The organism is Rhodococcus sp. IEGM 1408 (assembly GCF_033142235.1).
Lineage (GTDB): Bacteria > Actinomycetota > Actinomycetes > Mycobacteriales > Mycobacteriaceae > Dietzia.
Map to the genome: position 1 here is coordinate 114,957 of NZ_JAWLRW010000003.1, position 55,720 is coordinate 170,676.

54 protein-coding genes, 3 tRNA genes and 1 riboswitch (2 of these 58 only partly in view) are annotated in these 55,720 nt (G+C 69.9%); of the genes, 20 read left to right on the forward strand and 37 right to left on the reverse strand.

All coding sequences use genetic code 11. From position 1 onward, the window contains the following. From R4P08_RS05765 to R4P08_RS05790, 6 genes are all read right to left on the reverse strand, one after another. Positions 1-183: the 5' end (the start) of an acyl-CoA thioesterase gene (locus tag R4P08_RS05765; protein ID WP_317812827.1), read on the reverse strand. 303 nt of this gene lie to the left of the window's left edge; the window shows 183 of its 486 coding nt (coding positions 1-183); it begins with the start codon at positions 181-183; its stop codon lies off the left edge, out of view. After that, positions 180-641, reverse strand: coding sequence for a thioesterase family protein (locus tag R4P08_RS05770; RefSeq protein WP_317812828.1), 462 nt, complete (start codon positions 639-641; stop codon positions 180-182). The genes R4P08_RS05765 and R4P08_RS05770 overlap by 4 nt, the downstream gene beginning before the upstream one ends. Beyond that, positions 638-1,087, reverse strand: a complete 450-nt coding sequence (locus tag R4P08_RS05775) for an acyl-CoA thioesterase (RefSeq protein WP_317812829.1) — start codon at positions 1,085-1,087, stop codon at positions 638-640. The genes R4P08_RS05770 and R4P08_RS05775 overlap by 4 nt, the downstream gene beginning before the upstream one ends. A gap of 4 nt (positions 1,088-1,091) precedes the next feature. Continuing rightward, complete coding sequence (ettA, locus tag R4P08_RS05780; RefSeq protein ID WP_317812830.1) at positions 1,092-2,765, reverse strand: energy-dependent translational throttle protein EttA; 1,674 nt, start codon at positions 2,763-2,765, stop codon at positions 1,092-1,094. A 129-nt stretch (positions 2,766-2,894) separates the two neighbouring features. Then, positions 2,895-3,419 (reverse strand): single-stranded DNA-binding protein, encoded by a 525-nt coding sequence (locus R4P08_RS05785; RefSeq protein ID WP_317812831.1) that lies wholly within the window; start codon positions 3,417-3,419, stop codon positions 2,895-2,897. Between the two features lie 171 nt (positions 3,420-3,590). Next, on the reverse strand, positions 3,591-5,621 hold the full coding sequence (locus tag R4P08_RS05790; protein ID WP_317812832.1) for a cytochrome c oxidase assembly protein: 2,031 nt from the start codon (positions 5,619-5,621) through the stop codon (positions 3,591-3,593). A 107-nt stretch (positions 5,622-5,728) separates the two neighbouring features. Here R4P08_RS05790 and R4P08_RS05795 point away from each other — a divergent pair. Further along, positions 5,729-5,801, forward strand: a tRNA-Arg gene (locus tag R4P08_RS05795). Positions 5,802-5,912: 111 nt separating this feature from the next. Here R4P08_RS05795 and R4P08_RS05800 read toward each other — a convergent pair. The 13 genes from R4P08_RS05800 to R4P08_RS05860 form a co-directional block, all read right to left on the reverse strand. Further along, positions 5,913-6,482, reverse strand: a complete 570-nt coding sequence (locus tag R4P08_RS05800; RefSeq protein ID WP_317812833.1) for a hypothetical protein — start codon at positions 6,480-6,482, stop codon at positions 5,913-5,915. 478 nt (positions 6,483-6,960) lie between these two features. Then, positions 6,961-7,236: an HNH endonuclease gene (locus R4P08_RS05805; RefSeq protein ID WP_317812834.1), complete on the reverse strand. Its 276-nt coding sequence runs from the start codon at positions 7,234-7,236 to the stop codon at positions 6,961-6,963. Between the two features lie 350 nt (positions 7,237-7,586). Further along, a complete protein-coding gene (locus R4P08_RS05810) occupies positions 7,587-7,757 on the reverse strand; it encodes a hypothetical protein (RefSeq protein WP_317812835.1) in 171 nt (56 codons plus the stop codon). After that, a complete protein-coding gene (locus tag R4P08_RS05815) occupies positions 7,754-8,581 on the reverse strand; it encodes a phage major capsid protein (protein ID WP_317812836.1) in 828 nt (275 codons plus the stop codon). Before R4P08_RS05815 ends, R4P08_RS05810 begins: the two co-directional genes overlap by 4 nt. Positions 8,582-8,734: 153 nt before the next feature. Continuing rightward, a complete protein-coding gene (locus R4P08_RS05820; RefSeq protein WP_317812837.1) occupies positions 8,735-9,232 on the reverse strand; it encodes a hypothetical protein in 498 nt (165 codons plus the stop codon). Continuing rightward, positions 9,229-9,672, reverse strand: a complete 444-nt coding sequence (locus R4P08_RS05825) for a hypothetical protein (protein WP_317812838.1) — start codon at positions 9,670-9,672, stop codon at positions 9,229-9,231. Before R4P08_RS05825 ends, R4P08_RS05820 begins: the two co-directional genes overlap by 4 nt. Next, on the reverse strand, positions 9,669-9,953 hold the full coding sequence (locus tag R4P08_RS05830; RefSeq protein WP_317812839.1) for a hypothetical protein: 285 nt from the start codon (positions 9,951-9,953) through the stop codon (positions 9,669-9,671). Before R4P08_RS05830 ends, R4P08_RS05825 begins: the two co-directional genes overlap by 4 nt. Further along, positions 9,950-10,240 (reverse strand): hypothetical protein, encoded by a 291-nt coding sequence (locus R4P08_RS05835; RefSeq protein WP_317812840.1) that lies wholly within the window; start codon positions 10,238-10,240, stop codon positions 9,950-9,952. Before R4P08_RS05835 ends, R4P08_RS05830 begins: the two co-directional genes overlap by 4 nt. Next, on the reverse strand, positions 10,237-10,563 hold the full coding sequence (locus tag R4P08_RS05840) for a WhiB family transcriptional regulator (protein ID WP_317812841.1): 327 nt from the start codon (positions 10,561-10,563) through the stop codon (positions 10,237-10,239). Before R4P08_RS05840 ends, R4P08_RS05835 begins: the two co-directional genes overlap by 4 nt. 74 nt (positions 10,564-10,637) lie before the next feature. Further along, the gene (locus tag R4P08_RS05845; RefSeq protein ID WP_317812842.1) at positions 10,638-10,946 is read right to left on the reverse strand and encodes a hypothetical protein; all 309 of its coding nucleotides are present in this window, start codon (positions 10,944-10,946) and stop codon (positions 10,638-10,640) included. Between the two features lie 379 nt (positions 10,947-11,325). After that, positions 11,326-13,137, reverse strand: a complete 1,812-nt coding sequence (locus tag R4P08_RS05850) for an AAA family ATPase (protein WP_317813117.1) — start codon at positions 13,135-13,137, stop codon at positions 11,326-11,328. A gap of 5 nt (positions 13,138-13,142) precedes the next feature. After that, positions 13,143-13,364, reverse strand: coding sequence for a helix-turn-helix domain-containing protein (locus tag R4P08_RS05855; protein WP_317812843.1), 222 nt, complete (start codon positions 13,362-13,364; stop codon positions 13,143-13,145). 149 nt (positions 13,365-13,513) lie between these two features. Then, positions 13,514-14,665 (reverse strand): tyrosine-type recombinase/integrase, encoded by a 1,152-nt coding sequence (locus tag R4P08_RS05860; RefSeq protein ID WP_317812844.1) that lies wholly within the window; start codon positions 14,663-14,665, stop codon positions 13,514-13,516. 371 nt (positions 14,666-15,036) lie between these two features. Continuing rightward, positions 15,037-15,134: riboswitch (TPP riboswitch) on the forward strand. A gap of 33 nt (positions 15,135-15,167) precedes the next feature. On the opposite strand from R4P08_RS05860, the gene R4P08_RS05865 reads away from it, so the two are divergent. The 3 genes from R4P08_RS05865 to R4P08_RS05875 are packed head-to-tail and all read left to right on the forward strand — an operon-like array spanning position 15,168 to position 17,781. Next, complete coding sequence (locus tag R4P08_RS05865; protein ID WP_317812845.1) at positions 15,168-15,956, forward strand: ABC transporter ATP-binding protein; 789 nt, start codon at positions 15,168-15,170, stop codon at positions 15,954-15,956. Then, the gene (locus R4P08_RS05870) at positions 15,953-16,732 is read left to right on the forward strand and encodes an ABC transporter permease (RefSeq protein WP_317812846.1); all 780 of its coding nucleotides are present in this window, start codon (positions 15,953-15,955) and stop codon (positions 16,730-16,732) included. Before R4P08_RS05865 ends, R4P08_RS05870 begins: the two co-directional genes overlap by 4 nt. Beyond that, a complete protein-coding gene (locus R4P08_RS05875) occupies positions 16,729-17,781 on the forward strand; it encodes an ABC transporter substrate-binding protein (protein WP_317812847.1) in 1,053 nt (350 codons plus the stop codon). Before R4P08_RS05870 ends, R4P08_RS05875 begins: the two co-directional genes overlap by 4 nt. A gap of 25 nt (positions 17,782-17,806) precedes the next feature. Here R4P08_RS05875 and R4P08_RS05880 read toward each other — a convergent pair whose 3' ends face one another. The 7 genes from R4P08_RS05880 to R4P08_RS05910 form a co-directional block, all read right to left on the reverse strand. Further along, entirely contained in the window at positions 17,807-18,322 is a 516-nt protein-coding gene (locus tag R4P08_RS05880) for a hypothetical protein (RefSeq protein WP_317812848.1), read from the reverse strand. Continuing rightward, entirely contained in the window at positions 18,300-18,962 is a 663-nt protein-coding gene (locus R4P08_RS05885; RefSeq protein WP_317812849.1) for a hypothetical protein, read from the reverse strand. Before R4P08_RS05885 ends, R4P08_RS05880 begins: the two co-directional genes overlap by 23 nt. Then, positions 18,959-19,579, reverse strand: coding sequence for a hypothetical protein (locus R4P08_RS05890; protein WP_317812850.1), 621 nt, complete (start codon positions 19,577-19,579; stop codon positions 18,959-18,961). Before R4P08_RS05890 ends, R4P08_RS05885 begins: the two co-directional genes overlap by 4 nt. Beyond that, positions 19,576-20,331: an ABC transporter ATP-binding protein gene (locus tag R4P08_RS05895; protein WP_317812851.1), complete on the reverse strand. Its 756-nt coding sequence runs from the start codon at positions 20,329-20,331 to the stop codon at positions 19,576-19,578. The genes R4P08_RS05890 and R4P08_RS05895 overlap by 4 nt, the downstream gene beginning before the upstream one ends. Further along, positions 20,324-21,418: an iron ABC transporter permease gene (locus R4P08_RS05900; protein ID WP_317812852.1), complete on the reverse strand. Its 1,095-nt coding sequence runs from the start codon at positions 21,416-21,418 to the stop codon at positions 20,324-20,326. The genes R4P08_RS05895 and R4P08_RS05900 overlap by 8 nt, the downstream gene beginning before the upstream one ends. After that, positions 21,399-22,526: an ABC transporter substrate-binding protein gene (locus tag R4P08_RS05905; protein WP_317812853.1), complete on the reverse strand. Its 1,128-nt coding sequence runs from the start codon at positions 22,524-22,526 to the stop codon at positions 21,399-21,401. The genes R4P08_RS05900 and R4P08_RS05905 overlap by 20 nt, the downstream gene beginning before the upstream one ends. 114 nt (positions 22,527-22,640) lie before the next feature. Continuing rightward, positions 22,641-23,633 carry a TIGR03557 family F420-dependent LLM class oxidoreductase gene (locus tag R4P08_RS05910; RefSeq protein WP_317812855.1) on the reverse strand — a complete coding sequence of 331 codons (993 nt, stop codon included), beginning with the start codon at positions 23,631-23,633 and terminating at the stop codon, positions 22,641-22,643. A gap of 167 nt (positions 23,634-23,800) precedes the next feature. On the opposite strand from R4P08_RS05910, the gene R4P08_RS05915 reads away from it, so the two are divergent. Then, positions 23,801-24,475, forward strand: coding sequence for an HAD family hydrolase (locus R4P08_RS05915; protein WP_317812856.1), 675 nt, complete (start codon positions 23,801-23,803; stop codon positions 24,473-24,475). Between the two features lie 104 nt (positions 24,476-24,579). Here R4P08_RS05915 and R4P08_RS05920 read toward each other — a convergent pair whose 3' ends face one another. The 4 genes from R4P08_RS05920 to R4P08_RS05935 form a co-directional block, all read right to left on the reverse strand. Then, positions 24,580-24,957 (reverse strand): transcriptional regulator, encoded by a 378-nt coding sequence (locus R4P08_RS05920; RefSeq protein ID WP_317812857.1) that lies wholly within the window; start codon positions 24,955-24,957, stop codon positions 24,580-24,582. Next, the gene (locus tag R4P08_RS05925) at positions 24,954-25,148 is read right to left on the reverse strand and encodes a toxin HicA (RefSeq protein ID WP_317812858.1); all 195 of its coding nucleotides are present in this window, start codon (positions 25,146-25,148) and stop codon (positions 24,954-24,956) included. The genes R4P08_RS05920 and R4P08_RS05925 overlap by 4 nt, the downstream gene beginning before the upstream one ends. Before the next feature lie 294 nt (positions 25,149-25,442). Continuing rightward, entirely contained in the window at positions 25,443-26,108 is a 666-nt protein-coding gene (locus R4P08_RS05930; protein ID WP_317812859.1) for a hypothetical protein, read from the reverse strand. A 473-nt stretch (positions 26,109-26,581) separates the two neighbouring features. Next, positions 26,582-27,871, reverse strand: a complete 1,290-nt coding sequence (locus R4P08_RS05935; protein WP_317813118.1) for an MFS transporter — start codon at positions 27,869-27,871, stop codon at positions 26,582-26,584. 337 nt (positions 27,872-28,208) lie between these two features. On the opposite strand from R4P08_RS05935, the gene R4P08_RS05940 reads away from it, so the two are divergent. Next, the gene (locus R4P08_RS05940; protein ID WP_317812860.1) at positions 28,209-28,949 is read left to right on the forward strand and encodes a hypothetical protein; all 741 of its coding nucleotides are present in this window, start codon (positions 28,209-28,211) and stop codon (positions 28,947-28,949) included. Between the two features lie 199 nt (positions 28,950-29,148). Then, the gene (gene cmrA, locus R4P08_RS05945; RefSeq protein WP_317812861.1) at positions 29,149-29,967 is read left to right on the forward strand and encodes a mycolate reductase; all 819 of its coding nucleotides are present in this window, start codon (positions 29,149-29,151) and stop codon (positions 29,965-29,967) included. Between the two features lie 66 nt (positions 29,968-30,033). Here the strand turns inward: cmrA and R4P08_RS05950 are convergent, their stop codons facing one another. Beyond that, positions 30,034-31,674, reverse strand: a complete 1,641-nt coding sequence (locus R4P08_RS05950) for a helicase HerA-like domain-containing protein (RefSeq protein ID WP_317812862.1) — start codon at positions 31,672-31,674, stop codon at positions 30,034-30,036. A gap of 69 nt (positions 31,675-31,743) precedes the next feature. Between R4P08_RS05950 and orn the strand changes: the two genes are divergently transcribed. Together orn and R4P08_RS05960 are read left to right on the forward strand one after the other, a co-directional pair. Beyond that, positions 31,744-32,412 (forward strand): oligoribonuclease, encoded by a 669-nt coding sequence (gene orn, locus R4P08_RS05955; protein WP_317812863.1) that lies wholly within the window; start codon positions 31,744-31,746, stop codon positions 32,410-32,412. 79 nt (positions 32,413-32,491) lie between these two features. Next, positions 32,492-32,564: transfer RNA gene (locus R4P08_RS05960), tRNA-His, on the forward strand. A gap of 56 nt (positions 32,565-32,620) precedes the next feature. Here the strand turns inward: R4P08_RS05960 and R4P08_RS05965 are convergent. Then, positions 32,621-33,616, reverse strand: coding sequence for a DUF2804 domain-containing protein (locus tag R4P08_RS05965; protein ID WP_317812864.1), 996 nt, complete (start codon positions 33,614-33,616; stop codon positions 32,621-32,623). A 284-nt stretch (positions 33,617-33,900) separates the two neighbouring features. On the opposite strand from R4P08_RS05965, the gene efeU reads away from it, so the two are divergent. The 3 genes from efeU to efeB are packed head-to-tail and all read left to right on the forward strand — an operon-like array spanning position 33,901 to position 37,353. After that, positions 33,901-34,830, forward strand: coding sequence for an iron uptake transporter permease EfeU (gene efeU / locus R4P08_RS05970; RefSeq protein WP_317812865.1), 930 nt, complete (start codon positions 33,901-33,903; stop codon positions 34,828-34,830). Continuing rightward, complete coding sequence (gene efeO / locus R4P08_RS05975; protein ID WP_317812866.1) at positions 34,827-36,017, forward strand: iron uptake system protein EfeO; 1,191 nt, start codon at positions 34,827-34,829, stop codon at positions 36,015-36,017. The genes efeU and efeO overlap by 4 nt, the downstream gene beginning before the upstream one ends. A gap of 1 nt (position 36,018) precedes the next feature. Further along, the gene (efeB, locus tag R4P08_RS05980) at positions 36,019-37,353 is read left to right on the forward strand and encodes an iron uptake transporter deferrochelatase/peroxidase subunit (RefSeq protein WP_317812867.1); all 1,335 of its coding nucleotides are present in this window, start codon (positions 36,019-36,021) and stop codon (positions 37,351-37,353) included. 1 nt (position 37,354) lies between these two features. Here the strand turns inward: efeB and R4P08_RS05985 are convergent, their stop codons facing one another. Then, positions 37,355-38,587, reverse strand: a complete 1,233-nt coding sequence (locus tag R4P08_RS05985) for an Ig-like domain-containing protein (RefSeq protein WP_317812868.1) — start codon at positions 38,585-38,587, stop codon at positions 37,355-37,357. Between the two features lie 201 nt (positions 38,588-38,788). Between R4P08_RS05985 and R4P08_RS05990 the strand changes: the two genes are divergently transcribed. Beyond that, a tRNA-Lys gene (locus R4P08_RS05990) sits at positions 38,789-38,861 on the forward strand. Positions 38,862-38,947: 86 nt separating this feature from the next. Here R4P08_RS05990 and R4P08_RS05995 read toward each other — a convergent pair. After that, complete coding sequence (locus R4P08_RS05995; protein WP_317812869.1) at positions 38,948-39,220, reverse strand: DUF3618 domain-containing protein; 273 nt, start codon at positions 39,218-39,220, stop codon at positions 38,948-38,950. Positions 39,221-39,368: 148 nt separating this feature from the next. Here R4P08_RS05995 and R4P08_RS06000 point away from each other — a divergent pair, with 148 nt between their 5' ends. Both R4P08_RS06000 and R4P08_RS06005 read left to right on the forward strand, forming a co-directional pair. Next, the gene (locus R4P08_RS06000; protein ID WP_317812870.1) at positions 39,369-39,869 is read left to right on the forward strand and encodes a peroxiredoxin; all 501 of its coding nucleotides are present in this window, start codon (positions 39,369-39,371) and stop codon (positions 39,867-39,869) included. Positions 39,870-39,877: 8 nt separating this feature from the next. Beyond that, entirely contained in the window at positions 39,878-40,603 is a 726-nt protein-coding gene (locus R4P08_RS06005) for a TetR/AcrR family transcriptional regulator (protein ID WP_317812871.1), read from the forward strand. Between the two features lie 154 nt (positions 40,604-40,757). On the opposite strand, the gene R4P08_RS06010 is transcribed toward R4P08_RS06005, so the two are convergent. The 3 genes from R4P08_RS06010 to R4P08_RS06020 all read right to left on the reverse strand — a co-directional run bounded on the left by R4P08_RS06010 (position 40,758) and on the right by R4P08_RS06020 (position 51,524). Beyond that, on the reverse strand, positions 40,758-41,297 hold the full coding sequence (locus tag R4P08_RS06010; protein WP_411741168.1) for a holo-ACP synthase: 540 nt from the start codon (positions 41,295-41,297) through the stop codon (positions 40,758-40,760). After that, positions 41,294-50,671 (reverse strand): polyketide synthase, encoded by a 9,378-nt coding sequence (locus tag R4P08_RS06015; RefSeq protein ID WP_317812874.1) that lies wholly within the window; start codon positions 50,669-50,671, stop codon positions 41,294-41,296. The genes R4P08_RS06010 and R4P08_RS06015 overlap by 4 nt, the downstream gene beginning before the upstream one ends. A 301-nt stretch (positions 50,672-50,972) precedes the next feature. After that, positions 50,973-51,524: a hypothetical protein gene (locus R4P08_RS06020; RefSeq protein ID WP_317812875.1), complete on the reverse strand. Its 552-nt coding sequence runs from the start codon at positions 51,522-51,524 to the stop codon at positions 50,973-50,975. Positions 51,525-51,681: 157 nt separating this feature from the next. On the opposite strand from R4P08_RS06020, the gene R4P08_RS06025 reads away from it, so the two are divergent. From R4P08_RS06025 to R4P08_RS06045, 5 genes are all read left to right on the forward strand, one after another. Continuing rightward, positions 51,682-53,301 (forward strand): sodium-dependent transporter, encoded by a 1,620-nt coding sequence (locus R4P08_RS06025; protein WP_317812876.1) that lies wholly within the window; start codon positions 51,682-51,684, stop codon positions 53,299-53,301. Positions 53,302-53,304: 3 nt separating this feature from the next. Beyond that, positions 53,305-53,445, forward strand: a complete 141-nt coding sequence (locus R4P08_RS06030; RefSeq protein WP_317812877.1) for a methionine/alanine import family NSS transporter small subunit — start codon at positions 53,305-53,307, stop codon at positions 53,443-53,445. A 111-nt stretch (positions 53,446-53,556) separates the two neighbouring features. Continuing rightward, complete coding sequence (locus R4P08_RS06035; RefSeq protein WP_317812878.1) at positions 53,557-54,429, forward strand: maleylpyruvate isomerase family mycothiol-dependent enzyme; 873 nt, start codon at positions 53,557-53,559, stop codon at positions 54,427-54,429. A gap of 7 nt (positions 54,430-54,436) precedes the next feature. Continuing rightward, on the forward strand, positions 54,437-55,012 hold the full coding sequence (locus R4P08_RS06040) for a gluconokinase, GntK/IdnK-type (protein ID WP_317812879.1): 576 nt from the start codon (positions 54,437-54,439) through the stop codon (positions 55,010-55,012). Positions 55,013-55,248: 236 nt separating this feature from the next. Further along, positions 55,249-55,720 carry the 5' portion of a serine acetyltransferase gene (locus tag R4P08_RS06045; protein ID WP_317812880.1) on the forward strand. 89 nt of this gene lie beyond the right edge of the window, so the window shows 472 of its 561 coding nt (coding positions 1-472); the start codon lies at positions 55,249-55,251; the stop codon falls past the right edge of the window.

The window sequence follows — 55,720 nt, forward strand, 5'->3', positions numbered from 1 at the left end:
CTGCTCGAAGAGCCACGGGATGCGGGCCTCCTCGATGAGGGTGATCATCCGCGCATGATTGACGTGGTGGTAGAGATCCTGGTCCGACCAGCGGACGGGCATCGCCGCGACGAACACCTGGCGGCCCGGTTCCCCCGAGACGCCGAGCGGTCCCCCGGTCTCCACGACGAGCTGTTCGGTCACCGGGCCGGGCCCTGGTCGGTGATCGCCGCGCGCTGGGTCGCGGCCTCCAGGACGTTCCGCACCCCGGCCGGGATCTCGACGGCAGTCGAGGTGGAGGTGTCATAGGCGACCATCACCACACGTAGTACGCAGCAGGTCTCGCCGGCGGCGTCGAAGATCGTCTGCCGGATCGTGTACGAGGTCGTCCCGACACGCTCCACCTCGATCTCGATGTCGACCGATGTCGAGTCCCGCAGGACGGGCCGGAGGTGATCGATCTCCGACCGGCGCACGACCTGCGGCAGGTTCCCGAGCCCGAACGGCCCGAATCTGCTCCGGACAAAGAGGATGCGGGCTTCCTGCGCGTACTCGATGTACTTGACGTTGTTGACGTGCCCGTACTGGTCGAAGTCCGCCCACCGCACCTGCAGGGTGCAGCGGAACGTCCCGGCGTCCAGCGCGCCTTCCGTGGAACTCATACCGCCTCCTCCGGGCCACCGAGCAGCGCGCTGCGCTCCTCGGGGGTGATCTCGAGCGTCGTGGTCTCGTCCGGCGCCGTCACCACCAGGACGGTGTCCACGACCGCGCACGGCTCCGCACCGGTGGTCTCGGAGCCGATCGAGGTACGCATGGTGAATGACGTCCGGCCCACCCGGAGTACCTCGACATCCACCCAGACCTCGGTGGCGCCCATCCCGATGGTGCGCCGGAAATCGATCTCCATCCAGCGCGCCAACGAGATCGGCACACGGGATCCGGGAACGCCGAACTTCTCCCGGAACCAGATCAACCGCGCGTCCTGGGAGTACTCCTGAAAGCGCACGTTGTTGACGTGCATGCCCACGAAATCGGCGATGCGCAGCGGGATGTGGACCCGGTGCACGGCCCCTCGCGCACCCGACGCCGGCTCGACCAGAGACCCCATCTGCTCAGTCCCTGGTGAGCTTGCGGTGGGTGACCCGGTGCGGGCGCGCAGCGTCGGGGCCGAGGCGGCCGATCTTGTTCTCCTCGTAGCCCTCGAAGTTGCCCTCGAACCAGTACCACTGGCCCTCGGCGACGTTGCCCTCCCACGCGAGGATGTGGGTACAGGTCCGGTCGAGGAACCAGCGGTCGTGCGAGATGACCACGGCACAACCGGGGAACTCCTCGAGTGCGTTCTCGAGGCTGCCGAGCGTCTCGGTGTCGAGATCGTTTGTCGGCTCATCCAGCAGGATCAGGTTGCCGCCGACCTTGAGGGTGAGCGCCAGGTTGAGACGGTTGCGCTCGCCACCGGACAGGACGCCGGACTTCTTCTGCTGATCCGGGCCCTTGAAGCCGAAGGCGCTCACATAGGCCCGCGAGGGCATCTCGTTCTGGCCGACCTCGATGAAGTCGTTACCCTCGGAGACGACCTCCCACACCGACTTCTCGGGGTCGATGTTCGCGCGCCCCTGGTCCACGTAGCTGAGCTTGACCGTGTCGCCGACCCGGACCGACCCGGCGTCCGGCTCCTCGAGACCCACGATGGTCTTGAACAGCGTGGTCTTACCGACACCGTTGGGGCCGATCACACCGACGATGCCGTTACGCGGGAGCGTGAAGGACAGGTCCTTGATGAGGACGCGGCCGTCGAAGCCCTTCTCCAGGTTCTGCACGTCCACCACGACGTTGCCCAGGCGCGGCGGGGTGGGGATCTGGATCTCGTCGAAGTCCAGCTTGCGGTGCTTCTCGGCCTCCGTCGCCATCTCCTCGTACTTGGCCAGGCGGGCCTTGGACTTGGTCTGCCGGGCCTTGGCGCCGGAGCGGACCCACTCGAGCTCGGCCTTGAGGCGCTTCTGCAGCTTCTGGTCCTTCTTGCCCTGCACCTCCAGGCGCTCGGCCTTCTTCTCCAGGTACGTGGAGTAGTTGCCCTCGTAGGGGTGGAGCTGGCCGCGGTCGACCTCACAGATCCACTGCGCCACGTGATCGAGGAAGTACCGGTCGTGTGTGACGGCCAGGACGGCGCCCGGGTAGGCGGCCAGGTGCTGCTCGAGCCACAGCACCGACTCGGCGTCGAGGTGGTTTGTGGGCTCGTCGAGCAGCAGCAGATCGGGCTTGCTCAACAACAGCTTGCACAGCGCGACGCGACGCATCTCGCCACCGGAGAGGTGGGTGACGGGCGAGTCCCCCGGCGGGCAGCGCAGGGCGTCCATCGCCTGCTCGATCTGGGAGTCGACGTCCCAGGCGTCCACGGCGTCGAGCGCCTCCTGAAGCGTGCCCATCTCCTCCATGAGCTCGTCGGTGTAGTTGGTCGCCATCTCCTCGGCGACCGCGTTGTACCGGCGGATCTGCACCATGGTCTCGCCGAGGCCGTCCTCGACGTTCTCCTTGACGGTCTTGGACTCGTCGAGCACCGGCTCCTGCAGCAGCATGCCGACGCTGGCCTCGGGGTCGAGGAAGGCCTCACCGTTGGACGGCTGGTCGAGACCGGCCATGATCTTGAGAATCGAGGACTTGCCGGCGCCGTTGGGCCCCACGACGCCGATCTTCGCACCGGGATAGAAGGACATCGTCACGTCGTCGAGGATCACCTTGTCCCCGTGCGCCTTACGAACCTTCTTCATCGTGTAAATAAACTCGGCCACTTCTGCCCTTTCACCTGCGCAAATCGTTCACATCGCCGCGGGAACACCGCGGGCACGACCCCCATGTTACGTGGCCGCCCACGGCCCCGGTGCCACTGCCGACACCGGGGCCGGAGCCCCCGTCGTCCATCAGACCCGCGCCACCTCCGCGAACTCGACCGGGCGGTCCTGAGCGGGCTCCGAACCGTCGTCGTCCTGTGATCCCAGGCGCATGACCTCCTCCGGGTCCGGGGGCTCGCCCGGGCCCTCGGCCGGTCCCTCGCCATGGTCGCCTCCGGTCGCGGGCGCCGACTCGTCCGACGTCGCCCGGCGCACCGTCACGTCCATCCGGGACAGGTCGGGCCCGAGGGCGGTGACCCGCATCTCCAGGTCCCGGAGGAGCCGGCCGTCCTTCTCGTACTCGTTGGTGAGCAACCGGCCGTGGATGATGATCCCGTCGCCCTTGCAGAGGGTGCCCGCCGCCCGCTGCCCGAGCCGGCCCCAGCAGTTGGCGGAGAAGTACAGGGTGCCGCCGGTCTTCCACTCCCCGGTGGCGCGGTCCTGGTAGCGGGTGTTGCTGGCCACCCGGAAGGAGAACACCTGGTCGTCACCGACCCGGCGGGTGGTGGGGTCGGTGATCACGGTTCCGCGGACGGTGGACTGGGTCTCGTTCATGGGCCTGCTCCTACTCACACTGGGACCGACCTGGTGTCGCCCCTCGTGGTGGAGAGAGTGCCCCACCTCGTCGTCGTCCCCCGCGGTCTATACCGCCCGCGGTGGCCGTCCTGTGGAGAGAGACGGGGGTGTGGATGACGGGCCGAACCGGCGACGACGAGGTGCGCGGGCTCAGTGCCGGCGGTCGGACTCGGACATCTCGCGCAGCATGTCGTTATAGGCCTTGAGCTCGGCGTCGTCGTCGCGCTCGGCCTGCCGTTCGGAGCGCCGCGCCTCGCGCATGTCCGTCTGGAACCACTGCCAGGCCAGCGCGAGCATGACGATGAACAGCGGGATCTCCCCCGCCGCCCACGCCACGCCTCCACCGACCTGTTGGCTCTGCAGGAGATCCGGGATCCAGGGCAGCCCTATCCCTGCGTACCAGCCCTCGGCCAGCACGGTCTTGGAGTTCATGAGCATGATCCCGAAGAACGCGTGGAACGGCAGCGAACCGAGAAGCACCATGAGCTTGTACATCGGGGAGAACTGCCGCGGCGCCGCGTCCACGCCGATGATCACCCAGTAGAAGAGGTAACCGCTGATCAGGAAGTGCACGTTCATGAACATGTGACCGAGGTGCTCGGACGCCAGGGCCTCGTAGAAGCCCCCGAAGTAGATCAGGTAGAAGCCGGCCACGAACTGCACCGACGCGACGATCGGGTGCGTGAGGAATCGGGAGAGCGGGTTGTTGATGAACTCGACGATCCACTCGCGAGGGCCCGGCGGGTTGCCGCGGCCCGCCGCCGGGAGTGCGCGCAGCGCCAGCGTCAACGGCCCGCCCAGGGCGAACAGGACCGGGACCAGCATCGAGACGATCATGTGCCCGACCATGTGGCTGGCGAAGTCCGCCATCATGTACATCCCCATGCCGGAGCTGGTGGTGAGGAAGAGGAACACGCAGCCGAGCACCCACGCCACGGTCCGGCCCACCGGCCAGGAGTCGCCGCGGCGGCGCAACGTGAGCAGCCCCCACACGTAGAGCCCCAGCAGGATCACCGAGGCCAGACCCAACACAAGGTCGAAGCGCCACAGACCGAACACCGTCTCGAAGGAGAACGGCCCCGGCAACTCGAAGCCCAGCAGGGCCTCCTGCCGGGTCGGGACGTAGAGCGGCGCCGGCGGCGGGGTGCGGCCGAGTGAGACCGCCAGGCCCAGGGTGCCCGCCATGACCACGGACTCGACCAGGACGATCCGCAGGAGCGCGGCCCGGTCCACCGGGGCGTTGGCCGATGTGGACTCGATTCGGCGGATGATCCTGCGGCGGACCGCCAGCCCGAACACCGCGAGCAGGCCCAGGGCCAGCGCCTTGGACACGACCAGCAGCCCGTAGGTCGAGGTGAACAGGTCGGCGGGGTGCAGGCGCACGACCGCGTTGATCACCCCGGAGAACCCGAGCGCGACGATCGCCACGGTGGCCACCACCGAATAGCGGCGCAGGGCCAGCGCCACGCGGGAGCCGCCGCGCAGCGTGTGGGCGATCACCGCGACGAGTCCGCCCACGTAGAACGCGGCGGCGAACAGGTGGATGATCAGCGAGTTGGTCGCGAGATCGTGAGCAGTGCTGCCCGAGGAGTGGCCCGTGGCGGCGACCGGCAGGAGTGAGAGCACCGTGACGCCCAGCCAGATGACCGACCAGCGCCAGCTCAGGGTGAGCCGCTGACCGATCCCCGCCACCAGGGCGATCACCGCGGACCAGCGCCACGAGGACGCCACGTCGATCTGGGTGATGGCCACCAGCCACTGGTCCGGCGGCAGGGACTGCCAGAACGTGCGCCCGGAGACGTCGGAGAGGGTCAGCGGGATGAGCAGCGCCGCCGCGACCGCCCACGCGATGTTGACCCAGGAGGAGATCTGCTGCGCGCGGTAGCCGTCCACGTCGAGGGTCTTGTCCTTCTGCGGCGGGGTGAAGAACGCGGCGAACATCGCCATCCCCACCGCCACCGACGCCAGCACCTCGCCGATCGCCCGGACCGCGGGCAGCCCGGCCGTGGTGAGCACGCCCGGATCCGGGACGCCCACCAGCTCGAGCGCCAGATCAGTGGACATCCGCGCGAGCGGCACCACCACCGCCGCGGCCACCACCGCGAGCAGGATCACCACCGGCACCACGCTGCGGGTTTTGAGCGGCCCGACGGTGGCGGGGGCCGACTTCGACGACGTCATGGCCTCCATCGTAGGAACCCCGCCGCCCCCGGTCCGATTCGCGCCTGCTCAGCGCACCCCCGGATCGGCTACCATTCTCGCGGCGACGCTCGATGAGTGCGTCGCAGGCCTCCGTAGCTCAGTGGATAGAGCATCCGGTTTCTACCCGGCTGGTCAGGGGTTCGAATCCTCTCGGGGGCGCTTAGGTTCGCGCTGTTCAGAATGGGTTTCTAGTCCGCGTTCCGCAGCCTGTGGGGAATCCGTGGGGAGTCGGTCACCATTCCCGACGTGGGCGGGCCGTGGGGATTCGCCCTACTTCGATGCTTCTTTCCAAGCCCCCACCAGCGCGGCCTCGAACTCCTCGCTGCGCTCACGGTCGCGCTGCTTGGTCGGGTGGTGGTCAATCGCGGATCCCGTCGGCGGGACCAGCGGGAACCGGAACACGCTCGTGTCACCGGTCAAGAGATCGACGGTGGCGTGGAAATGAAACTCTCCGCCAAGCGTCTGGTCACCCGGAAGCGGGCGGTTATGCCAATGCTCGAAATGCTGGTCCGTGATCTTCGAGTCCAAAGTGTCGACCGTCTTGAGTGGCACAAGGCGCGTCCGTGTGTCCGCCGGCTGATCCGCGAGTTTCGCATCTGTGGACCGCGACCAGTCCTCGATGGCAGAGGACGACTCGACGATCCCTAGAACGCCTTCATGGAGCCAAGCGAAGCGCCACGTGGTTCCCTCCTCGCCGGAGAGTCGCTCGACGACCGACACATCGAAGTGCTGTCCCGGATCCAAGTGCAGCGCAGCCAGCACTACATGAAACGGGGCGTACCCGTGGTAGCAGCCAAACGTCCGGGACCACTCCAGGTCCTTACTCATCTCGATTCTCATGCCCACCACGATCCTCCCCACCGCAGAGGCGCGTACCGGTTTCGTGGGATCGACCACCCCACCCCAGGGGTCCACCCTCCCCCGCCCGGCGACCCTCAGCCGTGACCCTGTGCTGATTCTGGGAGCTCCCGAGCGCCGGGAACCCCTCGGGTTCGGCCGGTTCCCGCTCAGTTCCCCGCTGTGACCAGCGACTCCCGGGTGTACCTGGACCATTCCCACGGCCCGTACAGGTGAACTCAGGGGCGTCTACGGGGTCGAAACCGACCCCTGGGGACACCTAGGTGACGTGTCACCATCAATGTCCCCAGCCCGTAAAAAACAGATTTCGCAGATCGGGTCGGCTGTACAGGGCCCCCGGGCGGGGACCTTCCCCCCTACCCCTCTCGCTGCACCGGCCAGCGTCCACGCTGACGGCCTCCCGTCCGCGCCATGGGTCCGAGGGAGGGGGCGAGGTCGAGAGGCCGTCAGGGGCTCAGCGTCACCGGTCGCGCAGGCGTCGGCTCTCGCTCATGTCGATGAGGTCATGGTCGACCGCCCGGGACCTCGGGGCGCTGCCACCCTTGGCCGCGGTGACCTTCCGATGACAGCGGCGGCACAGGGTGCGCAGGTTCTCGAGGTCATCGGTGCCACCCTTGGCAACGGGCGTGATGTGGTCGGCCTCCAGGTGCTCGGTCGACCTGCACTGGACACACTGGTGCCCGTCACGGTCGAGCACAGCCGCGCGGACCCTGCGCCACGGTCGTCCGGCGGTCACGGGCCCACGGTTCGACCCGGCCCACTGCTTGGCCTTGGTGCAGCCCGGACAATATTTCGCAGGTGGCCGGACCAGCTCGGTCTCGCACGAGGAACAACGGCGTGGTGCTCGGGGCATGGGGTCCTCCAGGTGGTGGTGGTGGTGGTGGTGGTGGTGTGCAGGGTCTAGGGCCTGTGGCACAGGTCGAGGTGCTCGAGGGGACAGACCACCGCCCCCGGCCTCACGAGGAGACCGGGGGCGGTGGGTGCGGCGGGCCAGAAGTTACCCGCCCCGCGGTGTCCGGGTATGCGGCCCGGACTGCGGTTCCCGACCAGCTTACCGCGCGAGGTGCACGGCCGGGAGATTGTGGTCTACCGGGCCGGGGGCCTGTAGACGGTGCCGACACCCGCGGCGGCCAGCGCCTCGGCATCCTTGACGGCGAGCCCAGCGAGCACGGTCCCGCGCTCGACCAGGCGACCGCCGTGCCAGACCCTCGGCGCGGTCACGGTCACGTCTGACAGGTCCTCGCGGGCGGCGCTCACGGGGTGGTCACGATCTTGATCAGCGCCGCCTCGTGCGGGTACACCAGCGCAGCGCGCAGGGTCGCGCGGATGCCGATCCGGTCGCTCGAGAAGAACGCGCTGCTGTCGGCCACGATCTCCGCATCCTCCCTCAAACCGAGGATCAGGCGATCCTTGGGGATGCCCCACACGACACCGGGGGCGAGGTCCGAGCTCACGTGAACCGGCCTGCCCTCGACGGTGATGCCGCCGCCCGCGTCCGGGGTAATGAGGCTCTGATTCGAGCCCGAGCTGACGCGGATCTTCCTCAAGGAAACGTAGTCGCTCGCGCTCACGATCCAGCTGTCGATGGTCGCACCCTCGCTGGCGGCGGCCGCGACGGCATCGACGAACACATCGGCGCTGGTCCAGCCGGTGCCCGCGGCGACGGTCGTCACGCCGGTCAGCGATCCAAGACCAACTGGGGCCGGGGACGGGAGGGCACCAACCAGGGCCTTGTTCAGCTGCCTGATCAGGTCCCTCTTCAAGCCGTTGCCGATCTGCTCGACGGCGCTCGGCGAGGAGTCGGCCGCGAGCTCGGCTGAGACGATGCTCAGACCGGCAACCTTGCGGGCCGGGGCGCTGACCTCGGCAAACACGGCATCCGAGGCCGCGATCTCCGCGCCTTCGTGAACCCACTGCGCAGCCGGGTCGGACTGGATCGCCGGGGCTCGCAGCGAGTTGCCGGACATGCCGATCACGGTTCCGACGAGACCGGGCAGGGACTCGGCCTCGACCGGACGAACGAGGAATGCGGCTACATCTTCCGGCGACAAAATCGCGCGGCCAGCGGTGGTGTCTAGCATGGGGTGCCTCCTGGGCATCGTCCTACGGGGAATGCCCGGGCGGGATACTCACGCGGCCAGGCGGTGTGTCGCTTCCCAGCGACGAATGAAGGGCACGGCCTCCAGCATCCCGCCGGTCGACCGTGCCCCTCATGCTACATCGTCACAGTGACGCTATGTGTAGTGCTGTCCTCCCCGGCCCGCGGACTTGAACGCATCCGCCCACGTCCGCGATCCGCCGCCGCCCGGGGCGTGCATGTCGTTGGACCTGGAATGTCCCCAGTCCTGGAACTTGCGGGGCATGGTCGCACCCTTGGCAAGACCGGGCCGGGCCTCGATCAGCTCCTCTACGGCGGCGGCCACCAGCCCGGGGTCGATCTCGCCATCCTCGTCCGTGAAGTCGGCCAGGCTGTGCCCGGATAGGGCGAGCAGGTCGGTCGGTTGTGCGAGCGAGTTCGCGGCAATGGCCTCGATCTCCCTCGTCTGCAAGGTGGCGACACGGCCGGCCAGAGCATCACGCTCGGTCTGGAGCTGCTCGGCACGCTCACGGGCCTGAGCATCGCGGCGGTCCTGCCGGGATTCGGGCTTGCCGCCGGCGCCCTCGGGCGGGGTCGGTGTGCCCTCGGCGGGGTCGGTGCCGGCGGGCGGGGTGGGGGTCTGGGGTGCGGTCATGACGGGATCTCGCTCTCGATGGTGGGGTCGGTGGTCGGGTCCGGCTCGGGTGCCGGGTCCGGGGTCGGTGCGGGCTCGGGGGCCGGGGTCGGCGGGATGATGATGGCCGGCGGGGCGGGGGTCGGCTCGGGGACGCTCAGGCCGGGCCACGTGCGGCGTCGGACGCCGGTGGTGACCCACGAGACGGTCGTCATGGTCTCGGCCGTGGGCGGCTCGCCTCGGTAGTCCACGAATCCGAGGGCCGTGAGCAACTCGACCTCGGTCGTCGTGGCCGGGCGGGTGAACCGTGTCCCGAGGCCGTAGGTGCGCTCACGGTCAGCGGCCTGTGTGCTGTCCTCGGCGTTCTGGAGCTCCCGGGGCAAGGGGGCCTGGAAGCACAGCACGCCGCGAGGATCGCCGTCGTCGTGGCGCGGCGGGAGGGTGTTGGGGTCGATGGTCATTCGTCGTCCCCCTCGGTGCGGGCGGTGGCGAGTTCGGCCACGGCCTCGTCTCGCCAGATCCCGATGACGTGGTGGGCGTGCGCCTCGTCGTCGGTCACCCGGCGGACCACGTCGGCCGTCTGCCCGGCCAGCGCCAGGACGAGTGCGTATGCCTCGTCGAGGTCGAGACTCTGGAGCATCACGAACGCGGTGCCCACGTCGCCGTCGAGGATGCAGCGGATGTACTCCGCGGCGGCGACCTTGCTCTCGGCGATGGTGATGGGGTTGGTCAGGTTGGTCATGATGCGGACTCGCTCTCTTCGGGGTGGATGGGGAACTTGCTGTCGATCAGCCGGACGGATCGGCCGATCAGACGTTGCTCGATGAGCCCGGCGGCGAGCAGGTGCTCGACCACCTCGTCGAAGTCCTCGTGGACGTTCCGGCCGGTCGAGTCGACGGTGTAGACAGTCCCGGCGCGGGAGCACCGGCGGCGTGCCTCGCTCATCGAGAGACCGAGCGGATAGCGGGCCATCACGGTCCGCACGAACATGCGCGCGGCCGGGTCGGGCAGGCGTTCTGTGGGGGTCATTCGGTGGTGCTCCGTTCGTCGGTGGTCAGGTAGGGGTGGGCGGTCAGGTGGCGATCGGGGTAGGCGGCGCTGTGCGTCTTGTGCTGACTGCCGTGGGCACGGCCGCCCCATACGCCGGTGAGGTCGTTCTCGGCGGCGTACTCGCGGCACTGCTGCAGCACCCGGCAGGTGCCGCACACGGCGATGGCCTCACGGCGACGGGCCAGCCATGCGGACGTGTCCTCGTCTGAGTACGGCGAGTCGAACAGCGGGGCCATCCCCGTGCACGCGGCGGCCTCGGTCCACTCGGGCGGTCGCGGTAGGAGGTTTCCAGCCGTGCTCACACGACCCGCCCTGCTCGGCTGCCGGTACGGGGTGGGCCACTTCTCCACAGGGACTCGGTCGTCGCGGACCGGGCTCACCGGTCGGCCTCGTCGTCGAGCACGAACGCAAACAGCGGCATCAGGAGGCGCACCCGCCCGCCGACCACACGCTGGGCGATGTTGCCTTCGCGGATCATGTCGTGGAGCGCGTAGTCGAACGCGTCCTGCCACTCCGCGATCTCTCGCTCGGTGGGGTCGGTCATGCGCCGGATGTAGAACGCCGCCGCGCACACGTCCTCCTCAGCCCGGCCTAGCGGGAGGTATTCGAGGGCGGCGAGGATGTTGTCCTCGATGGTCTCCTGCACAGGTCCCGCAGCCGGGGCGGTGAGGGTGAAGTCGTTCATGACGGTGGTCTCCGGTCTGTAGTCGGTGTGGGGGTCGAGGTATCCGCCGCCCGGGGTGGGTCCCGCAGCCGTCGCAGGGGGTCTATCCCGCGGCCGGTGCTCCCCTCAGCCGGGGAGGTTTGGGGGTTGGAATCCCCCTCCGGCGCGACGCCCTGAGACGGTGGGGGCACTACGTGCCTCCCCACCACCGTCACATCGGGGCCCGTGACAATAAGCGCGACATAGTGCGCGACAGTCTGCAAAGGCTGCGGAAACGTGGTCCTACCTGGTCGGATACAGGCTGCGGGGAGTAGGCGCGCGACAGTGTGCGCGACCGCGACAGTGACAGCGCGACATTGACCCTCCGCGCGACACTCTCGCGCGACACTATTTCGGCCCCTCACGACACACCCCCGGCGGCGGCGTTCTGGTGGTCTGCAAGTCGGTTGGCGACGGCCACGACCTCCGGTTCGGAGACCCACGGGGTGTCCTCCCTGGGGACGAGGTCGCGCGTGGAGCTCTTGCCCTTGCGCCGGAACTTCAGCGCCCGGCGGGCCTCATCCCACGCGGCCCGGGCATCGTGTTCGGAGTTGTTCCGACTCTTCAGGCTGCGGAACGCCTCGAGCGCGCGGGGTTCGGTGAGACCCGTCTCGCCTCCCAGCGCCATGACGACGGCGAGCATCTGCCGGCCAGGGGTGAGGGTGGACTCGTCGAGCCCGTCGAACCCTCCCCGCAGCGACACCGACTTGCCGGACTTGGCCGAGTACTCCTTGCGCTTGGGCAGACCCACCGCAGCGGGGCCGAACACGTCCCACAGCACGCGGATGGAGGACACCCGCCTGGCCACGTCGTCACCGTCGACGATGAACTCGTCGTCGTCGAGGTCGTCCGGCTCGAGGTCCTCGGCGTCGATGGGCTCGGTCCAGTCGACCTGCTCCATGGTGAACCGGCCGACCGGATCTTCCTTGCGGTTGCGCTGCTTGAGGGTGGCGATGTCGAACTCGTCGCCGTCCTTGCTGAACATGAAGATGAAGTCGGCCGCGCCGCGCAGCACCGATGACCCTCGGAGGTCCCCGCCGCTCTTGGGCGTGTGGTGCAGGATCGCCACGGTCGGCGTCGAGGGGCCGCGCCGGATGGTGTCGCACACCTTGACGAACGCCGACACGTCGCCCGCGTCGTTCTCGTTGATCCCGGCGGTGTACTTGTTCAGGGTGTCGACGATCACCAGCTCGGGGGCGAGCTCGTTGATGAGCCGGACCATGGCGTGCGCGGCGACGGTGCGGGGGTTTCGGAGGTCCTCGGCCCCCGGTAGCACCCTGAGCTGATCGAACGGGATGCGCTCATCGGGGCCGAGGTTGGCGATCTCCCACGCCCTGATCCGGTCGCGGGTCGCCTGCTCACCCTCACCAGCGAGGAACAGCACCCGGACCCGCCGGGTGCGTCGTCCGGCGAACGGGCGGCCGGTGGCCGACGTACACGCCAGCTCGACGGCCCCCGCGGTCTTACCCTCACCGGGAGGGCCCGCGAAGAACCCGATGTCACCCTGGTCGAGCAGACCCTTCACGAGGGACCGGCGGCGCTTGGGGGGATGCTCCCGGGAGTTGACCCGGCTGCGGAGGTCGGCGAGCTTGTCCGCGATCAACTGCTCGTCGCGTTCGACGGTCGCGGTCGTCGAGGCCGCCTGACTCGTCGGCGGGGGCTTGGGGCCGAACAGGTACGCCCCGCGGATGTCGGTGACGGGCTCCCCCGCGGCCAGCAGGGCGGGCACGTCCGTGTCAGGGGCGAGCCTGTCAGCGCGGGTGTACTTGCGGACCTCGTCCTGGGGCCGACGGTCCTCCTCGGCCACTTCGGTCACGAGGCGGTCCACCATGGCGTCGAGATGGTCGGCCGGGTCGGTGCCGAGGATCCACACGTCCCCGTAGCCGCTCAGCGCCAGGCCGAGGTTGAGCACGCCGCCGGCGACCTGCTCGGCACTGGCGGCGGTAGATAGCACGCGACCGCCGGTGTGCTTGGCGACTCGGTCGAGCTGCTCGACCGTGCAGGTACGGCCGACGAGGACGGCCGCCTCATCGGTGTCCGCGTGGAGGGTGGAGGACACGAACCCCAGGTCGCGCGGGCCCTGGTCCCCCGTGGCGGCGAGCGGTACTATTGGGCTTGATCGCAGCAGGTCATTGGACGCCGTCGGGGGGATCGCCCCGACGGCGTCTTGCATGGCGGTCACCGGACAGGGTTTCCAGAGTCCGCAGCGGTGGCGATGGGCCGGGCGAACGCCTCGACCTCGGCGGCGTCGACGCGCAACGTGCGGGTGCCGAGCCGGTACGCGGTTAGTCGGCCGGCGCTGATATACCGGCGGACCGTCTTGGGATGAACGTCAAGCACCTCGGCGGCGCTGGCGATGGAGACCAACCGCCGCGGTGAGGGGGAAGTAGTTACGGGCATGAAAGAACTCCCTGAGTGTGCGCCCCTTGTTGGGCCACGGGAGGTCTTTCGCTCTCGTCGGGATCCGGTACTCGCGCTCAGACGCGGTCGGATGTCACTTCCAAGGCCAAGTTACACCGGTGTGGTTACCGTTGTCCACACCTCGGGCGTTATTGGTCCCCGCCGCCTGCCAGCTCGGCCATGCGCCGCGCGACCTCAGCGTCCCGACCTGCGGCGACGTGCTGGTACCGCATCGCCATGTTCGGCGTCGAATGTCCCAGCCTCGCCATGAGCTCGCGGGTGGTCGCGCCCGCCTGCGCTGCCAGCGTCCCGCCGAGGTGGCGTAGATCGTGGACCTTGACGGCCTTGGTCACCCCCGCCTTGCGCAGGGCGGCGCGGAACATCTCCCGGAAGGTCGAGGACAGGATCCGCTCCCCCGTCCTGGTACGGAACACCAGCGTCTCGAGGTCCTCGTCCACGTACCGCTCGAGGTGGTCGGCGAGGATCGGCACGATGTGCGGCGGCACCACCACGTCGCGGATCCCGTCCGAGGACTTCGGCGGGCCGATGATGAACTCACCGCCGACGTAGGTCACCCCGCGGCGGATCCGCAGGATGCGACCCCCGCCCGTGATGTCCTTCCGGCGTAGCTCCGTCGCCTCACCGAACCGCAGCGCGCACCACGCGATGATCGGCACCGAGGCGGCGTAGTGGGCGGGCATGTGGGCGGTGATCGCGTTGAGCTCGGCCACCGTGATCAAGTCGACCTGCCCGGCCTTGGGCGAGCGTCCCGCGGTCTTGAGGGTGCAGGGGTTGCCCGGCGCGAGGCCGTCCTCGGTGGCGGTGTTCATCACTGCGCGCAGCAGTTGGTACGCGTGGGCGTTGCGGGTCGGGGTGGCGTGGTCGCGACCGAGGTCGGCCCACCACTGACGGACGGCCACGGCGGTCACCTCGGCCAGCGCGACGGTGCCGAGGTACGGCCGGACGCGGGTGGCCCACACGCGGGTGTAGGTGTCGCGGGTCGAGGGCCGTAGGTCGCGGGAGGCGAGCCACTGTGTACCGAAGCTGTCGAGGGTAAGCGTGGCCGCCACCTGCTCGGCCTCGGCCCGTGCCTGCCGCTCGGCCGGCGGTGTCCACTCCCCCCGCTCGACGAGCAACTCCTCGGCCCGCAGCCACCCGGCCGCGTCGTCCTGGGCCAGGTAGGTCCGGCCGGGGCTGTGCCGCTGTAGGTCGGGGCCGGTGTACCGCGCCCGCCACCGCCCACTGGGGAGCTTGTCCAGCTCGCCGAACCGCCGACGTGTCCGAGCCTTCGACCGTGCCATCGTGTCGCCTTCGCGTAGTGGACCCGTGGGGAATCCGTGGGGAATAGGTGCTAGAACATGCCCCTATTTGTCCACAACTGTACATGAAGGTCGGTGTCATCACACCTGGTCAAACGGTCGGTAACCGCAGGTCACCGAGGTGATCGGCTCGCCTACTCACGAGGGGTTCGAATCCTCTCGGGGGCGCACGTTCTACCGCAGGTCGGCGACGGTTTCCTCCACGCCCGCCGATGCGTGTGTCAGCCCGCCGTCACCCCGGCAAGTCGCACGGGTGGGCCGGCGGCCTTCCCGCTCCTCGATCACGCGCCAGCAGCGGCTCGCGGAATTCGCCGATGATACGGTGGCGATTCGGGCTGATCCGCAGGATCGGCACCGATGACACGGGGTGCCCCTACCGAACGGGGCTGAGATCACACCCGCTGAACCTGAACTCGTTCACACGAGCGGAGGGATGTCACATGCGCTGGCGTGCACTTTGGTGAGTCGTCCGGGAACCACAGCAGTGGCGTTGGAAGGTCTGGGACACACCTATCCAGGCGCACACCGCCCGGTTCTCGCAGACCTGAACCTGTCCGTCCCCGTCGGCGAGCACATCGCCGTCGTCGGGCGCAGTGGCTGCGGCAAGTCGACGCTCCTGTCGCTGATCGCCGGCCTCGTCGAACCGACAACCGGAACCGCCGTCGTCCTCGACGAACACCGGCCCGCACGACGCCTGGGAGCCTGCGCGTTGATGCCGCAGGGCGACAGCCTGTTGCCCTGGTTGACCCTCCTCGACAACGTCGCGATCAGTCGCCGCAACCAGCGGGTGAGCCGGCGTGCAGCTCGCACCGAGGCCCAGCGCATGCTGGACCGCCTGGGTCTGGGCGTCTGGTCCGACGCCCGTCCCGCGGCTCTCAGCGCGGGCATGCGCCAGCGCGCCGCTCTCGCGCGCGCTCTGCTGGCGCGTAAACCGGTGCTGCTGGCTGACGAACCGCTCGGTGCGCTCGACGCGATCACCCGGGCGGAGGTCCAGCAGTGGCTACGCGAGACCATCACCGGCACCTCGGCCACCCTCGTCATGGTCACGCACGACGTCGATGAAGCGTTGTTGCTGGCCGAACGCGTCGTGCTGCTGGCGCGAACCGAGGCCGACGGCCCTGCGCGTGTGGTCTCGGCCTGGCCGGGATGGTTCAGCGACGACCGGCCCCGCGAGGCCCTCCTGGGCGATGAGGGATTCGCCGCCGCCCGCCGGGAAGTGCTCCAGTCCCTGGCGCGGGAACCACACCTGGCCGAGGGCGGAGCTGCCCGATGACCGTGCGATTACTCCGTTCCGCCGGTCCCGCCTGCGTCACGATCCTGCTCGTCCTGGCTGTCTGGATCTCGGTGACCGCGTTCGGTCTCGTGCCCGACTACGTCATCCCCGCGCCACTGGCCGTGCTCGACTCGCTGGTGTCCACCTGGCCCGGCCGACTCGGCTCAGCCACGCTGTTGACCGCCACCGAGACCGTCGTCGGAGTGATGCTCGGCGTGTTCGTCGCGCTGTTCGTGGTCATCGTCAGCGGGTTCGTGCCCACCATCGGACAGGCCATGACCCCCTTGCTGGTCGCCTCCCAGGCCATCCCGGTCATCGTGATCGGCCCTCTACTGACGATCTCCCTCGGCTACGGCATGGCACCGAAGGTCATCGTCGTCGCCCTGTTGTGCTTCTTCCCGGTCGCGCTCAATCTCCTCGCCGGCGTCCGCGCCGTCGACACCCGGCTGATCGACACGCTGCGGAGCCTGCATGCCACCAGGGGGTCACTCTTCTGGCGGGTGCGCCTGCCCTCCGCCGCGCCGCGCGGCTTCGCCGGCCTCCGCGTCTCGGTCACCTTCGCCCCGGTCGCAGCGGTCTTCGCCGAGTACACCGGCTCGACCAATGGGCTGGGCTACCTCATGCTCCAGGCGATCCCCCGGCTGCAAACCGATTTCGTCTTCGCCCAAGTGCTCGTGCTGACAGTGATGTCCAGCCTCCTGCTGGCCAGCGTGACCCTCCTCGAACGCCTGATCTGCCCGTGGAATACCCCCGCAGGGAAAAGGAACCCCTCATGACGGAACCGAGAACTACGACTCCCCGAACCCGGGCCCGCACACGACCCGGTGTCCGCTCGCTCGCGATCGCGGCCGCTGCCGCGGTGGCTCTGACCGGATGTCAGACCTCCCCGGACAGCGCCGAGCCGGACGACACCCATGGCGCACCGGTCAACGTGCTCCTCGATTGGAGCCCCAATCCCGATCATGTGGCGCTGTACACCGCACAACACACCGGCGCCTACCGCGATGCCGGCGTTGACGTGACGTTCACGACGCCGTCCAACACGGCCGACGCCGCCCGAGAAGTGTCCCTGGGACGTGTCGACCTGGCCATCTCCTATGAGCCCGACACTCTCATCGCCGTAGAACAGGGACTCGACGTCGTCTCGGTCGCCGCGCTGATACCGACGTCGCTGACCTCGCTGATCGCCAGGACGGACTCCGGGATCGCCTCCGCAGCCGATCTGGAGGGCAAGACCGTGGGGTTGTCGGGCCTGGCCTCTCAGCAACCGACCCTCGACTTCATCGCCCGGGAGGCCGGAATCGATCCGGGCTCGATCTCCGCTCCCAACGTGCAGCAGAGCCTGAACCAGGCTCTTCTGACCGACCAGGTGGATGCGATCTTCGGGGCCTTCCGCAATATCGAGGGGGTCGAACTCAACGCCCAGGGCGACTTCGTCATCATGCCGGCCACGGAACTCGGAGTCCCTGACTACGCAGAACTGGTGATCATCGCCAACCCGAGCCGCCTGAGCAGCGACGCCGACTACGCCGAGCGCGTGCGCGGCTTCCTCGCCGGAACCGCGGCCGGGCAGGCCACGGCCCTGCGGGACCGCCAGGTCGCCGTCGATTCCCTCACCCCCGAGACCGAGGGTTCCTACGACCCGGTCGTGCTGGGGCAGATGATCGACGCCACCCTCGCACTACTACCCGGTGAGGGTTTCGGGACACAATCGGCCCAGGCCTGGACTGCCTACGCATCGTGGATGCATGCGAACGGGTTGCTGGAGTCCGAGGTCGATGGCACCACTGCGACGACCAACGACTACCTGCCCCAACCGGACTAGAAGCGCGGACCGAGAGTGGACGCGGCTACGCGATCTCCTCGTAGACCCGCCCGACCGGCCGGGCGAGCAACCGCTGGGCCATCTCGGACTTGAGCACCTCGAGGTGGGCGTCCTCCTCCGGGGTGCGGTCGGTCCTGGCGCCCATGGCGATGAACTCATCCGTCACCAGCCCCTCGTCCCGTAGGTGCAGCCGCACCGTCCGGCCGCGATAGGTGTACTCCCACACGTAACGCGCGAGCACGTTGCCCCGCTCGGGCTCGGCGAGTTCCGGGTCCACGACGTACCGGCCGTCGGTGACCGCCCGCAGGACCAGTTCGTGAGCGTCTCGGCCGCCGGGCCCGCCGAACGAGGTCCGGACGGAGACCTCGCGCCGCTCGACGGGCTCGGCCCCGTCGCGGCCGAGCAGTGCCACGGCGTGCTGGAGCACGCAGAAGCCGTGCGCCACCCCGCCCGGGAATCCCGGGCCGTGGTAGCGGTTCGCGTCCTCGATGGTGAACTCGAGGGTGGTGCCCGCCTCGTCAACGCGCAGTGTGCCGGTCATGGTGTCCTTCCGCGGCCCATCTCAGGACCGAGTAGAGAAGTTGGGTGGCGCCGGGCATGAACCCGGAACCGTGGTGGTAGACGGGGTCCATGGTGGTGACGAGCAGACGCCCGGGGGTCGAGACCTCGTCGACGTAGAGCAGGGAGCCGTCTACATCCCCTTCCGGGGTGTGGAGCTCCACCAGGCTCACCGCCCCCTCGGGCGGGTCCAGAACCCCGTGGTAGTGCCAGGTCAGCGCTCTGTCCGTGAACCACCCGGCCGCTGGATGCTCGGTGTCGCAGCGCCGGATCCGGGAGTCCTCCCCGGTGCGCCACCACCAGAAGATCGTCGGCCTGATCTGCTCACGGGCACCGGGCAGCCAGGTGCCCACGTCGTTCTCCCCCAGCACGACGAGTGTCCCGCCGGCCTCGGCGTGGGCGATGAGCGCGTCGGCCCACGGCGTCAGCAGGTCCGGGCGGATCCGATCGGCCACCACCACCACGTCGACGTCGGCGAGGTCCGTGGCCGAACCCGTGCGGGCGTGCACCGGCCTGATCACGTGGGGCTCGAGGGCCGGATCGGCCAGCGTGGCGAGTTGGGCGTGGCTGCCGCAGTGCAGCATGGCGATGCGCGGCGGACGCCGCGTGGACTCCGGGGTCATCGGCGCTCCAACCAGTCGAGGAGATTGCTCCGGAGCGCGGCGGTCCCGCGGTCGTCGGAGGCGAACTGCAGCAGGTCGTTGCCGGCGTGGAGGAGCACTTCGCCCTCCCCCATCGGGTACACCAGGTCGATCGGCCCGGCGATCCGGCCCAGGGTGTGGACGACCCTGGCGCCCTCGGGAAGGTCGAGGTAGTACCCCCGGCCGTAGAAGCCCGCCACGCCGATGCGCTCGCGCTCCTCGGGGGTGTGTCGGCCGGGCCGGGTGTTGTAGAGCAGCGCGGCCGGGTCGACGCCCCGCCACACGGGATGGTCGGTCACGCGGGTCAGCGCGAGGTCCGCCGGGCCCCGGTAGTCGGACCGGCGCCAACGGGACAGACCGCTGAGGAAGGGTCGCTGAACATGGCCGTTCACGACCACGCGCAGGCCACCCCGGACCAGGGCGTCGAACTCGTCCCGGTGAACGGCGAGGAACTCCTGGTCCACATCGCCGGTGAGGTAGACGCCGGTCACCTCGGGGGTACACGCCTCGAACAGGTCGTACACGTCGATTTCCACAAGGCCGCCCGCGTCCACGCCGCCGGGCGGACGGGCTGCCATCACCGCTCGCAGGACACTCATGCGACTCCTCGTCCGAAGTCGGGGACCGTGAGCCGGCGCACCGCGCTCGAGGTGGCCACGTCGGCGGTGACGATCTCGATCCCGTACATGGCGGTGAGCAGGTCGCCGCTGAGCAGGTCGCGGGTCAGCCCGATGCGGCGGTCCTCGCCGCTCACCATGAGCATGGACCGCTCGGCGATGTGCAGGGCGTGGTCCGGGTGGTGGGTCGTCATGACCACCGCCATGCCGTCGTCGGCCAGCGAGCGGAGCACGCACAGGATCCTGGCCTGGTTGCGCAGGTCGAGCGCGGAGGCGGGCTCGTCGAGCACGAGCGTGCCGCAGCCGGACACCAGTGCTCGGGCGATCAGCACCATCTGGCGCTCGCCCCCGCTCAGCGCGCCGAAGTCACGCCGTGCGAGGTGGGTGATGCCGACCCGCTCGAGGGCGGTCATCGCCGCGTCGTGATCCGCCGAGGTGGGGCTCGAGTAGATCTTGACCTTGCGCGCCCGCCCCATGAGCACCACGTCGAGGACCTCGAACGAGAACACCGACTGATGGGACTGCGGGACGTACCCGACCCCGCCCTCGACGGTCACCGTGCCGGAGTCGGGCTGGTGCAGCCCGGCCAGACACTTGAGCAGGGTGGTCTTGCCGCGGGCGTTGGGCCCCAGGACCGCCAGGACCTCCCCGGCGGCGACGCCGATCGAGACGTCGCGGAAGATCCACGGACGCGAGCGACCGTAGCGGAAGGAGATCCGGTCCGCCTCAAGCATGAGCCCCCCAGATGGCCGAGCGGTTGCGCAGCAGTAGTCCCACGAAGAACGGGGCGCCGATGACCGCGGTGAGGATCCCGATGGGCAGCTCGGCGCTGCTCACGGTCCGGGACAGGGTGTCGATGAGCACCAGGTAGCCCGCGCCGACCAGACAGCTCGCCGGCAGCACCACGCGATTGTCGGTGCCGACGATCATGCGCACCAGGTGCGGCACCACGAGCCCGACCCAGCCGATGACCCCGGCCACCGAGACGGTGCCCGCCGTGACGAGCGCGACGCAGGTGAGCAGAACCAGCCGCATCCGGCGGGGGTCGATCCCGAGGGAAGCCGCGTCCTCGTCACCCATGGACAGGATGTTGAGTCGCCAGCGCAGCGCGAGCATGACGGCGCCGGCCAGGCCGATCGGCACGAGGGCGGTGAACACCTTGGCGTAGCTGGCCGAGGCCAGGGACCCCATGAGCCAGAAGACGATCGAGGGCAGCTCGCTGTACGGGTCCGCGGTGTAGGTGACGAAGGAAACCATGGCGTTGAACATCGCCCCCACCACGGTGCCGCCCAGGATGATCATGAGCAGCGACCCCCCGGGGACGGCGCGGGCGATCGCGAGCACGATCACCAGCGCGAGCACGCCGCCGAGGAACGCCCCTCCCACGAGCGCGGCGCCGCCGAGCCCGGTGAGCAGCACCAGCACGCCACCGAACGACGCGCCGGACGACACGCCCAGGATGTCGGCGCTGGCGAGGGGGTTACGGAACACCGCCTGCGTCACCGCGCCGGTCAGGGCCAGCCCGGCTCCCACGATGATCGCGAGCAGGACCCGCGGAAGTCGGACGTCCATGACGACCGTGTATTCCTGCGGGAACCAGGTCTCCTTGAGCGGGAGGACCTGACCGAGCAGGATGCGCACGACCTCGTTGGGCGGCACGGTGTAGCGGCCCACCGCGATCGCCACGACCCCCACCACGAGGAGCAGCAGTGCGAAGGCACCCAGGGCGAGCAGTGGGCGCCGGCGACGCGGGAGGTCGATGCCCGGGTGCTCGGTCGCTTCCGCGCCCGGGGCGATCGGGTCAGCGAGCGAACTGGCCATAGCCGGCCGAGTCCTTGTTCAGGTCGGTGCGCAGCACCTTGTCGATCTCGTCGTCGGAGATCTGGTAGGCGAAGAGATCGTCGAAGCCGGCCTTGACGTCCGCGCGGAACTCGGCCGTGTCCTGACCGGGGTAGAGCACGTGGTGCATCCACGCCCACATCAGCGGCGACTCGGCGCTGGGCACCTGCCAGCGGTAGCCGCCGAGCGGGGTCTTGTAGACCCGCTTGTCCGCGACCGCCTTGACCGAGGCCAGCCGCGGGTCGGCGTAGACGTCCTCCGGCGTCATCTCGTCGAAGCCGCTGAGGAAGATCACCTCGGGGTCCCAGTCCAGGATCTGCTCGGGGTTGACCTGACCGGAGTCGGAGACGAAGTCCTGGGTGACCAGATCCGCGCCGACGAGGTCGAACTGGAAGCCGTCGTAGCCGGCGCCCGTGGTGGTGTTGTAGGCATCACCGGTGCGCGAGAGCATCATGGCGCGGGGTCGTTCAGCGGGCTTCTCCGCCACCTTTCCGCGCATCTCCTCGATCTGGGCCTGCTGCCAGGAGACCAGGTGTTCGCCGCGTTCGGGCTTGCCCGCGATCTGGGCGAACAGGGTGATCCAGGTCTCGAGATCCTCCTGGGTGCCGTATTCGAGGCCCACCACGGGGAAGCCCGCGCTCTCGATGGGGTCGATCACCCCGGGCCCGTTGTCGCCCCACTGCACCACGACATCCGGGTCCAACTCGAGGAGGGTCTCGATGTTGGGCATGAAGTCGTTGCCGGCGATGGTGGCCGAGGAGGCCGACGCCGGGAACATCGTGGCGAACATGCCGCCCTGGTTGGCCTTGAGCGTCGAGGAGTTGATGCCGACGATCCGGTCGTAGCTCCGGTCGACCGCGGCGAAGATCGAGGGCGCCGGCATGACCGCAAAGGCGACCTTCTGGGCGGGCCCGTCGAGCGCGATCGTCTCACCGCGCTGGTCGGTGATGGTCAGCGATTCTCCGGCTGCGGCGCCCTCCGCCTGCGCCTCATCCCGGGACGAGCACCCGGTGAGCGCCAGGGCGGTGACGAGCCCGGTTGCGAGCAAGGACCTGGCGGCCCGCCGGCGTGGTGTGGTCTGCGTAGACATACGTTCTCCGTCCCGGTACGCGCCGGGTCCCGATGACCTGGGCGCGATCGGAGAGGAACGTTAGCATAGGCAATCCTAACTACGGGCCGCCAGGTGAATGTCTACTGCGTGCATTCACGCAGGTGATGCCTCCCGCAGCCGCGCCAACAGCGGCTCGGCGGCCTCCTCGAGGAACCGGTCCAGCGTCGAGTCGCCGATCTGGATGAGCGCGATGTCCGTGTACCCCGCCTCCCAGTAGGGCCGCACCTTCTCGACTATCGCGTCGAGATCCGGCCCGCACGCCAGCTGCTCGGCCACGTCCTCGGGTCGGACGAACTGGGTGGCGGCGGCGAACCCCGCGGTGGTGGGCAGATCGGAGTTCATCGCCCAGCCGCCGGCGAACCAGCGGAACTGGTCGTGCGCCCGCTCGACGGCGGCCTTCTCGGAGTCGGGGTCCCAGCTGATGGGGATCTGCGCGATCGCGCGGGCGCCGTCACCGATCCGGGTCTGCCCCTCCAGGGCGTTCCACTTCTCGATGTAGCTGGCCTCGGGCTCGGTGGCGATCAGGTGATCGCCCAGCGGCCCGAGACGCGCGAGGGCCTTCTCGCCGCCGGCGGCCACCCCGATCGGCACGCGCTTGTCGGGCAGGTCCCACAGGCGGGCCGAGTCCACCCGGAAGTGCTCGCCGGAGTACGTCACCAGCCCGCCGTCGAACAGCTCCCGGATGATCTCCAGCGCCTCCACCGTCATCTCGTGCCGCTCGTCGATCGAGGGCCACCGCTGCCCCACCACGTGCTCGTTGAGGTTCTCTCCCGCGCCGATGCCCAGCATGAACCGCCCGTCCGACATGAGCTGGATCGTCGCGGCCTTCTGCGCGACGACCGCCGGGTGGTACCGCAGGATCGGGCAGGTCACGTAGGTGCACAGGTCCACCCGTTCGGTGACGTGCGCGACCGCCCCCAGCACGCTCCACACGTACGGGGCGTGTCCCTGCGAGGACAGCCACGGGAAGTAGTGGTCCGAGGCCACCTCGAAGTCGAATCCCGCCTGCTCGGCCTTGGCCGCGTAGCGCACGAGTTCCTTGGGTCCGGACTGTTCGGTCATGAGGGTGTATCCGAAGCGCGTCATGAATTCGAGGGTGCGCCCGAGAGCGCGGCGACGCCACCGGTTACCGCGCCGGCCCAGATCCGGCGGCGGCGCCACCGGTGGGCGACGGTCAGCCAGACCAGACGCTGTGCGCCTGACCACACCCCGAGCGGTTGCCGTCCGCGCGGGCGCCGGGCACGGTCGAACGCATGACTTCTGCGCGCGCCCTGCTCCTCGACGTCGACGGCACCCTGGTCGACTCCACCTATGTCCACGTCTCCACCTGGCACCGCGCCCTGGCCGAGGCGGGCGCGCCGGTCCCCCACGTCGAGATTCACCGGCGGATCGGCAAAGACGGATCCACACTGGTCAGCGAGTTGGTGAAGGTCGCGGGGATCGACGACGACGAGGAGCGCGATCGCGTGGCGAGCCGAGCCGAGGACCTGCACTCGGAGTATTACGCCGACGCCGCCGGATCCCTGCGCGTCCTCCCCGGGGCCCGCGAGCTGGTGCGCGGTGCCAAGGAGCAGGGGTGGATCACGGTGCTCGCCACGTCGGCCCCGCCATCGGAGTTCGCCGCGGCTCGCGAGTTGCTGGATATCGACGAGTTCGTGGACGCTGTGACGACGGGCGAGGACGTCGACACCGCGAAGCCCGATCCCACCATCGTGGCGATCGCCCTGGAGCGTTCGGGCGTGAAGGCGGAGGACGCGGTCATGGTGGGCGATGCGACGTGGGATGCGATCGCCGCCACCAAGCTCGGCATCCGCTCGGTGGCCGTGCGCACGGGCGGGATCGGCGACGACGAACTCCGCGAGGCGGGCTTCTCCGACATCGTCGACGACGCCGCCGCAGTCCTCGCCTACCTGGGCACGATCAGCTGACGCCGCCGCAGTTCTCGCCCACCTGCCACGATCAGCTGCCCCAGTGAGATCGGCCGGATTCAGGCCAGCCGGATTCAGGCCGTTCGGATTCAGGCGGTTCGGATTCAGGCGGTGGCGAGTTGCTGAGCCCGCTGGTAGCTCACACCGAGCAGGGTGCCGATGTCGCGATACGGCAGTCCTTCCGTGGCGAACGACCGCGCGACTTCCCGCATCGCCTCACTTGCCTCCTCTTGCGCGGCACGTGCCGTGTCTGCGAGCTCGCGCGCACGGGCTGCACGTGATGCGTGCTCGTCTGCGACCACCACGGTGACTTCAGCGTGCCCAGGGTCTTCGCACAGTTCCGGGAACAGCTGCAGCGCGTCGCGCACCATTTCCGGGATCTGGTCGAGCCTGCGAACTTGGGTGATGATGCCTGGTTCCTCATCAACTGAGACCGCCCACCAGCCGTCGCCGCGCTCCGCTCTCGCCGTGTAGGTGTTCAACGCTCAACCCCGATCTGTTTGAGAATGGCTCGCGCCACCTTGTCGTCGATCTCGCGGTGCCGAGGGATCGTGGCGTAGCGCTCCCCGACCCAGACTCTGGTGTGGTTCCCACCCTCCACGATTCGCACTTCCGCACTCTGCTCTCGAGCGTGGCGACGGATTGCCTTGAGCAGCTCATTTCGCTTGGTCACGAGCGTATTCCACCCCCCTTGACTTATTCAAGTCAGTACCCCTCGACTACCAGGCCTGAAGCAACTACCCGTTACCGGCCACACGCCCGTGACTCCCCACTTGGAGGAACGCTAGAACGAGGGTCTGACACTCTGACCACCTGCACCGAGAAGATGGCGACGAGGCCACCGTCGTTCTCGAGATTCTCGACCGGCTTCCGTAACCGCCGTACCCGCACTCAGGCCTGCAACCGACAGATAAACGAAGGTTGCTCGAAACCCCGAGGTACTGAGGCGACAATCGGTGGGATTGGTTTAGTCCGAGTATCTGTACCGGTACCAGTGCCCATCGAGGTGTTCTACTTCGAGGCCGGGCGTTCCCGGTTGGAAGGTGGGTGGTCCCTCTGTGCTGCGCGCCCATCCGCTGTCACCGGACGTGACTGCCATGTCGGCGTCCCCTACGAGGACGACCCCGTCGTCGCGGTGGGTGAGGTGTCGGATGTCCAACTTCCCGGCGCGGACAGGATGGGTGATGCCATAGTGCTCCACCCACCCTGGTGAATGGCTGCCGGTGGTGTCGGCGAGTTGCTCTAGCTGCTCTTGGGAGGAGTAGAAATCGTGGGCGGGAATTACCGCGATCGCGATTGCTCCGAGGATGACGATGGCTGGCGGTACGGCTATCCATCGAGTGCGTAGCCGTCTCACTCGAATGGCAAAGAGAGTCGGGATGAGCCACATAAGGCCGGCCACGGCCAGAGCCTGGCTTCCCAAGACGACGCCGAGCATCTTTGTGAATCCGTCGACGTTGGTGTCGCTGACGATCCAGGTATCGGCGTCGAGAAGAACCCACAGGACAGCGACTAGGAGGGAGACGGCACTCGCGGCGATGAGCAGCGTCGTCGCGGCGATCTGACCTCGTGAGCGACGAGTCGCACTCCGTGGCAGTGCCGACTGTTCGCTGCAATCAGGGTCGTCGACCATGGGGGCAGGGTAGCGGTGGGCGGGGCGACCATTGGCCGTTGGCCGTGGCGGACTGCTGGACGCGTACCAGCCCCAACAGTTGAGCGCTTCCTTTCAGCTGCCGGGCGGGGTGTGTCGCCTGCAGATGAGGAAGGTGCCGCGGCAGGAGAGTCCGTGCAGGCTGACGGTGCGGAAGCTCCCGCACCCATGCCCGCCGAGCATTCCGCCATCACAACCCCGCCCGGATGTGCTGCGCCTTTGACCCGCGCTGCCTCTTGGGTCCATAGCGCCAGCGCGACCCCGCCGATTGCGAACCTTCCCCCATCGCAAGCCACAGCGGCAGCGCAAGTAGCGCCACTCGCGCTGGGCGTCTGCTCGGCGCGGCCCGGCAACGAGCATTCCGCCAGCACGACCAGCCCGGATGCGCTGCTTCTCTGCCCTATCCCGGCCTGCTTCTCTGCCCTACCCCGGCCTAGGCTGCCTCGTCGATCGACTCAGTCGGTGGCGGCCCAGGTGGCGGAGGCCTCGGCGCGGGTCGGGGTGCGCACCGGCAACAGCAGCAGCAGGCCGACGAGCAGCACCAGGGCGATCCCGGCGATGCCTGCCCGGTCCGTGCCGAAGCCCCAGGTGAACAGCCCGAACAGTGCCGGGGCGAGGAATGACACCGCCCGGCCGGTGGTGGCGTAGAGGCCGAACATCTGGCCGTCGCTGTCCGCCGGCGCCAGCCGGGCCAGGAAGGACCTCGACGCCGACTGCGCGGGCCCCACGAACAGGCACATGAGCAGGCCGAAGATCCAGAACATGGCGGTCCCGTCCACGAACAGCAGCACGGTCATGGTCGCGATCATCAGCGCGAGGGACACCCCGATCACCGCCTTGGGGCCCACCCTGTCGTCGGCGAACCCGGCCACCACCGCGCCCAGCGCGGCCACCACGTTGGCGGCCACCCCGAAGATCAGCACATCCCCTGGCGCGAGCCCGTAGACCGTGACCGCGAGGATCGCGCCGAAGGTGAACACCCCCGCGAGCCCGTCGCGGAAGATCGCGCTGGCCACCAGGAACCTGACCGTCCGCGGGTCGCGTCGCCAGAGGGCCTCGAGGTCGCGCCAGAGGATCGCATAGGACTCGAGGAAGCCCGCCTCGTCGTCGTCGCCGTCAGTTACCGGGGCTCGGTGTTCGGGCACCGACCGCAGCACCGGCACGGCGAAGACGGCAAACCACACCGCGGCGACCAGGCACACCACCCGGACGTTCAGGCCGCCGTCGGTGGTGATCCCCAGCAGGCCCCGCTCGGCGCCGTCCCCGGAGATGAAGCCGAGGAACGCCGCCAATAGCAGGAAGATCCCGCCGAAGTAGCCCATCGCCCAGCCGAAGCCGGAGACCCGCCCCACCGTGGCCGGGGTGGAGACCTGCCGCAGCATCGCGAAGTAGGAGACCTCGGCGAACTCGAAGGTGATCGATCCGACCGCGAGCAGCAGCAGTCCGATGAAGAACCACGGGTAGGGCGAACCGGAGTCCACGAAGAACATCAGGGCGGTCAGCGCCACGGTCAGGTAGGTCCAGATGGCCAGCGAGCGCCGACGGCGGCCGCGGCGGTCCGCGCGTTGGCCCATCACCGGCGCGGTGAGCGCGATGACCAGCCCCGCCACGGCGATCGAGATCGACAGCCAGGTGGCGGGCGACAGCGGACCTTCCAGCTCCGCGCCGACGGAGTCTGTCAGGTAGACGGAGAAGACAAAGGTGACGATCACGGCGTTGAACGCCGCCGACCCCCAGTCCCACATCGCCCAGGAGGCCACCTGACCGCGGGTGGCGGGACGGGGTTCTGGCGACGACGACGAGGCGACGGACGCTGACGAGCCAGCCGGTGACGAGGGCCCGGAGCCGTTCGAGGGGTTCACACTCGTCACAGTATCGGCCGACCGCGCCGCCCCGGCCGCGGCGTCCGCCGAGACATAAACTAATAAAAAACTGAGACTTACCTGAAAGCCACGAACGGTCGGTAGATAGTAAAACTAGGTTCATGAGGCCTACCGGCGCGCTCGGCGCACCTGTCACGCTGGCCGTCCGAGGACGGCGCGCCAGCGATGCAACCCCCGACACCACACTAAGGACAACTTCATGAGATCACGACCCACACGACACGCAGTCGTCGCACTGCTGAGTGCGGCCGGACTGGTGGCCGGTGGCGGCCTGGCCGCCGCCGACATGAGCCCCATGGCACTTCCGGGGACCAACGATGGGCTTATCCAGGTAGCCCTAGGCAAGGGCCTCGCCACCGTGGTGGTCAATGCGGCGGGCGCCGATGCTGCCGAGGTGACCGGGACCTTCACGAACGAGAGCAACGTGTTGCTGTATTGCTCAGACCTGAGTGGTGGCAGCACGGCGACAGTGACCGATGCCGCGATCGTCTCCCAGTCGCTCGCCTTCATGTCGGGGAATCTGGTGCCGGGGAACTGGGATAACCAGTTCACGGCTGCGGAATCAGGCAGCGTCGGCAGCCTGGGCTCAGCTGGAACCGACGGCACCCCGGCCGACGAGCTCGCCGGCATCCAACAGGACCAGGACCGAGCTCGACTGGCGGGCCACTACGGGACCGTCGACGTCGGCTTCACTGTCGAACCCGGCGAGGAGATTCCCTGGTCCGCCACCCTCACCGTTCCGACCGGTGACCGGACCGACTTCGATGCCGCGGCGCTGTTCACCTGCCGGCAGGCGAGGACGTTCGAATACGAGGATTACCCCGGCGAGTACTTCATGGACGTTGACGACCAGTGGTACGCGTTCGCGGGGTACGAGGAGAACGTCGAGCAGGACAACGGCAGCGGAAGCTCGCTGAGCACGGGCTCTCTCGGGAGCTGACGCACAGCAACTGACGCGCGAACCGCGACCCCCGGCGACGGCAACCGTTCGCCGGGGGTCGCCCTCGTCGTCGTCACCACCTTCCCCGGAGGCGATACCCCCGCTTTGCTCACCGGCTCACGCGCCGGCGCGCGACCCTCCGGCGCGCCCCACCGGTACGCTCACCCTCGGTCCAGACCCCCACAACCGAGGACGCACAATGCCGCTTCCCCTGCCCACCGCGTCCAACCGAGCCGTCGTCACCGGCGCCTCCTCCGGTATCGGCATGGCGCTGGCCACCGAGCTGGCCCGCCGCGGACACTCGCTGATCGTGGTGGCGCGGCGCGGGGAGGTACTCGACGAGCTCCGGGGTCGGCTGGAGCGCGAGTTCGGGGTGACGGTCGAGGTCAGGGCCTGCGACCTGGCCGATCCCGCCAAGCGGCAGCCGCTACTGGACGAGCTGGCCGGGCGGGAGATCTCGGTCCTGTGCAACAACGCCGGCATCGCGACGTTCGGGCCGGTCGCCTCGCTGGATCCCGACTACGAGAAGGCGCAGGTCCAGCTCAACTCTGTGGCCTGCCACGACCTGATCCTCGCGGTACTGCCCGGGATGGTCTCGCGTCGCTCGGGCGCCATCCTCAACGTGGGCTCGGCCGCCGGGAACATGCCGATCCCCAACAACGCCACCTACGCCGCCTCCAAGGCGTTCCTCAACACCTTCTCGGAGTCGTTGCGCGGGGAGCTCAAGGGCTCCGGCGTGCACGTCACCCTCCTGGCCCCCGGTCCGGTGCGCACCGAGGAGATCGTCGAGGAGGACAAGAGCTTTGTGGACCGGTTGGTCCCCGACCGACTCTGGGTGGACACCGAGTACACCGCCCGGGTGTCGTTGGACGCGCTGGCGCGCAACAAGATGCGGATCGTCCCCGGGCCGCTGAGCCAGGCGATGTCCGTGGCGGGCAACTACACCCCGCGCGGGATCATGGCGCCGATCGTGGGCAAGTTCTACGCCAAGCTCGGCGAAGGCCAGCAGGACAGCTGACCTGGGCCCGCCAGGCCCCGCCCGGCCCCGCCCGGCCCCTCCCCGAGCCGGACGCCGGGCGCGGAATCACCGCCGGCGGCGGGAGCGGGTCCCGAAGATGTTCCGGCTGATCTCCCGCCCCGCAGCAGACGCCGCCGAGCGCAGGAACGACCGCACGGCCGGGTTGGCCATCGCCCTGTCGACAAAGGACTCCTCGCCGCGACCCGCGCCCTCCCCGGCGCCGTCTGCCGCCACGTCCCCCACGCCGCCGCCGGCGCGCGCCTGCTGCTGCGCGTGCTCTCGCGCCTCAGCCCGCGCCAGCTCGGCCTGCCGTCCCGCGGCGTCGGCGGCGGCCTGGGCCTCGAGCCCGGACTGCTCGGCCGCGCGCGCCTTCTCCGCGAGCTTCTCGAACGCCGAGACCGGGTCGACCGTGGCCCCGTACTTGCCGTAGAGCGCCGAGCCGCGCGCCTGCTCGGCGATCGCCGCGGCGCCGATCGTGTCCATGAGCGAGCGGGGCGGGGTCATGAGCGTCCAGGCCACCGGGGTGGGGGCGCCGCGCTCGGACAACACGGTGACGATCGCCTCGCCGGTGCCGAGGGAGGTCAGCGCCGAGGCGATGTCGTACACATCGGACTTCGGGTACGTCCTGACGGTCCTGGCCAGCGCCGCCTGGTCCTCGGGGGTGAAGACGCGCAGGGAGTGCTGGATCCGGGCGCCGAGCTGGGAGAGCACGTCCTTGGGGATGTCCGAGGGTTGCTGCGAGCAGAAGTAGACCCCCACGCCCTTGGACCGGATGAGTTTGACGGTCTGCACGACCTGCTCGAGGAACGCCTTGGACGCGTCGGCGAAGAGCAGGTGAGCCTCGTCGAAGATGAACACCAGCTCGGGCCTGTCCACGTCCCCCTTCTCCGGAAGCGTCTGGAACAGCTCCGCCAGGATCCACATGAGGAAGGTGGAGAAGAGCGCCGGCCGGGTGGACTGGTCCCCCAGCTCTACGGCGGTCACCACCCCGCGGCCGCCCTCGGTGCGCATGAAGTCGGCCGGATCGAGTTCCGGGTCGCCGAAGAACGTGTCGCCGCCGGCGGCCTCGAGATTGACAAGCGCGCGCAGGATCACGCCCGCCGTCGCCGTGGAGACGCCCCCGATGTCCTTGAGGTCCGCCTTGCCCTCGTCGCTGGTGAGGTGGCGGATCACCGAGCGCAGGTCCTTGAGGTCGAACAGCTCCAGGCCCTGCTGGTCGGCCCAGTGGAAGATCAGCCCGAGGGTCGACTCCTGGGTGGCGTTGAGCCCCAGCACCTTGGACAGCAGGATCGGTCCGAAACCCGAGATCGTCGCCCGTACCGGGACGCCGATCCCCTCGGTTCCCAGGGACACGAACTGCACCGGGTAGGCCTCCGGCGCCCAGTCGATGCCCGTGCGGGTAGCGCGGTCGGCGACGGCCTCGCCCGGCTCCCCGGGCGCGGCCAGGCCGGACAGGTCACCTTTGATGTCGGCGACGACGACGGGGACGCCGCTTGCCGACAACTGTTCGATGAACAGCTGGAGCGTCTTGGTCTTTCCCGTCCCCGTCGCGCCGGCGATGAGCCCGTGCCGGTTGACCATGGACAGCGGCAACGCCACCGCCGCCGCGGGATCGGCGACCCCGTCCACCATCACCGAGCCGAGGGTGACGGCCCCTCCCTCGGTCGAGTATCCGGCGGCGATCCGGCGGGCTGCGGTCTTGGTCATCTGGCGAGCTCCTCTGACAGGCACAACTGGGCGTCGGTCGCCTTACAGCGACGGCTATATAGTCGAACGATGCCAGACCCGAGCCCCGCTGCAACCCCTGCTTCGACGTCCACGCCGACGCCCCACCAGGAGTCCAAGAACGACCGCATCGTCTGGATCGACTGCGAGATGACCGGCCTCGACACCACCCACGACCTCCTGGTGGAGATCGCGGCGCTGGTCACCGACTCCGACCTCAACATCCTGGGCGAGGGCGTGGACATCGTCATCCACGCCCCCGACGCCGCCCTGGACGCGATGGTGCCGGTGGTCCGCGACATGCACGCCTCCTCCGGGCTGACCGAGGAGATCCGGCAGTCGACGGTGACGCTCGCCGAGGCCGAGAAGCAGGTCCTGGACTACATCCGCGCGTGGGTCCCGGTGGCGGGCAACGCCCCGCTGGCCGGCAATTCGATCGGCACCGATCGTGGGTTCCTGGCCCGGGACATGCCGGACCTCAACGCCTACCTGCACTATCGCATGATCGATGTCAGCTCGATCAAGGAGCTCAGCCGTCGCTGGTACCCGCGGATCTACTTCGGCCAGCCCGAGAAGGGGATGTCCCATCGCGCGCTGGCGGACATCAAGGAGTCGATCCGGGAGCTGCAGTACTACCGGGCGACCGCGTTCGTCCCGCAGCCGGGGCCGACCACCGACGAGGTCCGGGCCGTCGCGGCAGCACTTCCCCCGATCGACTGACGCCCGGCGGAACCCCGGATTTCCCCACTCGACCGGGCACCAGGTAGCATCGTCCACGCTGTCCGCGAGGATGGCGATGGTGGCTGTAGTTCAGTTGGTAGAGCACCAGGTTGTGATCCTGGCTGTCGCGGGTTCGAGTCCCGTCAGCCACCCCGAGCGCAGGGCCCGGACCTCACGGTCCGGGCCCTGCTTCGTTGTGCGCAAGCCCCTACCAGCGGTTGCGTGACTCCTCCGCCCACCCGACCAGGCCATCGAGACTGATCGTGGTGCCGTCGTCCAGAACCCCGGTCCCGCTCCAGGTGCCGAAGGCCTGATGCGTGCGCACGGCCAGGATCCCGAGTTCGGTGATGTCCCGGCGCAGGTGGAACGGGGTGAGCGTGACGTCGAGGCGCTCTCCCCTCACCCGCCAGGTGGCGCCCGCATCCGCGAGGTCGTAGGACCACTGCAGGTCCTCCCCCAGTTTGTGCATCCGGCCGTCCACGAGGATCCCGTTCTCCGTGGAGCCGGTCCCGTCGGTCCACCGTCCACCCACCTGTAGTGCGCGCGTCGACCCGTCCACCATGCCGCTGCCGGCCCCCCAGTTCCAGGTGGTCGCGTACCGCCACCGTCCGCGCCCGCGGTCCAGGACCGCCCAGCCGGCCCCGAGGTCGTGGGTGGTGCCGTCGATCGTCACGGCGCCGACGACGGGGTTGGCCAGATCCTTGAGCGTGTACTGGAAGCGGCTCCCGCTCCACGGCACCACCACCCCGAGGCTGTCGTGGTCCGGGCGCGTGATCGCCAGGTCCACCTGAAGTCCTCGGGCGCGCACGCGGATCGAGGTGGCGACCTCGTCGTCGTCGTCGTCGATCTCGATACCCACGCGCGCCGACCCCACGCCGGCCGACGCGTGCACGGTCCCGCCGCCAGGCTCCTCGCCGAACCGCGGAGACAGCAGCGGGCTGATCCCGCTCCGGGTGGTCTCCTCCCCGGTGCGACGATCCAGGACGTAGACAGCGCAGTTGGCCAGGTAGTCGAGGCCGGCCACGGTCAGGCCCACCACGAACCGATCCGAGACGACACCCCAGTACTCCCAACGCTTGGTGCGCCCCCAGCCGCCGATCGCCGTTCGGTGCAGCGGGCGGCGGGACCAGCCCACAGCGGTCGGGTTGAGCCGTCGGCCGTGGGCCAGGGCGACGGGGCGGGTGATCTCGCGCTCGGCGGTCATGGGATCACTGTGTCACTCGGCGTGCTCCTCGCGCGTGCCACCCGCGCGTGCCACCCGCGCGTGCCACCCGCGCGTGCCACCCGCGCGTGCCACCCGGGCGTGTCACGCGTGCCCGACGGCAGCGCCTCCCGTCCTGCGCTCCGGGGCGCTATTGCATCGAGGTGGGAGACAGGTAATACTTCCTCCGCACGCAAAGCAAGGGAAGGCTCGCCTAATTGTGCGGGTCGACCTCGCACCCGGACCGCGCCACGCGACCCGGAACCCGATAAGAATCCAGGCCGCCCGTGTTCCTCGCCAACTTCCTCATCGCCCTCCGTGAAGGGCTCGAAGCGGCCCTGGTCGTGGGCATCCTCGTGGCGTACCTCGTCAAGATCGGCCGCCGGGACCTCCTCCCGCGGCTCTGGGCGGGCGTCCTCGTGGCCGCCCTCGTTCCGCTGGCCGCGGGCGCGTTCATGACGTGGGGTCCGTACACGATGACCTTCGCCGCCCAGGAGGTCCTCGGCGGCACGCTCAGCCTCCTCGCGGTGGCCATGATCACCTGGATGATCCTGTGGATGGGCAAGCACGCGGCCAGCCAGAAGGCGGGGCTGGAGACGTCGCTCGCCGGCGCTGTGGACAGGGGCGGAAGCGGCATCGTGTGGATCGCCCTGCTCGCGGTGGGTCGGGAGTCGCTCGAGACCGCGATGTTCGTCTGGGCCACCACGCGCTCCACCATGACGACCTCGGCGGCCGTCCCCGCCGTCGCCGTGGTGTGCGGCCTCGCCACCGCCATCGCGCTGGGGGCCGCAATCTACGCCGGGGCGGTCCGCATCGACATCGGCGCGTTCTTCCGGTGGAGCGGGATCTTCCTCATCGTGGTGGCCGCTGGCATCGTCTCCTACGGCCTCGGCGACCTCCAGGAGGCCTCCGTCCTGCCCGGCTGGGGCAACTGGGCTTATGACCTCTCGCACCTGGTCCCCACCTCCGGAGCCGGGCTCGTCCCGTACACGCTGGCCGTGGCGATCGTGAACCTCAATCTCATGCCCACCTGGCTCCAGGTGTTCGGTTGGGTCGCCTACCTCGTCGTCGTCCTCCCGCTCTTCCTCCGCGCCACCCGCCGCCGACCCCGGCAGGCCGGCAGCGCTGCCACCGACACCGTCACCGTCACCGACCATTCCCCGGCGACCACCGCCGGACAGCCCGTTCCCACCGACACGAAGGCCACCACACCGTGAATCGCACCGTCCTCCGCAGGCCCGTCCTCGCGCTCCCACTCGGCCTCGGCGCCTCGCTCGTCGTGCTCGCCGGATGCACTGCCAACACCGACCCCTCGGCGGCCGGGGGCGCGGAGCCGCTCGAGGTGTCGATCAACGGTGCCGAGTGCCCGGTGTCGGCCGTCGAGACCCCCTCCGGAACCACCCGCTTCACGCTCGTCAACGCGGGGACCGAGCCCAACGAGTTCGAGGTCCTGGCCGCCGACAAGCTGCGGATCGTGGGCGAGCGGGAGAATCTCGGCCCGGGCACGACCACCGACTTCACCATCGTGCTCGAGCCGGGCACGTACTACACCGCGTGCAAGCCCAACATGGTCGGCGAGGTCACGGGGGTCACCGAGTTCACGGTGACCGACTCCGGTGAGCCCGTCACGGTCTCCGAGGACGAGCAGGCCCTGCGCGACGAGGCCGTGACGGCCTACACCGCGTATGTCAGGGACCAGACCGGGGCGCTGCTGACCAGGACCGAGGAGTTCACCACGGCGTACCTGGGCGGCGACCTGGACCGGGCCCGGGAGCTCTACCCCCGAGTGCGGATGCACTTCGAGCGGATCGAGCCCACCGCCGAGGCGTTCGGCGACATCGACCCCGCACTCGACCTCCGGGAGGCCGACTCCCAGGAGCTGGGCGAGCCGTGGACCGGGTGGCATGTGCTCGAGAAGGACCTGTGGCTGCCCGCCGGCGAGACCGCGCTCACCCCGGAGCAGGGCCGGGAGATGGCCGACGGGCTGAACCGCGACACCCGCAAGCTCTACGACCTGGTGCACGCCGACGACTTCACGGTCAGTCTCGACGAGATCTCCAACGGCGCCATCGCCTTACTGGAAGAGGTGGCCACCACCAAGATCACCGGCGAGGAGGAGATCTTCTCCCATACCGACCTCTACGACATCCAGGCCAACCTGGAGGGCGCCTCGGTCGCCTTCGGGACGGTCCGCGATCTCGCCGAACAGAAGGACCCGGAGCTGGTCGCCGAGATCGACTCGCGCATCGAGTCCCTCTCCTCCACGCTCGACGGCTACCGCAGCGGTGAGGACGGATTCGTGCCGTTCACCGAGCTCGACGACGCCGACCGCAAGCAGCTCTCCGACTCCGTCAACGCGCTGCGCCGTCCGCTGGCCACCCTCACCGAAGTCGTCGTCGGCTGACATGGACCAGGAGTCGACCGGCGCGCCGCGCCCGGACAGTGCGGAACCCCCGGGGCAGGCCACGCCGACCACCGGGGTCAACCGGCGCACGCTGCTCGCGGGCGGGCTCGCCGGCGGCGTGGGTGCACTGGCCGGATTCGCCGGAGGCCGGGTGTCGGCGGGCGGCGGCGGCTCCGGCGACTCCCGGCCCGACCAGCTGACGTACCCCTTCCGGGGCGAGCACCAGCAGGGCGTCACCACCCCGGCCCAGCAGCAGATGCACCTGACCGCGTTCGACGTGACGGCCCGGGACCGGGACTCGCTGATCGACCTGCTCACCGCGTGGACCCGGGCCGCCGAGAACCTCACCAGTGGGCTGCCGGTCGACGCGATGCGGGTGTCCAAGTCCGCGCCCCCCGACGACACCGGCGAGGCCTATGACCTGGAGGCTGCCGGTCTCACCATCACGTTCGGCTTCGGCCGGACCCTGTTCCGGGACGCGGAGGGCCGCGACCGCTTCGGGCTGGGCGACCGACTGCCCGCCCCACTGGCCGAGGACATCCCACGGATGGCGGCCGAGAAGATCGACGCCGGCCGGAGCGGAGGCGACCTCGTGGTGCAGGCCTGCGCCGAGGACCCGCTGGTGGCGCTGCACGCCGTGCACAACCTCACGCGGATCGCGTTCGGGTGGGCCACGGTCCGATGGACGCAGCTCGGCTACGGACGGACCTCGTCCACGGGCGCCGGGCAGGTCACGCCACGCAATCTCTTCGGTCTCAAGGACGGGACCGCGTCCCTGCGCGGCGACCAGGAGGACCTGCTCCGGGACTTCGTCTGGGTGGGTGAGGGCGACGACGCCGCGGACTGGATGGCCGGCGGAACCTACCTGTGTGCGCGCAAGATCCGGATGACGATGGAGGTGTGGGACGAACTGCCGCTGCGGGACCAGGAGAACTCAGTGGGCCGGGACAAGGTGTCCGGGGCTCCCCTGTCGGGAGGCGACGAGTTCACCGCCCCCGACTTCCTCAAGCGCACGACGGGCGGCTCACCGGCGATCCCCGAGTCCAGCCACGTCGCCCTCATGCACCCGACCCGGAACGCCGGGGTGCACATGCTCCGCCGCGGCTACAACTACACCGACGGCTCGGATGAACTGGGGCGGCTGGACGCCGGCCTGTTCTTCATCGCGTTCGTCCGCGACCCGCGACGCCACTTCACCCCGTTGCTGGCCCGGATGCAGTTCGATCTGCTCACCGAGTACCTGCAGCACCTGACCAGCTCGGTGTTCGCGATTCCGCCCGGGCTACGCGAGGGAGAGACCTACGTGGGACAGCGACTGCTCACCGGCGCCGTCTAGGTCAGGCCGAACCGGCGTCCGCGTTGCCGGCCTTCCAGGTCTCCCACGGGACGTTCCAGTCGCCCAGGCCGTCCCACCCGGGCAGCGTGGGGCCGACCGTGCCGGTGACCTCGAAGATGTCTCCGCGTTGGGCGTTGTCGTAGAACCACTTGGCGTCGGACGTGGTGACGTTGAGGCAACCGTGGCTGGTGTTCTGGCTGCCCTGCGCCCAGACCGACCAGGGCGCCGCGTGGACAAAGATCCCGCTGTAGGACATGCGCGTGGCGTACTGCACCGGGGTCCGGTAGCCCTCCGCCGAGTCCACGGACACGCCGTAGGTCGAGGAGTCCATGATCATCGAGGCGTGCTTCTCGCCGATGACGTAGGTGCCGTTGGGCGTCGGACTGGAGGCCTTGCCCATCGACGTGGGCATGGTCTTGACCACCTCGCCGTTGCGCTCGATCACGATCTGCTTGGTCGAATCGTCAACCCGGGAGATCACTGCGTCGCCGATCTGGAAGTCGGTGCGCGTGTCCTCCTGGCCGTACATCCCGCCGCCGAGGTCCTGGCCGTAGATGTCCACGTGCACATCGATCTTGGTACCGGGCTGCCAGTACTCGGCCGGACGCCAGCGGACCTCCTGGTCGGACACCCAGTAGAAAGCTCCCTCGACCGCGGGTTCGGTCTTGACGTAGATCTTGTCCTGCGCCGCGCGACGATCCGCGATCGGCTCGTCGAACATCACGGCCACGGGTTGTCCGATCCCGACCGTGGAGCCCTGACCTGTCGTGAGATACGCCGCGGTCATGATGCGGGGGGTGAGAGTGCTGAAGGTGGCGTTCTTGCGGGTGACCAGGCCGGCCGCGTCCGTCGCGGTGGACTCCAGCGTGTACGTGCGGCCGTAGCCGAGGTCCTCGGTCGTCCGCCACTCGGTGAGCTCGGGGTTGAACTCTCCCCGGACCTGGACGCCCTCCGGGTTGCGCACGACGACGGAGGACAGCGTGCCCTCGCTCGCGGTGAGCACGAACGGCTCGGCCGGGTTGGCCTCGGCCGACCCGTCCTGCGCGGACAGCTCGATCACCGCGGACGGCTCGGCCGGCGCCTCGGCGACCGGGGAACCCTGACCGCCACCCTCGCCGATGGTGCACCCCGTGAGCATGAGCGTCCCAGCGAACACGGCGGACAGCGCGAGACGGGTTCTCGACCGGGCATACCCGGCCCGCCGCCTGGTCCGATCCGAGTTGCGCAGGTTCACTAAGGGCCCCTTCCGAACGTCTCCCCCTCGGGAGCAGTTCGACACCGAGGGGATGTCCCGACCATTATGCCTGGGAAATTGCTGGCATTCCATACCAAAACGATTAAAGGTGTCTTGTCAACAATCTGGGCACCCCCTCCGTGACCTGGCGATTTCGTGATGGCGCCGTCGTCCTGTTAGTGTTTCTCTCGCACCGAGCAAGCGGCATTAGCTCAATTGGCAGAGCAGCTGACTCTTAATCAGCGGGTTCGGGGTTCGAGTCCCTGATGCCGCACAGAACGCGAGAGGCCCTCCCCGTCGGGGAGGGCCTCTCGTCGTAGTGCCTGGTCAGCTGGGGCTCGGGGGCCCGTCAGCCGGGGCTCACGCCCGCTTGGCGGCGAGGTAGGCCTCGATCCGCTGACGCTCCTTGCGCTTCCTGGCGGCGGAGAACGCGACTCCGCCGATGACCAGCGCCGCGATGCCGCCGAGGACCGCGAGGACCCGGGGATCCTGCAGAGCGGCCGTGGCCTTCTCTTTACCCTCCGACGCGAGGTTCTTGGGGTTGACCCGGTCGATGATCTCGTCCAAGGTCGTCGCGAGATCGTCACGCGCCTTGGCGATGTCGCCTTCGATGCTGTCGTAACTCCTGGACACGAGACCTCCGTCAATCGCTCGTCACGCGGCTAGCCGCGGGTTCTGGACTCCGCCCACGCTACTGCACCCGGCGAGGATCCGCGCCCGTGCGGCGACGCATCGGATAGGTTGGGAGCGTCCCACGCCCCGACCCCCTCCAGGAGCACCGGTGAGTACACCACGGCTCGACGTGGGCCAGACCGCCCCCGCCTTCACCCTCCCCGACGCCGACGGCACTCCCACCACGCTGGCGGGCCTGCTCGAGGCCCATGGCCGCGTCCTCGTCTACGTCTACCCGGCGGCGCTGACGCCGGGCTGCACCACGGAGACCGTGGAGTTCGAAGCTGCCCTGCAGGAACTGCAGGAGGCCGGGATCGGTGTCGTCGGCATCTCGCCCGATCCCCCCGCCAAACTCACTCGCTTCCGGGACAAGCACCACATCACGTTCCCCCTGCTCTCCGACCCGGACAAGACCATGCTCACCGAGTGGGGCGCGTTCGGGGAGAAGAAGAACTACGGCAAGACCGTGATGGGCGTGATCCGCTCGACCTTCGTCGTGGACGCCGACGGCACCCTCTCCCTCGCCAGGTACAACGTCCGCGCCACGGGGCACGTCGCGATGATCGCCAAGCTGCTCGACATCGCGCTACCCCAACCCGTGGAGGGCTGAGTCCACACATGACCACCGAACCCACCAAGCGCGCACCGGACCCGACGCGCGGCCCCGTGGACGAGAACCTCCACGACGAGCACGTCCAGCACGAGCCCAACATCCTGGTCCCCCGCCGTCGGCCCATCCAGGAGCGCAGCCGCCGCAAGTTCGTGGCCCTGCTGTCGTCGGCCCGCGAGGTGCTGGTGGAGGTGGGGTTCGACTCGTTCACGTGTGAAGAGGTCGCGTCCCGGGCGGGCGTGCCCATCGGGACGCTGTATCAGTTCTTCGCCAACAAGTACGTCCTGGTCTGCGAGCTGGACCGTCAGGACGCCCACGGGGTCATCGAGGAGATCGAGCGCTTCGCGCAGAAGATCCCCGCGCTGGACTGGCCCGAGCTGCTCAACGACTTCGTCGACCACCTGGCCGACCTCTGGCATCTCGACCCCTCCCGGCGCGCGGTGTGGCTGGCCACGCAGGCCACCCCTGCCACCCGCGCCACGGCCGCGGTCAACGAGCGCGAGCTGGCCCGGATGATCGCCAGCGTGCTCGCCCCGCTCATGCCGTCGACCGAGCGTGAGCGTCGCGCGTTCATGGCCGAGGTACTGGTCCACGTGGCCTACTCGATGCTCAACTTCTCCGTCAGCGCCGGTTCGGCCACGGGCGAGGACATCCACGACGCCACCGTCACCGAGCTCAAGCGGATGCTCACCGCGTACCTCTGGCTGGCGGAGAAGGAAGCCCAGGCCGACTGATCCCGCGGGCCCGCTCGACCCCGCCGGAGGTTGGCGGACACCAGTGGCGGGAAATCGGCCTCGGAACGCGCATCCTGTCCGCCAACTGAAGGACGACGCCAACCGATGGAGGGCGCCAACTGGTGGAGTCCGCCGACCGGGAGAGAGCCGCCCGCTAGCCGGTCGCCGGGCCCTCGAGCACCACGAACGCCACGGCCGATCCGCCGTCGTGGCTCAGGGAGACGTTCCAGCGGGCGCCCTCCCCCACCGTCGCGGAGACCTGCCGCGCGACCTCCCCGCTCAGTCGCACCGAGGGGCGGCCCCACGCGTCGCAGACGGTCTCGATCTCGGACCAGACCAGCAGGTCCGGGGCGATCGGCGGGGGCGTGCCGTAGAGCGCGGCCGACCAGGCCTTGACCACGGCCTCCTTGACCGCCCACCGGGCGGCCAGGTGACGGGCCTGATGATGGGTCGGGTGGGTGGCCTGATGGTGGGCCTGACCAGATGACGACGACGAAGTGCCCGCACCCGGCCCGTCGGCACCCGCTGTGTCCGCGCCGCGGCCGGCCCCCCGGGCCTCGGCACGCTCGCGGCACTGCCGTCGCTCGGTGGCGGAGAATGCGCCGGTGAACCGCGTCCCCGGCTCGGCCAGGGACGCGGCGAAGGCGCCGAGGTCGACTATGTCGACCCCGACGCCCCTCACCGCTGGGCTCACTGCCAGTCGCTGGCCGCGAGCACGCCGTCGGCGTCGATCCGAGCCGCGGGGTCCAGCAGCATGGCGGCCTCGCGGTCCTTGACCTCGTCGGCGGTTCCCTCGCCCAGTCGACGCGACTCCGGACGGCTGTAGAGGGATTCCCCGCCGTAGATGCCGTCGGTCCGGCGCCGGGCGCCCTCGCGCTCCCGCGCGATCGCGGCCTCGCGGATCCGCTCCGACTCCTGCTCGCCCAGCTGCGCGGCCACCGCGCGGTGGAACGCCTCGGGGTGGGTGACGGCGATGAGGCCGGACACGTGGCCGAAGCCCAGCGAGGTGAGCACGCCGGCCTTGAGCGGCAGGTCGCCGCCCAACTGCAGGGCCTCCCGCAGCCACACCAGGTGCGGGTGGTGATCCAGCACGTCGTCGACGCAGTCCAGGGCCCGGTTCGGGGGCAGCGTCCCCGAGCGCAGCATCTGGGTCAGGCCGATGAGCTGGAACGCCGCGGCGCCGCCCTTGGCGTGTCCGGTGAGCGACTTCTGTGACACGACGAACAGCGGGTTGCCGTCCGAGCGGCCGATGGCCGCCGCGAGCCGCTCGTGCAGATCCGACTCGTTGGGGTCGTTGGCCTTGGTCGAGGTGTCGTGCTTGCTCACCACATTCACGTCGTCGGCGGTCAGGCCGAGCTCGGCCAGCCCCCGGGCCAGCCGTGACCGCTTGCCGCCCCGGCCGGCGCCCAGGGCGCCGAGCCCCGGTGCCGGGATCGAGGTGTGCGCACCGTCGGCGTACGAGCCCGCCCAGGCCACCACACCGTGGACCGGCAGACCCATGCGGGCCGCCACGTCGCCGCGGGCGAGCAGGATGGTGCCGCCGCCCTGCGACTCCACGAACCCACCGCGACGCCGGTCGTTGGCCCGGCTGTAGTGGCGCTCGTCGATCCCCTTGGCCGCCATCGCGGCGGAGTCGGCGGTCGCGGACATGTCGGCGAAGCCCTGGATGCCCTCGGTCGACAGGTCGTCGAACCCGCCGGCCACCACGAACTCGGCCTTGCCGGCGCGGATCTTGTCAAAGCCCTCCTCGACGCTCACCGCGGTGGTGGCGCAGGCCGCCACCGGGTGGACCATCGAGCCGTAGCCACCGACGTAGGACTGCATGACGTGCGCGGCCACCACGTTGGGCAGCGCCTCCTGCAGGGTGTCGTTGGCGCGGCTGCGGCCCAGGATGCCGTCGATGTACAGCGACCTCATGCTGGTCATGCCGCCCATGCCCGTGCCCTGGGTGTTGGCCACGTCGGACGGGTGCACATGGGCCAGCAGCTCGGCCGGGGTGAAGCCGGAGGAGATGAACGCGTCCACGGTGGCCACGAGGTTCCAGGCGGCCACCCGGTCGATCCCGGAGACCATGTCGGCCGGGATGCCCCAGGCCGTCGGGTCGAAGCCGGTGGGGATCTGCCCACCGACAACCCGGGTGAGCGTGGCGCGGCGCGGCACGCGGATCTCGGTGCCGGCCTTGCGGGTGACCAACCAGTCGCCGTCGGCGTTCCGGGTGACCACCGTGTTCTCCGGGTCAGCCGAGAGGTACAGGCGGGCCTGCTGCTCGTCGTCCACCACGAAGGACAGGTCCTCCGGCAGGAACACCGAGGTGAGCTGCGGCGCGGCGCCTGCGAACATCTCGGCGCGCGAGTCGTCGGCGTAGCGCCGCACGCCCACGCGGGCCAGGACCTCGTCGTGGAAGCGCTCGGCGATCTCGGACTCGGCGATCGGGTCGCCCGTCTCGGTGACGGTCCAGCCGGCGCGCGGCGAGTCCTCCCACTCGATCAGGCCGGTCGACCAGGCCAGCTCGACCACGCCGGCGGCGCTGAGGTCGCCGGTGGTCTCCACCTCGAAGCGGGTGCGGGCGCTGCCGTAGGGACCGACCTCGCCGGCGCCCACGATCACGACCATGTCCTCGAGGCTCTGCGTGACCTCGCCCCACTCGGGGCGCTCGTCCGAGGCCACGAGCTGCGGCGACGGCAGGGCCGCGATGGTACCGATCGCGTCCTCCTCCGCGGCATCGGTCACCGCGGTCGGACGGTCCGCGGCGAGCGCGGACATGTCCAGGTCGGCGGTGCCGAGCCCGCCCGTGAGGTCGACGGTGACGGGAGCGTCACCGGCGTCCCGACGGGTGTCGGGGGTGCACTGGTTCAACAGCTCGGTGGCGATCCCGGCGGTGGACCAGGTGGACACGCCCGCGGCCTCGACGGCCTCGACGAGCGGGTCGTTGTGGCCCATCAGCCCGGTGCCCCGGACCCAGCCGATGATCGCGTGGACGAACGTCACGCGCTCGGACCAGGACTTCTCGGAGCTCCACTTGGCGATCATCGCGTCCAGCGCGGCCTTGGCCTCGCCGTAGGCGCCGTCGCCGCCGAAGATCCCGCGGTTGGGCGAGCCCGGCAGCACCACGTGCAGGCGGGAGTCGACGTCGGTGTCGGCGCCGATCGCGCCGAGCCCGGCCACGAGCTTCTCCACGCCCCACAGCAGGACGCGCATCTCGGTCTCGGCCCGCGGGCCGGCGTCGGCCATCGAGCCCTGGACGCGGGGTGCGGCGAACGGGAAGAGCAGGGTCGGGGTGAGCGGAGCCTTGAGGACGGTGGTCTGGGCACCGGCCGACTCGGCGTGCTCGGATCCGACCCACTCGACCAGCGCGTCGACGTCCGAGTAGGAGGTCAGGTTGGCCGGCAGGACCCACAGCGCCGCGCCACCGCGGGCGTTGGAGCGGTAGAGGTCCTTGAAGAAGGCCAGCTTGGACTGGTCCAGGTTGGAGGTGGTGGCCACCACGGTGGCCCCTCCCGCGAGGAGCCGCCCGGTGACGGCCGCGGCGATGGAGCCCTTGCCGGAACCGGTGACGACGGCGACGTCGCTCGCGTACTCGCCGACGAACTCCTCACGGGCCGTCTCGGCGATCTCCCGGTAGGCGATCGCCAGGGCGTCCCGGCGTGCGCCGGTCGCCCGCTCGGCCCACCAGCGGGCCTGGTCCGCGACGATCTCGCCCGCACCGCGGAAGGCCTCCGCGGCATCGGCGGGGACGTCGCTCCGGGTCCAGAGCCGGGCCAGGTCCTCGCGCGCCGAGGCCCAGCGGTCGTCCATCAGGACGGCGCGGCCGGAGTCGAAGGCCGGGGCCACCACGCGGCGCCAGTCGGAGCCGAGCTCCGAGGTGACGAGGTCGGCGAGCTCGGAGTCCGGGTCCGCCTCGGCGAGCAGGTCCACAGCGTCCGGCTCGAGGTGACCGAGCCGGGTCAGCAGGCCGCGGGCGGCCTCCGCGAGGACACCGTCGGGGCCGATGACCCCGTCGGCGAAGTCGTTCAGTGCGGCGGCGTCGACGGTCGCGCCGCCGCCGGCGCCGGAGGACGGCATGGCCACGGCGATGCCGTTGGCCGAACCGACCGACCGGACGGCGGCGTCGATGAGCGCGTCGAGACCGGCCACGTCCTTGACGCCGGCGGCGTCGAGGGAGGCGAGGTCGCCGCCACGGATCGAGGCGCCGTCGCGGGTGCCGAGGGCGATCTCGGCGGTGACGTGCTGCGCCCAGCCGGTGCCGAGCTCCCAGGGGCCGGTCACCCGGTCGGTGATGTAGGCGGCCCGCTTGCCCGCACGGCCGAGGACCGCGCGCAGCGCCTCACCGACGGCGTCGGACAGGACGGGGCCGAAGGGGGCGTAACCCCGGGCCAGGCGCGAGACCTGGCCGGCCAGGGTCGGGAAGTCCGCCTCCGCCGCGCCGTCGATGGCGCCGAGGCTCAGCTCGGTGCCCAGGTCCAGCAGCAGCTGGTTGCGGCGCGAGGAGACGCCGTCGCACAGCGTCTCGATGGAGTCGCCGGGCACGATCTGCTCGGGACGGACCTTGGTGCGCAGGGCCACCAGCATGCGGGTGGCCGCGGGGGCGCCGAAGTCCAGGTCGTCCGGGCGGGGCGCGCCGGGTGCTGCGGTCGCGGCGGGAGCCGCGGATTCTGATCGGTCCGCACCGGCCGTGCCGGGGGTGTTGACGGCCGGTGCGGGGTCTGTGGGGGCTGCCTTGTCGGCAGCCGCGGGGGTGGTTCCGGCGGACGCGTCGCCGCCGCCCACCTCGTCGTCGACCGACTCGTCGACGCTCGGCGGCTGGGTGCCGTACAGCGTCGCGGAATCGCGCTCCACGTTGAGGACCTGGGCGCGGGGGCCCCGGTGCGTGGGCAGGTCGAGGGTCTTGGAGGCGAGGTTCGCCACGGTCGGGGCGTTGGCCACACCGACCTCGACGAACTGCTCGATGCCGAGTCCGCCGCGCTCGATGGGCGTGAAGAGCAGCGCCTGGGTCTCGATCCAGCGGACCGGGCTGGCGAACTGCCAGGCCAGCAACTCCACCAGGAGCAGGCGGCCCAGGGCGACCGGCGTGGCCGCCCAGGCGTCCCAGTTGGCCAGGACCTCGGCGAGGGCGTCGGCCGGCACGAGGTCGGCGATCTCCTGCACGAAGTCCCGCTCGAGGCTGAACAGGCGCGGCACGAGGTTCGGGATGTACCGACCCACGAGCACCGAGATGTCGATGTCCTCCGGGATCAGCGCGTCGAGGGTGGCCCGGAAGTCCGGGACGCCGCCGCGCAGGACGGTGGAGTGGAACGGCACGTCGATGCCCGGGACAAGGATGAAGGCGTTCTTGCCGCCCGAGATCTCGAGCTCGCGGTTCACGGCCTTCTCCAGCGCCGCGCAGCCGGCGACGGTGCCGGCGAGCGCGTACTGGGAACCCGCGAGGTTGTAGTTGACGATCTCGATGAACTCGCCGGACTCGCGGGCCACGCGGGCCACCCAGTCCACGACCTCCTCGTCGGAGATCCCCATCTGGGACGGCCGGATCGCGGCCATGCGGTAGTCGGAACGGCCCTGCGAATCACGCGGGACCAGCTCGTGCATGGTCGAGCCGCGCTGGAAGACGATCTCCAGCAGGGGTTCGAGCTCCAGCACGCCGGAGATCGCGGCCAGGGCGTCGTACTCGCCGATCGAGTGGCCGGCGAAGTAGGCGCCGTCGGTGAACAGGCCGTCGGCTTCGAGCTCGGCGCGCTGGGCGACCGCCAGGCAGGCCATGGCGACCTGCGTGAACTGCGTCAGGTAGAGCACGCCGTCGGGGTGACGGTGGACGGTGCCGCGGACGGTGACCTCGGTCGGGTTCTCGCGGACGAGCGCCAGGATCGAGAAGCCGAGCTCGGAGCGGGTGTGCTTGTCGGCGCGGTCCCAGACCTCGCGGGCGGCCGCGCAGCGGGTGCGGCCCTCCATGCCCATCCCCTTGGCCTGGATGCCCTGGCCGGGGAAGGCGTAGACGGTGCGCGGGGCCTCGGTCAGCGCGGTGGCGGCCATGACGGTGGCGCCGTCGACCGTGCACGTGACCTCGAGGACCTGGCCGCCGGCGTGGCGGCCGGTCTGGACGGCGCGGACCTTGATGTGGTCGCCGGGGCGGACCGGGGCGAGCATGCGGGCGGTCCAGCCGGAGATCCGCAGGGCGGGGGTCTTCCCGTCCGAGGACTGCACGGCGTGCTGCGATGCGGCCGAGAGCCACATGCCGTGGACGATCACGCCGCCCAGGCCCGCCAGGTCGGCCGCGGTGCCGGAGACGTGGATCGGGTTGTGGTCGCCGGAGACCAGCGCGAACGCGGTCATGTCGTGCGGCGCGATGAGCGAGGTGGAGACCCGCTGCTGGCGCGAGGTCTCGGCCGGGGTGACGGTTCCGCCCTCGGCGTTGACCAGGGCACCGCCGGCCGGGCGGGGGTCCCCCACCTCGGAGCGACCGGTGCGGCCGCGGATCGCGAACCGCTCGGACAGGGTGCACAGGGGTGCGCGCTCCCCGTCGGCGGCGACGGTCGAGACCTCGACCGACACCTCGACCACGCGGCCGAGGTCGGTGTCGCGGACGCCGCCGGACCGGGCGACGACGGCGAGGTCGGTCGCCCTGGTCGGCAGCGCCGCGTGCATGCGGACCCCGTGATCCAGGTGGACGAGGTCCAGCAGTCCCTCGACCACTGTTCCGCCGCCGCGCGGGCGACGAGCCGCCCCGAGGACCGCGAACACCGCGGGCCAGGCCGCGCCCACGAGGGCGTCCGGGACGGCGGCCGAGGCGATGAGCGAGGTGGGCAGGCTGCCGGCCGTGACGCCGGTGTGGTCGGTGGCGAGGGTGGGCTCGAAGGTGAACCGCGCGGTGGCGGCGCCGCCGCTGACCTCGGGCAGGGTCTCGATCACGGAGCCGCCGGCGCCACCGCGGCCGACACCGGCCGCGGTGCTCAGCAGCGTGCGCATCGCGGACTCGGCGGCCTCGTCGGTCACGACCGGGGCGGCACCCGTGGCCACCGCGTCACCGCGGGTGAGGGTGATGGTCATCCGGGTGGGGCCGATGGGCAGGGTCAGGTCGACCGTGCGTCCGTCGGCGGCCGGGGTCAGCACGGCGCCGGAGACCGGGTGGCGGCCGACGCCCTCTGAGTCGATCTCCCAGGCGTGGAGCACGCCCAGCCGGTGGATCGGGCTCACCACGAGGCGGCCCGCCCACGAGACGTCGGGGGCGTTGAGGATGTCCGCGACAGGTCCCTGCGCGGTGGTCACGGTGCCACGACGACGGCCGGTCACGGCCTCGGTGGAGGGCAGGTAGCCGCGGACACGATCGACCGTGGCGGACTCGAAGCGGTCGAGCAGGTCGCCGACCGGCTCGTCGACCCGGGTGATGCCGGCGACCGCGGTGGTGCCGGGGATGACGCAGACGGCATCGGCGTCGTAGCGGGCGTCGTGCGCCTGCCACAGGGAGTCCGAGCGCCACCAGCGGCGGACGTCGCCGTCGATGACCGGCACGAACGTCACGGGCTTACCCGGCATCCGACAGATGTCCAGGAACTCGGCGGCGTCGGCGGGGTGCAGCGTGGCGGTGGCCAGCATCGGGTAGCGCGCCGCGAGGGCGTCGACGACCTCGGCGGGACGCTCCATCGACTCGACGCGGGGGAAGGCCGAGACGATGCGGCCGGTGTCGACGGCGTCCAGGCGGGCCTCCGTGCGCTGGACCATGCGGTGGAAGCGCTCACGGATGGTGGGGTCGAGCCACACCGAACCGGCGTCGCCTGCAACCGCCTCGGAGGCGGTACCGGCGGCAGGATCGGGGGCGAGCGACAGTTCCGCGAAGCGGCGCAGCCACTGCTCGTAGGTCATGGTCTCGAGGTCACCGAAGTACGGCTTGGCGGTCCCGTTGATCGCGGCGATGATCTCGTCGCGCCGCGCGGCCACGGCCTCGGCGTCGCCGGCGACCTCGTCGAGGAGGCGCCCGGTGCGGGCGGCCGTGTTGTCGATCTCGTGGATGTCGGCGCCGAGCTGGCTGCGGCCGGAGGCCATGCCGCCCTCGGCCTGGCCGGCACCCACCCAGTGGTCCACGCCGACGGTGTCCACGAGGAGCTGCTTGACCTGCGGGCTGGTGGTGGCCTCGAGGGTGGCCATCGCGGCGGTGCCCACGAGGATGCCGTCGACGGGCATGGCCGGGTAGCCGTGGGCGTTGGCCCACGAGCCGGTGAGGTAGTCGGCGGCCCGCTCGGGGGTGCCGATCCCGCCGCCGACACACAGGACCACGTTGGGCCGGTCACGCAGCATCGGGTAGGTGGCCAGCAGGAGGGCGTCGAGGTCCTCCCACGAGTGGTGGCCGCCGGCGCGCCCGCCCTCGACCTGCACGATCACGGGCATGTGCGGAACCTCGGCGGCGATCCGCACGACCTGGCGGATCTGCGCGACGGTGCCCGGTTTGAAGCTCACGTGGCGCAGTCCGGCCTCGGTGAGCTCCTCGATCAGAGCCACGGACTCGTCCAGCTCGGGGATGCCGGCGGTCACGATCACGCCGTCGAACGGGATGCCCGCGGCGCGGGCCTTCTGGACGAGCCGCTTACCGCCTACCTGCAGCTTCCACAGGTACGGGTCGAGGAAGAGGGAGTTGAACTGGGCGCTGCGGCCGGGCTCGAGGAGCTCGGCCAGTCGCGCGGTGTTCTCGGCGAAGATCGACTCGGTGACCTGCCCGCCACCGGCGAGCTCGGCCCAGTGGCCGGCGTTGGCCGCCGCGGCGACGATCTCGGGGTCGACGGTGGTCGGGGTCATCCCGGCCAGGAGGATCGGCGAGCAGCCGGTCAGGCGGGTGAACGAGGTCTCCACGTGGACGCTGCCGTCGGGGAGGGTGATGAGCTGGGGCTGGAAGGCGGTCCAGGGGCGCTCGATCGCCGGGGTGGCGCCCGGGGTGAACAGGTTGCGCAGTCCGCCGCGGGTGGCGGCCGCGATCACGCCGACGCCCTGGCCACGGACGACCGAGCGGTTGAGGCGGGACAGGGCCTCGCCCGGGCCCATGTCGAGGATCCAGTCGGCGCCGGAGTGCAGCGCCTCGGCCATCTCCTCGACCCAGTCGACCGGCTCGGCGAAGACCTGGCGGGCCAGCGAGGCGGCACGATCAGCGTCGAGGCCGCAGCGGCCGGCCCAGCGGTAGACCACGTCCACGGCGGGGGCCATCGCCGGATGGTGGAACCCGACCTCCACGTCGAGGGGGTCGAAGACGGGGGCGAACACCTCGCCGCCGGTGAGCTTGGCCTCACGACGACGACGGGACTCGGCCTCGAGGTCGGCGCAGTGGCGTCGCAGGTCCTCGAGGTCGTCCGGGCGGCCCACCACGACATGGCGGCGCTGCGCGTTGCGGATGGAGACCGACGGACGGAGCGAGGGGTCGAGCTCGGAGAACAGCTCGGCGACGAGGGCGCGCAGCTCCTCGCCGTCGATCCCCGACACGCCCATCATGGGGCTGACCTCACCGCGGCGGAACAGACCCACGCGTCGTCCCACGAGCGTCGCGGCGGCACCGATGAGCTCGGCGACGGCCAGGAGGCGGTCGTCCAGCGAACCGAAGGTCTCGACCGACTCCACCGCGAGGATGCCCTGCGAGTGTCCGACGACCGCGGCGGGGGCGGTGTCGTTGACGTTGAAGCCCTCAGCGGCCAGCGCCCGGACAGCGCCGATCTGCGTGAGCAGGACGGCCGGGAGGGAGACCGCCGCGGACGAGAGTGAGGCGTCGTCGGGGAGGTCGCCGTGGTCCTCGTCCTCGCCCGTGGTGGTGTTGGCCCACTCGATGGGGCGGAATCCGTGCGTGCGGACCACCGCGATCTCGTCGTGCACCGACTCCGTGAGCGCGGCTGCGGAGTCCACGAGGCTCTGGAGTTCGGGGCCGATCCCGGTCCCGTCGATGAGGTCGCTCAGGGCGTCGCGCCACGCGATCCCCTGACCTCCGAAGGCGAGCGCGTAGGCCGTTCCCTCACGCAGTTCGTCCGCCAACGCGCGGGTCGAGCGGGTGCCTGCAGTTCCGGTCTCGAACGAGCGGGGGGTGAGGTCGCGGTCATCGATCGTCACGTGGGGAACTCCTTGGTACTTCGGGGACATCAACTGCCGAGACCTGGTTGGTGATCCGGCGATGCGCAAAGAATGCCATATAAACCTGAGGCCCCCCTCAGCTTGACGGCATTCAAGTGACCCGTTCGGGGGCGCGCCCGCACCACCCCGCAGTGAGGCCCGTCACAATTTCGAGCTGAGGGGTCCCTCATATCCACAGGTGAGGAAGCCCTCAGGTCTCGCGAGGGCGCCGTTACCTAATCGTTACCGCTATCTCAGGAGCGGGGCGGGGCGACGGCGTGTCGTCCCCGGGCGGAAACCGTCAGGCGCCGCACCGGAGGGTCGCCATCCGGGCGGCGTCGAGCCCTGTCGCGGGGCACAGATCAGCGGCCAACCGACGCGGGCCGGACGACCACTCGACGTGCGCGTTGCGTACCTCGTCGCCGAACATGATCGTGACCAGGCCGCCCACCCCGGGCTCCTCGTCCGCGCCGAGCGCTCCGGCGCCCACCACCTCGACCGAGGTCACCTCGGCGACGGTGGCCGCGCCCGGAGCCGGAATGAGCCGGAGCCGGACCCTGGTCCCGTCGAACGCGCCACGCCATACGGAGAACGCCCCGGTCCCGTCGGACCACAGGTCGAGCGTGTACCCGTGTGAGATCCACGAGCCGGTGTCCCGCACCACCTCGGACGGCGTCGGGTCCGAGACCACCACGACCCCCGAGTTCGCCGGGCCGGCGATCGAGGGGCCGGAATCAGCCGGTGCAGCGCCTATCGGGGCGGCCACGATCGTCGTGGCCCCGGTCACCATGACGGCGAGCGCAGCCGCCGCGAATCCACGCGTGACTGCTCCATGTGCACCGTCTACTCTCATAAGTCCAACGTAGCCTCACGTGTCACACGAATGGACGCAGCGCATGCGTCGAAATGGTCACTGATCGGCAACTGACCGACTACACGTTGTAGACTGACCGACTACACGTTGTAGATCGCCTGCACGGCTCCACCAGTTTCCCGTCTAGGAGGACGTCATGACCGCACCCGCCGCCCCCGGCGGCACAAGACGGCGGGAGGCCTTCTCCGGCCGATCCGTCTTCGTCTTTGCCGCCATCGGTTCCGCCGTCGGCCTCGGCAACATCTGGCGCTTCCCCTTTGTCGCTTACGACAACGGCGGTGGCGCCTTTCTCGTCCCCTACCTGGTGGCCCTGCTCAGCGCCGGGATCCCCCTGCTGCTGTTCGACTACTCGATCGGCCATCGCTTCCGCGGCTCCGCCCCGCTGAGCTTCCGCCGGATGCACCGCTTCGCCGAGCCCATCGGCTGGATCCAGGTGTTGGTCTCGTTCGTCATCGCCGTCTATTACGCGGTGATCCTCGCCTGGGCCGCCTGCTACGCCTGGTTCTCGGTCGACCAACGGTGGGGCGAGACCTACGAGGAGACCGCCACGTTCTTCTCCGAGGACTTCCTCCGCGCCGGGTCCGGCTTCGGCCTGGACTTCATCCCGCTCATCACGATCATCCTGGTGGCCGTGTGGGTCATCACGCTGGGCGTGCTCCTCGCGGGCGTCCAGAAGGGAATCGGCCGAACCGCGCTGCTCTTCATCCCCCTCCTGGTGGTGCTCTTCACCGCGCTGGTCATCCGGTCACTCTTCCTCGAGGGGGCGATGGACGGACTCAACACCTTCTTCACGCCCGACTGGGGTGTGCTGACCGACCCGGGGGTGTGGATCGCCGCATACGGACAGATCTTCCTCTCGCTCTCGGTGGGCTTCGGCATCATGCTCACCTACTCCTCCTACCTCAAGCGGAAGTCCAACCTCACGAGCTCGGGCCTCGTCGTGGGCTTCTCCAACTCGGCGTTCGAGGTGCTTGCCGGCATCGGCGTGTTCGCCACCCTCGGCTTCCTGGTCTCCTCCTCCGCGGGCGCGGGCTGGGACGACGTCGGGGGCGGTCCTGGCCTGGCGTTCATCGCCTTCCCCGCGCTCATCTCGCAGATGCCCGGCGGCCCGATCTGGGGCGTCGTCTTCTTCACCTGCCTCATCCTGGCGGGCCTGACCTCCATGATCTCGATCGTCGAGGTGGTCATCGCCTCGTTCCAGGACAAGACGGGGGTCTCCCGGACCGCCGCGACGCTGGGCGTGGGCGTGCCGATGGCCGCGGTCTCCATCCTGCTCATGCCCACCGAGACAGGCCTGCAGAACCTGGACATCCTGGACAAGTTCGCCAACAGCATCGGGATCGTCGGCATCGCCCTGATCTCGCTCATCGTGGTGATGTTCGCGATGCGACTCGGCCCCACGCTCCGCGACCACCTGAACTCGGTCTCGTCCTTCAAGGTGGGACGGATCTGGATCGTGTGCATGGCCGTCGTCACCCCGCTCGTCCTGGCCTACGCCCTCTTCGGCGAGGTCCGGACCCTCATCTCGGAACCGTACGAGGGTTACGACTCCGCGGTCCTGGGTGTGTACGGCTGGGGCATGATCGCCGGGATCGTGGTGCTCTCGGTCATCCTGTCGCTCCTGCCCTGGCGCGGGGCCAAGAGGCTCGACGGCCCTCCGGAGTTCGACGACGACCCGAGCGACTTCACCTACGACGAGCAGCTCGCGCACCGTCGCGCGAGTGCCCCGAACCCCGACACCCGTAAGGAGGTCTGAGCCATGGACACCTCGGCGATCATCATGATGGTGCTGTTCCTGCTCGTGATCTGGGGCGGACTCGCCCTGAGCATCGTGCACTTCATGCGGAACCCGGACGACATCCGGGACTCGGAGATCACGTACCCCGCCCGCGAGCTCTGAGCCCGCCCCGTACCACCTGACCGCCGGCTCCGGCACCCTCCTCCCGAGGGCGCCGGGGCCGGCGTCGTCTTTCGCGTCCCCGGGCCCGCCCCCGTCAGTAGCCTCGTGACCATGGACACCGAGAGCCGCGACGCCGCCACAGAAGTACCCGCAGGATCCGCCGTCGAGGCCCCCGACGAGGTGCGCCACCTGATCCAGCAGTGGAAGCGCCTCGATGAACTCCTCGCAGGGCTGAAGAAGGACGACTGGACCGCCCCGACCGCCCTCCCGGGGTGGACCGTCCGCGATGTGGCAGCGCACGTGGCGGGAACCGAGCACATGCTCGCCGGCGAGCCGGTGCCCGACATCGAGCTGCCGCCCTCGGCTCGCGAGTACGTCCACAATCCCATCGGGGAACTCAACGAGAAGTTCGTGCAGGAGGCCCGGGCCCTGGCGGTCGAGGACGCCTTCGCGGACTTCCGTGAGGTCATCGCCGAGCGCACGCGACAACTCGCCGAGATGAACGCCGAGGACCTCGAGGCCCCGACCGACTCCCCCGTCGGCAGCGTGCCGTACCGGCGCTTCATGGGCGTGCGGGTCTTTGACTGTTGGGTCCACGAGGACGACATCCGTCAGGCCCTCGGCATGAAGCACCACCTCGGCAGCGACTCCGGGCGATTCGCACTCGAGGAGGTCGTGCTCGCCCTGCCCCGGATCGTCGGCAAGAAGGCGGGCGCCCCGGACGGCGCCCGCGTCCGGTTCCGGGTCACGGGCGAGGCCGCCACCGATCTGCCCCTGGCCACCGATGTCGTCGTCGACGGTCGGGCGGCGCTCGCCGACGTCGACGACACCGCGCCGCCCACCGCGGAATTGGTCTTCGATACCCCGACCTTCGTGCGAGCGGCAACCGGTCGCATCACCGCCGAACCGGGCGACGGAGTGGAACTCCGTGGTGACGTGGACCTGGGTCGGGCGATCCTCGCCTCGATGGCCTTCACCATCTGACAGGCCGTTGCCCGTACCGGAGAGGCCCCCGCACCCGTCGCTGCCGCACATCGTCGTCATGGGCGTGTCGGGGGCCGGAAAATCCACCGTCGCACGCGCGATCGCCGAGCGCACCGGCGCGCCGCTCCTCGACGCCGACGACCTGCATCCACCCGGCAACCGCCGGAAGCTGGGCGCCGGTGAACCACTCACGGACGACGACCGCCGGCCGTGGCTGGCCGCGGTCCGCGACCGCATGCGTGAGCGGGACCTGGCGAGGGGGGACGACCCGCAGTCGACCGGCCCGGACCACGGACTCGTCATCGCGTGTTCGGCGCTTCGTCGCATCTATCGCGAGGTGCTCGGGGAGGTCCGCCGGCCGGTGTTCTTCGTCGAACTCGTCGCCGACGCGGAACTCATCGCGGCTCGTCTGGCCGGCCGCCGCGGGCACTTCGCTTCCCAGGAGATCCTGGAGTCCCAGCTCCGCACGCTGGAGCCGCTCGGGCCGGATGAGAACGGGATCGCCTGCCCGGTCACGCTGTCGACGAAGGAGATAGCCGATGAGGTCCTCGTCACGCTCTCTGGTGCGCCCGGGGAGACCTGATTAGCGGTCGCGGGTTCGCCATAGCGCGTAGCGCAGTACGGGTGTCCCCTGGAATCCCCTACACGTGAGCACACACTGGTATGAATGGCTGACTCGCAGCCATCCCGTTGCCTCGTGCGACCAGGGGCGACCTGTTGCGGTGGATCGTCCTAGGAGGCGCAATGGAAGCCGGGCCGAGCTTCGGCGCAATCGTGCGATGTGATCTGACCCGTCACTTCGGTCGACACTCGGCACTGTTGTTACTGCGCGCTGTGCTGCTCGAACGCACGTTCCGGGTGGTACTGACGTTGCGGATCTGCCAGGCCCTGGCAGCGCGCAACGACGCCGGCAGGCTGTTGCTCCCGGTCGCAGTGTTCCTCCACCGCATGGCCAGCAGCTCAGCCGGTGTCGATCTGCCGTGGCGAACGCGGATCGGGGCGGGGTTCCGGTTGTTCCACGGGTGGTCGGCCGTGCTCAATCCGGGGGCCGTGTTGGGGACCAACGTCTCGCTCTTCCACGGCGTCACGATCGGCCAGGGAGACCGGATCGCCGTTGACGGCACGCGCACGACCGGCTATCCGGTCATCGGGGACGATGTGTGGATCGGGCCGCACGCCGTGGTGGTCGGCGGGCTCACGGTGGGACGCGGTGCCCGGATCGCCGCCGGGGCTGTCGTCACCAGGGACGTACTACCGGCAACGATGGTGGCGGGCAATCCGGCGGCGGTTG

Excerpts from the sequence above, each read along its gene's own strand:
- R4P08_RS05770 (WP_317812828.1), bottom strand. The coding sequence starts at position 641 with ATGAGTTCCACGGAAGGCGCGCTGGACGCCGGGACGTTCCGCTGCACC.
- R4P08_RS05775 (WP_317812829.1), bottom strand. The coding sequence starts at position 1,087 with ATGGGGTCTCTGGTCGAGCCGGCGTCGGGTGCGCGAGGGGCCGTGCAC.
- R4P08_RS05785 (WP_317812831.1), bottom strand. The coding sequence starts at position 3,419 with ATGAACGAGACCCAGTCCACCGTCCGCGGAACCGTGATCACCGACCCC.
- R4P08_RS05790 (WP_317812832.1), bottom strand. The coding sequence starts at position 5,621 with ATGACGTCGTCGAAGTCGGCCCCCGCCACCGTCGGGCCGCTCAAAACC.
- R4P08_RS05800 (WP_317812833.1), bottom strand. The coding sequence starts at position 6,482 with ATGAGAATCGAGATGAGTAAGGACCTGGAGTGGTCCCGGACGTTTGGC.
- R4P08_RS05815 (WP_317812836.1), bottom strand. The coding sequence starts at position 8,581 with ATGCTAGACACCACCGCTGGCCGCGCGATTTTGTCGCCGGAAGATGTA.
- R4P08_RS05820 (WP_317812837.1), bottom strand. The coding sequence starts at position 9,232 with ATGACCGCACCCCAGACCCCCACCCCGCCCGCCGGCACCGACCCCGCC.
- R4P08_RS05825 (WP_317812838.1), bottom strand. The coding sequence starts at position 9,672 with ATGACCATCGACCCCAACACCCTCCCGCCGCGCCACGACGACGGCGAT.
- R4P08_RS05830 (WP_317812839.1), bottom strand. The coding sequence starts at position 9,953 with ATGACCAACCTGACCAACCCCATCACCATCGCCGAGAGCAAGGTCGCC.
- R4P08_RS05835 (WP_317812840.1), bottom strand. The coding sequence starts at position 10,240 with ATGACCCCCACAGAACGCCTGCCCGACCCGGCCGCGCGCATGTTCGTG.
- R4P08_RS05845 (WP_317812842.1), bottom strand. The coding sequence starts at position 10,946 with ATGAACGACTTCACCCTCACCGCCCCGGCTGCGGGACCTGTGCAGGAG.
- R4P08_RS05850 (WP_317813117.1), bottom strand. The coding sequence starts at position 13,137 with ATGCAAGACGCCGTCGGGGCGATCCCCCCGACGGCGTCCAATGACCTG.
- R4P08_RS05855 (WP_317812843.1), bottom strand. The coding sequence starts at position 13,364 with ATGCCCGTAACTACTTCCCCCTCACCGCGGCGGTTGGTCTCCATCGCC.
- R4P08_RS05860 (WP_317812844.1), bottom strand. The coding sequence starts at position 14,665 with ATGGCACGGTCGAAGGCTCGGACACGTCGGCGGTTCGGCGAGCTGGAC.
- R4P08_RS05870 (WP_317812846.1), top strand. The coding sequence starts at position 15,953 with ATGACCGTGCGATTACTCCGTTCCGCCGGTCCCGCCTGCGTCACGATC.
- R4P08_RS05875 (WP_317812847.1), top strand. The coding sequence starts at position 16,729 with ATGACGGAACCGAGAACTACGACTCCCCGAACCCGGGCCCGCACACGA.
- R4P08_RS05880 (WP_317812848.1), bottom strand. The coding sequence starts at position 18,322 with ATGACCGGCACACTGCGCGTTGACGAGGCGGGCACCACCCTCGAGTTC.
- R4P08_RS05885 (WP_317812849.1), bottom strand. The coding sequence starts at position 18,962 with ATGACCCCGGAGTCCACGCGGCGTCCGCCGCGCATCGCCATGCTGCAC.
- R4P08_RS05890 (WP_317812850.1), bottom strand. The coding sequence starts at position 19,579 with ATGAGTGTCCTGCGAGCGGTGATGGCAGCCCGTCCGCCCGGCGGCGTG.
- R4P08_RS05895 (WP_317812851.1), bottom strand. The coding sequence starts at position 20,331 with ATGCTTGAGGCGGACCGGATCTCCTTCCGCTACGGTCGCTCGCGTCCG.
- R4P08_RS05900 (WP_317812852.1), bottom strand. The coding sequence starts at position 21,418 with ATGGCCAGTTCGCTCGCTGACCCGATCGCCCCGGGCGCGGAAGCGACC.
- R4P08_RS05905 (WP_317812853.1), bottom strand. The coding sequence starts at position 22,526 with ATGTCTACGCAGACCACACCACGCCGGCGGGCCGCCAGGTCCTTGCTC.
- R4P08_RS05910 (WP_317812855.1), bottom strand. The coding sequence starts at position 23,633 with ATGACGCGCTTCGGATACACCCTCATGACCGAACAGTCCGGACCCAAG.
- R4P08_RS05915 (WP_317812856.1), top strand. The coding sequence starts at position 23,801 with ATGACTTCTGCGCGCGCCCTGCTCCTCGACGTCGACGGCACCCTGGTC.
- R4P08_RS05930 (WP_317812859.1), bottom strand. The coding sequence starts at position 26,108 with ATGGTCGACGACCCTGATTGCAGCGAACAGTCGGCACTGCCACGGAGT.
- R4P08_RS05935 (WP_317813118.1), bottom strand. The coding sequence starts at position 27,871 with ATGTGGGACTGGGGGTCGGCGGCGTTCAACGCCGTGATCGTCACCTTT.
- R4P08_RS05940 (WP_317812860.1), top strand. The coding sequence starts at position 28,209 with ATGAGATCACGACCCACACGACACGCAGTCGTCGCACTGCTGAGTGCG.
- cmrA (WP_317812861.1), top strand. The coding sequence starts at position 29,149 with ATGCCGCTTCCCCTGCCCACCGCGTCCAACCGAGCCGTCGTCACCGGC.
- R4P08_RS05950 (WP_317812862.1), bottom strand. The coding sequence starts at position 31,674 with ATGACCAAGACCGCAGCCCGCCGGATCGCCGCCGGATACTCGACCGAG.
- orn (WP_317812863.1), top strand. The coding sequence starts at position 31,744 with ATGCCAGACCCGAGCCCCGCTGCAACCCCTGCTTCGACGTCCACGCCG.
- R4P08_RS05965 (WP_317812864.1), bottom strand. The coding sequence starts at position 33,616 with ATGACCGCCGAGCGCGAGATCACCCGCCCCGTCGCCCTGGCCCACGGC.
- efeB (WP_317812867.1), top strand. The coding sequence starts at position 36,019 with ATGGACCAGGAGTCGACCGGCGCGCCGCGCCCGGACAGTGCGGAACCC.
- R4P08_RS06005 (WP_317812871.1), top strand. The coding sequence starts at position 39,878 with ATGACCACCGAACCCACCAAGCGCGCACCGGACCCGACGCGCGGCCCC.
- R4P08_RS06020 (WP_317812875.1), bottom strand. The coding sequence starts at position 51,524 with ATGAGAGTAGACGGTGCACATGGAGCAGTCACGCGTGGATTCGCGGCG.
- R4P08_RS06025 (WP_317812876.1), top strand. The coding sequence starts at position 51,682 with ATGACCGCACCCGCCGCCCCCGGCGGCACAAGACGGCGGGAGGCCTTC.
- R4P08_RS06030 (WP_317812877.1), top strand. The coding sequence starts at position 53,305 with ATGGACACCTCGGCGATCATCATGATGGTGCTGTTCCTGCTCGTGATC.
- R4P08_RS06035 (WP_317812878.1), top strand. The coding sequence starts at position 53,557 with ATGGACACCGAGAGCCGCGACGCCGCCACAGAAGTACCCGCAGGATCC.